Annotated in this window: 39 protein-coding genes and 1 pseudogene; 7 read left to right on the forward strand and 33 right to left on the reverse strand. The window is 74.1% G+C overall.

Going from position 1 to position 43,735, the window contains the following annotated elements; genetic code table 11:
• Nucleotides 1-237 (forward strand): annotated as a pseudogene (locus tag VM95_RS43825) (hypothetical protein); the annotation flags it as partial.
• A 669-nt stretch (nt 238-906) separates the two neighbouring features.
• Here VM95_RS43825 and VM95_RS27500 read toward each other — a convergent pair.
• Nucleotides 907-1,713 (reverse strand): TrmH family RNA methyltransferase, encoded by an 807-nt coding sequence (locus VM95_RS27500; RefSeq protein ID WP_045701562.1) that lies wholly within the window; start codon nt 1,711-1,713, stop codon nt 907-909.
• An 89-nt stretch (nt 1,714-1,802) separates the two neighbouring features.
• Here VM95_RS27500 and VM95_RS27505 point away from each other — a divergent pair, with 89 nt between their 5' ends.
• Nucleotides 1,803-4,538, forward strand: a complete 2,736-nt coding sequence (locus VM95_RS27505) for a SpoIIE family protein phosphatase (protein ID WP_078860621.1) — start codon at nt 1,803-1,805, stop codon at nt 4,536-4,538.
• Nucleotides 4,539-4,612: 74 nt separating this feature from the next.
• Here the strand turns inward: VM95_RS27505 and cobA are convergent, their stop codons facing one another.
• The 16 genes from cobA to VM95_RS27585 form a co-directional block, all read right to left on the reverse strand.
• Complete coding sequence (gene cobA, locus VM95_RS27510) at nt 4,613-5,860, reverse strand: uroporphyrinogen-III C-methyltransferase (RefSeq protein WP_045701565.1); 1,248 nt, start codon at nt 5,858-5,860, stop codon at nt 4,613-4,615.
• A gap of 108 nt (nt 5,861-5,968) precedes the next feature.
• Complete coding sequence (cobT, locus tag VM95_RS27515; protein ID WP_078860622.1) at nt 5,969-9,736, reverse strand: nicotinate-nucleotide--dimethylbenzimidazole phosphoribosyltransferase; 3,768 nt, start codon at nt 9,734-9,736, stop codon at nt 5,969-5,971.
• Nucleotides 9,737-10,218: 482 nt separating this feature from the next.
• Nucleotides 10,219-11,475 carry a precorrin-6y C5,15-methyltransferase (decarboxylating) subunit CbiE gene (gene cbiE / locus VM95_RS27520; RefSeq protein ID WP_045701568.1) on the reverse strand — a complete coding sequence of 419 codons (1,257 nt, stop codon included), beginning with the start codon at nt 11,473-11,475 and terminating at the stop codon, nt 10,219-10,221.
• A gap of 198 nt (nt 11,476-11,673) precedes the next feature.
• Nucleotides 11,674-12,309 (reverse strand): GNAT family N-acetyltransferase, encoded by a 636-nt coding sequence (locus VM95_RS27525; RefSeq protein ID WP_045701570.1) that lies wholly within the window; start codon nt 12,307-12,309, stop codon nt 11,674-11,676.
• 208 nt (nt 12,310-12,517) lie between these two features.
• Nucleotides 12,518-13,342 carry a MetQ/NlpA family ABC transporter substrate-binding protein gene (locus VM95_RS27530; RefSeq protein ID WP_045701572.1) on the reverse strand — a complete coding sequence of 275 codons (825 nt, stop codon included), beginning with the start codon at nt 13,340-13,342 and terminating at the stop codon, nt 12,518-12,520.
• 57 nt (nt 13,343-13,399) lie between these two features.
• The gene (locus tag VM95_RS27535) at nt 13,400-14,134 is read right to left on the reverse strand and encodes a methionine ABC transporter permease (protein WP_045701633.1); all 735 of its coding nucleotides are present in this window, start codon (nt 14,132-14,134) and stop codon (nt 13,400-13,402) included.
• A 5-nt stretch (nt 14,135-14,139) separates the two neighbouring features.
• Nucleotides 14,140-15,165 (reverse strand): methionine ABC transporter ATP-binding protein, encoded by a 1,026-nt coding sequence (locus VM95_RS27540; RefSeq protein ID WP_045701574.1) that lies wholly within the window; start codon nt 15,163-15,165, stop codon nt 14,140-14,142.
• Between the two features lie 568 nt (nt 15,166-15,733).
• Nucleotides 15,734-16,237: a GNAT family N-acetyltransferase gene (locus VM95_RS27545; protein ID WP_045701576.1), complete on the reverse strand. Its 504-nt coding sequence runs from the start codon at nt 16,235-16,237 to the stop codon at nt 15,734-15,736.
• A 196-nt stretch (nt 16,238-16,433) separates the two neighbouring features.
• Nucleotides 16,434-16,691 carry an RNA polymerase sigma factor gene (locus VM95_RS27550; protein WP_052707617.1) on the reverse strand — a complete coding sequence of 86 codons (258 nt, stop codon included), beginning with the start codon at nt 16,689-16,691 and terminating at the stop codon, nt 16,434-16,436.
• Nucleotides 16,692-16,799: 108 nt separating this feature from the next.
• The gene (gene argH / locus VM95_RS27555) at nt 16,800-18,224 is read right to left on the reverse strand and encodes an argininosuccinate lyase (protein ID WP_045701578.1); all 1,425 of its coding nucleotides are present in this window, start codon (nt 18,222-18,224) and stop codon (nt 16,800-16,802) included.
• Between the two features lie 114 nt (nt 18,225-18,338).
• Nucleotides 18,339-18,887, reverse strand: a complete 549-nt coding sequence (locus tag VM95_RS27560) for an arginine repressor (protein WP_045701579.1) — start codon at nt 18,885-18,887, stop codon at nt 18,339-18,341.
• Between the two features lie 23 nt (nt 18,888-18,910).
• A complete protein-coding gene (locus tag VM95_RS27565; protein ID WP_045701581.1) occupies nt 18,911-20,116 on the reverse strand; it encodes an acetylornithine transaminase in 1,206 nt (401 codons plus the stop codon).
• A complete protein-coding gene (gene argB, locus VM95_RS27570; RefSeq protein ID WP_045701637.1) occupies nt 20,113-20,988 on the reverse strand; it encodes an acetylglutamate kinase in 876 nt (291 codons plus the stop codon). Before argB ends, VM95_RS27565 begins: the two co-directional genes overlap by 4 nt.
• A 115-nt stretch (nt 20,989-21,103) precedes the next feature.
• Nucleotides 21,104-22,252: a bifunctional glutamate N-acetyltransferase/amino-acid acetyltransferase ArgJ gene (gene argJ / locus VM95_RS27575; RefSeq protein ID WP_045701639.1), complete on the reverse strand. Its 1,149-nt coding sequence runs from the start codon at nt 22,250-22,252 to the stop codon at nt 21,104-21,106.
• A 17-nt stretch (nt 22,253-22,269) separates the two neighbouring features.
• On the reverse strand, nt 22,270-23,298 hold the full coding sequence (argC, locus tag VM95_RS27580; RefSeq protein ID WP_045701583.1) for an N-acetyl-gamma-glutamyl-phosphate reductase: 1,029 nt from the start codon (nt 23,296-23,298) through the stop codon (nt 22,270-22,272).
• A gap of 147 nt (nt 23,299-23,445) precedes the next feature.
• The gene (locus tag VM95_RS27585; RefSeq protein WP_045701586.1) at nt 23,446-24,645 is read right to left on the reverse strand and encodes a methyltransferase; all 1,200 of its coding nucleotides are present in this window, start codon (nt 24,643-24,645) and stop codon (nt 23,446-23,448) included.
• Between the two features lie 82 nt (nt 24,646-24,727).
• Here VM95_RS27585 and VM95_RS27590 point away from each other — a divergent pair, with 82 nt between their 5' ends.
• Nucleotides 24,728-25,132, forward strand: a complete 405-nt coding sequence (locus VM95_RS27590) for a VOC family protein (RefSeq protein ID WP_045701588.1) — start codon at nt 24,728-24,730, stop codon at nt 25,130-25,132.
• Nucleotides 25,133-25,141: 9 nt separating this feature from the next.
• Nucleotides 25,142-25,516 (forward strand): RNA-binding S4 domain-containing protein, encoded by a 375-nt coding sequence (locus tag VM95_RS27595; protein WP_045701591.1) that lies wholly within the window; start codon nt 25,142-25,144, stop codon nt 25,514-25,516.
• Between the two features lie 25 nt (nt 25,517-25,541).
• Here VM95_RS27595 and VM95_RS27600 read toward each other — a convergent pair whose 3' ends face one another.
• From VM95_RS27600 to VM95_RS27610, 3 genes are all read right to left on the reverse strand, one after another.
• Complete coding sequence (locus VM95_RS27600; RefSeq protein ID WP_045701593.1) at nt 25,542-26,054, reverse strand: FBP domain-containing protein; 513 nt, start codon at nt 26,052-26,054, stop codon at nt 25,542-25,544.
• A gap of 51 nt (nt 26,055-26,105) precedes the next feature.
• Nucleotides 26,106-26,660 carry an HD domain-containing protein gene (locus VM95_RS27605; RefSeq protein ID WP_045701595.1) on the reverse strand — a complete coding sequence of 185 codons (555 nt, stop codon included), beginning with the start codon at nt 26,658-26,660 and terminating at the stop codon, nt 26,106-26,108.
• Nucleotides 26,661-26,764: 104 nt separating this feature from the next.
• Entirely contained in the window at nt 26,765-27,649 is an 885-nt protein-coding gene (locus VM95_RS27610) for an SAM-dependent methyltransferase (protein WP_078860624.1), read from the reverse strand.
• A gap of 225 nt (nt 27,650-27,874) precedes the next feature.
• Here VM95_RS27610 and VM95_RS27615 point away from each other — a divergent pair, with 225 nt between their 5' ends.
• On the forward strand, nt 27,875-28,777 hold the full coding sequence (locus tag VM95_RS27615; protein ID WP_045701597.1) for a polysaccharide deacetylase family protein: 903 nt from the start codon (nt 27,875-27,877) through the stop codon (nt 28,775-28,777).
• A gap of 44 nt (nt 28,778-28,821) precedes the next feature.
• On the opposite strand, the gene VM95_RS27620 is transcribed toward VM95_RS27615, so the two are convergent.
• A complete protein-coding gene (locus tag VM95_RS27620) occupies nt 28,822-29,640 on the reverse strand; it encodes an SDR family NAD(P)-dependent oxidoreductase (protein WP_045701599.1) in 819 nt (272 codons plus the stop codon).
• A gap of 284 nt (nt 29,641-29,924) precedes the next feature.
• On the opposite strand from VM95_RS27620, the gene VM95_RS27625 reads away from it, so the two are divergent.
• Nucleotides 29,925-30,794 carry a 3-hydroxybutyryl-CoA dehydrogenase gene (locus VM95_RS27625; protein WP_045701601.1) on the forward strand — a complete coding sequence of 290 codons (870 nt, stop codon included), beginning with the start codon at nt 29,925-29,927 and terminating at the stop codon, nt 30,792-30,794.
• 63 nt (nt 30,795-30,857) lie between these two features.
• Here the strand turns inward: VM95_RS27625 and VM95_RS27630 are convergent, their stop codons facing one another.
• The 11 genes from VM95_RS27630 to infC form a co-directional block, all read right to left on the reverse strand.
• Nucleotides 30,858-31,700: a chitosanase gene (locus VM95_RS27630; protein ID WP_045701603.1), complete on the reverse strand. Its 843-nt coding sequence runs from the start codon at nt 31,698-31,700 to the stop codon at nt 30,858-30,860.
• Nucleotides 31,701-31,818: 118 nt separating this feature from the next.
• Nucleotides 31,819-32,784, reverse strand: a complete 966-nt coding sequence (locus VM95_RS39180) for an ABC-2 transporter permease (RefSeq protein WP_052707618.1) — start codon at nt 32,782-32,784, stop codon at nt 31,819-31,821.
• Nucleotides 32,781-33,707 (reverse strand): ATP-binding cassette domain-containing protein, encoded by a 927-nt coding sequence (locus VM95_RS27640; RefSeq protein ID WP_045701605.1) that lies wholly within the window; start codon nt 33,705-33,707, stop codon nt 32,781-32,783. Before VM95_RS27640 ends, VM95_RS39180 begins: the two co-directional genes overlap by 4 nt.
• Nucleotides 33,707-34,144 carry a GntR family transcriptional regulator gene (locus VM95_RS27645; protein ID WP_045701607.1) on the reverse strand — a complete coding sequence of 146 codons (438 nt, stop codon included), beginning with the start codon at nt 34,142-34,144 and terminating at the stop codon, nt 33,707-33,709. The genes VM95_RS27640 and VM95_RS27645 overlap by 1 nt, the downstream gene beginning before the upstream one ends.
• Nucleotides 34,145-34,252: 108 nt before the next feature.
• On the reverse strand, nt 34,253-36,754 hold the full coding sequence (gene pheT, locus VM95_RS27650; protein ID WP_045701609.1) for a phenylalanine--tRNA ligase subunit beta: 2,502 nt from the start codon (nt 36,752-36,754) through the stop codon (nt 34,253-34,255).
• Nucleotides 36,754-37,875: a phenylalanine--tRNA ligase subunit alpha gene (gene pheS, locus VM95_RS27655; RefSeq protein WP_045701612.1), complete on the reverse strand. Its 1,122-nt coding sequence runs from the start codon at nt 37,873-37,875 to the stop codon at nt 36,754-36,756. Before pheS ends, pheT begins: the two co-directional genes overlap by 1 nt.
• Before the next feature lie 223 nt (nt 37,876-38,098).
• Nucleotides 38,099-39,202, reverse strand: coding sequence for a sensor histidine kinase (locus tag VM95_RS27660; RefSeq protein WP_045701614.1), 1,104 nt, complete (start codon nt 39,200-39,202; stop codon nt 38,099-38,101).
• Between the two features lie 155 nt (nt 39,203-39,357).
• A complete protein-coding gene (locus VM95_RS27665) occupies nt 39,358-40,224 on the reverse strand; it encodes a TrmH family RNA methyltransferase (protein WP_045701616.1) in 867 nt (288 codons plus the stop codon).
• A gap of 110 nt (nt 40,225-40,334) precedes the next feature.
• Nucleotides 40,335-40,730 carry a 50S ribosomal protein L20 gene (rplT, locus tag VM95_RS27670; protein ID WP_030055649.1) on the reverse strand — a complete coding sequence of 132 codons (396 nt, stop codon included), beginning with the start codon at nt 40,728-40,730 and terminating at the stop codon, nt 40,335-40,337.
• 109 nt (nt 40,731-40,839) lie between these two features.
• Nucleotides 40,840-41,034 (reverse strand): 50S ribosomal protein L35, encoded by a 195-nt coding sequence (gene rpmI / locus VM95_RS27675; RefSeq protein ID WP_045701618.1) that lies wholly within the window; start codon nt 41,032-41,034, stop codon nt 40,840-40,842.
• 135 nt (nt 41,035-41,169) lie between these two features.
• A complete protein-coding gene (gene infC / locus VM95_RS27680) occupies nt 41,170-41,898 on the reverse strand; it encodes a translation initiation factor IF-3 (protein ID WP_078860626.1) in 729 nt (242 codons plus the stop codon).
• A gap of 459 nt (nt 41,899-42,357) precedes the next feature.
• Here infC and VM95_RS27685 point away from each other — a divergent pair, with 459 nt between their 5' ends.
• A complete protein-coding gene (locus tag VM95_RS27685) occupies nt 42,358-42,735 on the forward strand; it encodes a DUF1844 domain-containing protein (protein ID WP_045701622.1) in 378 nt (125 codons plus the stop codon).
• Nucleotides 42,736-42,784: 49 nt separating this feature from the next.
• Here the strand turns inward: VM95_RS27685 and VM95_RS27690 are convergent, their stop codons facing one another.
• On the reverse strand, nt 42,785-43,558 hold the full coding sequence (locus VM95_RS27690) for an SseB family protein (RefSeq protein ID WP_045701625.1): 774 nt from the start codon (nt 43,556-43,558) through the stop codon (nt 42,785-42,787).
• Nucleotides 43,559-43,735 lie beyond the last annotated feature (177 nt).

The raw sequence follows: 43,735 nt of genomic DNA on the forward strand, positions 1-43,735 counted from the left end.
GCCGCGACCTGGCGCACCTCGGCGGCCGACCCGCAGGCCACGGCCAGCTGGCGGCTCGACGGCGGCACCGTCGTCCGCGAGGAACGCGTCGCCGCGACCGGCGCGATCGCCTCCACCCGCTACACCGTGCGGGCCGACGGCACCCTCGACGAATCCTGGCCCGGCGCCGGCGCCGCCTCCCCCACCAGCCCACCCCCAGCCGCCGCCCCCGCCCCACCCACCGCCCCCACGGGCTGACCCCCACCGGCGCTGGAAGTCGGCCGGGCCGACATCCGGTGCAGGCTGCGCCCCAGCCGCAGCGCCCGTGCGCGAGAAGTCGAAGGGGTCGACTTCTCGCGCAGCTGGGGCCCCCAGCCGACCGGCCGCATGGGGCCACGGGGTCAGCTAGAACACTGATGCGCAGGAAGTCGGACGGGCCGACATCCGGTGCGGGCCGCCGGCCTGGCCAAACCACGATCAGCCGCCGCCCACCGAGAAAACGATGGCGCGCGGGAAGTCGGGCCGGCCGACTTCCCGCGCAGGCGAGGCCGACGAAGCAGATGGCTCGCGCCCTGGGAGGCCGACTCCAGCACGAGAAGTCGGACGGGCCGACTTCCTGCGCAGGCACCCGGGTGGGCCGGCTTCCGACGCAGGCCGTCGTAGGCAAGGCATGGGATCAGCTGACGCCCTGGCCGGGCGGGGGTGGGAGGGGCCGACTTCGTGCGCAGATGGCAGGGTCCGGGCCCGGGAGGCCGAGCGCGGCGTGAGAAGTCGGAGGGGCCGACTTCCTGTGGGGGTGGGGAAGCCTGGGCTTGGCCGCGCAGGGGGTCGCGCGGGCCGACTTTCCTGTTGGGGGGCGGCGAGGCTCGGGCTTGGTTGCGCAGGAAGTCGGAGGGGCCGACTTCCTGCGCAAGGAGCGCAGCGGGGTCAGGCGGTGGTGACGGCGTAGAAGGCTACGGCGGCTGCGGCGCCGACGTTGAGGGAGTCGATGCCGTGGGCCATGGGGATGCGGACGGGGTGGTCGGCGGCGGCGAGGGCGGCGGGGGTGAGGCCGTCGCCTTCGGCGCCGAGCATGAGGGCGGCCTTGGGGAGGCGCTGGGGAGTGAGCTCGGCGAGGTCGACGGCGGTGTCGGCCGGGGTGAGGGCGAGCAGGCTGAAGCCCGCCTCGCGGACGGTGGTGAGGGCGGCCGGCCAGGGTTCGAGGCGGGCGTACGGGACGGCGAAGACGGCGCCCATCGAGACCTTGACGGCCCGCCGGTAGAGCGGGTCCGCGCAGTCGGGCGAGAGCAGGACGGCGTCCATGCCGAGGGCGGCCGCGCTGCGGAAGATCGCGCCGAGGTTGGTGTGGTCGACCAGGCCTTCGAGGACGGCGACCCGGCGGGCTCCGGCGAGGAGTTCGGCGGCGGCCGGGAGGGGCTTGCGCTCCATCGAGGCGAGCGCGCCGCGGTGGACGTGGTAGCCGGTGACGGCTTCGGCGAGGCCCGGCTCGACGACGTGGACGGGGGCGTCGGCCTCGGCGATGACGTCGGCCATCACCTCCAGCCACTTGGGGGTCAGCAGCATCGACCGCATCCGGTAGCCGGCGGCGAGGGCGCGGCGGATGACCTTCTCCCCCTCGGCGATGAACAGGCCCTCGGCCGGTTCGCGGCGGCGGCGCAGTTCGACGTCGGTGAGGCCGGTGTAGTCGGCGAGGCGCGGGTCGGCGGGGTCGGTGACGGTGCTGGGTTCGGACACCCTGCGATCTTGCCAAGCCGGGGCGGGGAAGGCCAAACGGTGGACCGGGCGGGGTGGTCCCGAGCCAGCAGGGGTGCAAATATGACCGTATGGCCCGTTCCCCGGGCCGATCCTGGGCTCCGTCGGCCTCTGGTGCTCCTGGCTCCGCCGACTCCTCCGGTGGTCGCCCACGCGGTCGGCACCAGCTGCACCGCGCGAAGCCGCCGCGGTCGACGCGGCACCGGTCGGTGGCCGGGCAGGTCTTCGCGCTGCAACTGCTCGTCGTCCTGCTGCTGGTGGCGGGGGCCGTCGTGGCACTGGTGGTGCAGTCGCACAACGACGCCGACAACGAGGCCCGGAACCGGTCGGTGGCGGTCGCGCAGGCCTTCGCCAACTCGCCGGGCATCGTGGACGCGCTGCGCTCCCCCGATCCGACCGCGGTCCTGCAGCCGAAGGCGCAGTCCGTCCGGGTCTCCTCGGGCGTGGACTTCGTCGTGGTGCTGAACAACCAGGGCATCCGGTACACCCACCCGAACCCGGCCCGGATCGGCCAGAAGTTCATCGGCACCTACGAGCCCGCGCTGCGCGGCGAGGTGGTGACCCAGCACCTGACCGGCACGCTGGGCCCGCTGGTGCAGGCGGTGGTCCCGGTGTACGCGCCGGACGGCTCGGTGGTCGGGCTGGTGTCGGCGGGCGTCACCCTGAGCAACGTCTCGACCGCGAGCGAGCGCCAGCTGCCGGTGGTCCTCGGCGCCGCGGCGGGCGCGATCGGGCTGGCCACGCTCGGCACGGCACTGATCAGCCGGCGGCTGCGGCGGCAGACGCACGGGCTGGGCCCGGTCGAGATGACCCGGATGTACGAGCACCACGCGGCGGTGCTGCACGCGGTGCGCGAGGGCGTCATGATCGTCACCGACGGGCGGCTGCTGCTCTGCAACGACGAGGCGCGCCGACTGCTCGACCTGCCGCCGGACGCGGAGGGCCGGCCGGTCGCCGAGCTGGGCCTGGAGCCCGTCCCGCTGGCGCTGCTGACCGCCGGGCGGCCGGTGAGCGACGAGGTGGTGATGGCCGGGGAGCGGCTGATCGCGGTGAACGTCCGGCTCACCGACCAGGCGGGCGGCCCGCCGGGCTGCGTGGCCACGCTGCGTGACTCCACCGAGCTGCTGGCGCTGACCGGGCGGGTCGAGACCGCGCAGCACCGGCTGAAGCTGCTGTACGACGCCGGGGTGACGGTGGGCAGCACGCTGGACGTGACCACGACGGCGGAGGAGCTGGCGCAGGTCGCGGTGCCGCGGTTCGCGGACTTCGTCACGGTCGACCTCGCCGAGCAGGTGCTGACCGGCGAGGAGCCCCCGCCGGGCGCCTCGCTGGGCCGGATGCGGCGCGCGGCCTTCGCCGGGGTGCGGACGGACGGGCCGTTCCACCCGGTGGGCACGGTGCTGGACGTCGTCCCCGAGACGCCGCTGGCCGGGGCGCTGGACAGCGGTGAGCCCGGTCTGGAGCCGCACCTGACCGAGGCGGACGACTGGCGGCTGCAGGACCCGGAGCGCTCGGCGCAGGTGCTGGAGTACGGCGTGCACTCGCTGCTCCGGGTGCCGATGCGGGCGCGCGGGGTGCTGCTGGGGGTGGCGCGGTTCTGGCGGGCGCAGCGGGCGGAGCCGTTCGAGCCGGACGACCTGGCGCTGGCCGAGGAGCTGGTGGCGCACGCGGCGGTGTGCGTGGACAACGCGCGGCGGTACACCCGGGAACACGCGATGGCGGTGACGCTGCAGCACAGCCTGCTGCCGCGCAGCCTGCCGCAGCAGAACGCGCTGGACGTCGCGTACCGCTACCTGCCGGCCCAGGCCGGGGTGGGCGGGGACTGGTTCGACGTGATCCCGCTGCCGGGGGCGCGGGTGGCGCTGGTGGTGGGGGACGTGGTGGGGCACGGGCTGCACGCGGCGGCGACCATGGGGCGGCTGCGCACGGCGATCCACAACTTCTCGACGCTCGACCTGCCGCCGGACGAACTGCTCGGGCACCTGGACGAGTTGGTGAACCGGATCGACCAGGAGGAGGCGGCCGGCGAGGGCACCGGGCTGGCCGGGGCGACCTGCCTGTACGCGATCTACGACCCGGTGTCGCGCCGCTGCACGCTGGCTAGCGCCGGGCACCCGGCGCCGGCCGTGGTGGATCCGCAGGGCCGGGTGGTCTTCGCCGAGCTGCCGACCGGGCCGCCGCTCGGGCTGGCGGCGCTGCCGTTCGAGGCCGTCGAGCTGGAGCTGGCGGAGGGCAGCCGGCTGGTGCTGTTCACCGACGGCCTGGTGGTTGACCGCACCCGGGATCTGGACACCGGGCTGGAGCTGCTGCGCTCCTCGCTGGCCGGGCCGGCGCGCACGCCCGAGCAGACCTGCGCCGACCTGCTCGGGGCGCTGCTGCCGGCGGATCCGCAGGACGACATCGCGCTGCTGGTGGCGCAGACCAGGGTGCTGCCGGCGGACCACGTGGCGGAGTGGGAGGTGTCGCCCGATCCGGCGGCGGTGGGCGGCGTCCGGGCGGCGGTGGCGCGGCGGCTGGCGGAGTGGGGGCTGGACGAGGCGGCGTTCGTCACCGAGCTGATCCTGAGCGAGCTGGTGACCAACGCGATCCGGTACGGCTCCGGGCCGATCCGGGTGCGGCTGCTGCGGGACCGGTCGCTGATCTGCGAGGTGGCGGACGGCAGCAGTACCTCGCCGCACCTGCGGTACGCGGCGACCGAGGACGAGGGCGGGCGCGGGCTGTTCCTGGTCGCGCAGTTCGCGGACCGCTGGGGGACGCGGTACACGGCGACCGGGAAGGTGATCTGGACGGAGCAGCCGCTGGAGTGACCGGCGCCCCAACACGCGGAGTGGGAAGTCGGACCGGCCGACTTCCCACTCCGTGAACCGTCCTGCCGACCGTCCTACGGGCGGAAGGCGGCGGCCAGGACGTTGACGACGTCGCCGATGACGATCACCGCGGGCGGCTTGACGCCCTCGGCCGCGACGACCTCGCCGACCGTGCCGAGGGTGGCGTCGACCCGGCGCTGGGCCGCGGTGGTGCCCTCCTGGACGACCGCGACCGGGGTGTCGGCCGGCCGGCCGTACTCGATCAGCCGGGCCGCGATGGCGCCGATCTTGTCCACCGCCATCAGCAGCACCAGGGTGCCGCTCATCTTCGCGGCGGCCTCCCAGTTGGTGAGCGAGCGCTCGTCGTCCGGGCCGACGTGGCCGGAGATCACGGTGAACTCGTGGGTCAGGCCGCGGTGGGTGACCGGGACGCCGGCCGCCGCCGGGACGCTGATCGAGCTGGAGATGCCCGGGACGACGGTGACCGGGATGCCCTCCTCGGCGCAGGCCAGCAGCTCCTCGCCGCCGCGCCCGAAGACGTACGGGTCGCCGCCCTTGAGCCGCACCACGAACCGGCCCGCCTTGGCGTGCTCGATCAGGGTGCGGTTGATCGCCTCCTGGGCCATGAACCGGCCGTAGGGGATCTTGGAGGCGTCGATGACCTCGACGTGCTCGGGCAGCTCGGCGAGCAGCTCGCGCGGGGCGAGGCGGTCGGTGACGACCACGTCGGCGTCGGCGAGCAGCCGGCGGCCGCGCACGGTGATCAGGTCCGGGTCGCCGGGGCCGCCGCCGACCAGGGCCACCCCGGCGCCGCGGGTGCGGTACTGGCGGGCGGCCAGCGAGCCGTCCCGCAGGCCGTCCACGATCGCGTCGCGCAGGGCGGCGGAGTGGCGCGGGTCCCCGGTGAGGACGGCGACGGTGGCGCCCGCGTCGCGGCCGCTGGCCGGGGTCCAGGCGGTGGCGGCGGCGGCGTCGTCGCTGCGGGAGCAGAACACCCGCGCGCGCTCGGCCTCGGCGCTGACCGCCTCGTTGACCGCCTGGTCGTCGGTGGCGACCAGGGCGTACCAGGCGCCGGCCAGGTCGCCGTCCTGGTAGGGGCGGGCGTGCCAGGTGACCTCGCCCGCGTCGGCCATGGCCTGGACGGCCGGGGTGGTGGCCGGGGATATCAGGTGCACCTCCGCGCCGGAGGCGATCAGGGCCGGCAGCCGCCGCTGCGCGACCTGGCCGCCGCCGACCACGACGACGCGGCGGCCGGCCAGCAGCAGGCCGACCGGGTAGGGCGTACGGCCCTCGGTGCTGGGGTGCGGGGTGGGCGCGGTCATCGGCGGTGCTCCTGGTCGGGGGTGAGGGGGTGTGCGGATGGGACGGCGATACGCCGCTCCGCGGGCCGGCGCGCCCTCGGGCCGGTCCGCGGAGCGGTGACGGGTGCGTCAGGCCTTCTCGGTGACCCCGGCGGAGTCGAAGGTGGCTACATCGTGCATCGCGCGGGCCGCACTCTGCACCAGCGGGAGGGCCAGCAGGGCGCCGGTGCCCTCGCCGAGGCGCAGGTCGAGGTCGATCAGCGGACGCAGGCCGAGCTTCGCCAGCGCGGCCTGGTGGCCGGGCTCGGCGGAGCGGTGGCCGGCGATGCAGGCCGCCAGCACCTCGGGGGCGATCGCCTTGGCCACCAGCGCGGCCGAGCCGGCGATCACGCCGTCCAGCACCACCGGGGTGCGCAGCGAGGCGGCGCCCAGCAGGAAGCCGGCGATGGCCGCGTGCTCCAGGCCGCCGACCGCGGCGAGGACGCCGATCGGGTCCTCCGGGTCGGGCTGGTGCAGGGCCAGCGCGGCGCGGATGACCTCGACCTTGCGGGCGTGGGTCTCGTCGTCGATGCCGGTGCCGCGGCCGGTGACCTCGGCCGGGTCGAGGCCGGTGAACACCGAGATCAGGGCGGCCGAGGCGGTGGTGTTGGCGATGCCCATGTCGCCGGTGACCAGCGCCTTGTTGCCCGCCGCGACCAGGTCGCGGGCGGTCTCGATGCCGACCTCGATCGCCTTCAGGGCCTCCTCGCGGCTCATCGCCGGGCCCTGCGTCATGTCGTCCGTGCCGGGCTTGACCTTGCGCGGCAGCAGGCCGGTGGCGCGGCCCTGCTGGACGGCGTCCGGCAGGTCGGCGGCGACGCCGACGTCCACCACGCAGACCTCGGTGCCGATCTGCTTGGCGAAGGAGTTGATCACCGCTCCCCCGGCCAGGAAGTTGCCGACCATCTGGGCGGTCACCTCCTGCGGCCAGGGGGTGACGCCCTGGGCGTGCACGCCGTGGTCGCCCGCGAAGATCGCCACGCAGGCGGGCTCCGGGATCGGCGGCGGGCACTTGCGGGACAGGCCGCACAGCTGGGCGGAGATGATCTCCAGCATGCCGAGCGAGCCGGCGGGCTTGGTCATCCGCTTCTGCCGGTCCCAGGCCTCGCCGAGCGCCTTGGCGTCCAGCGGGCGGATGCCGCGCAGGGTGTCGGCCAGCAGGCTCTGCGGCTCCTCGCCGGGCAGCGCGCGGTTGCCGTACTGCTCCTCGTGGACCACCCAGGACAGCGGGCGCTTCTTCGCCCAGCCCTGCTGCTCCAGCTCGGGCTCGTCCGGGAAGGAGTCCACGAAGCCGACGCAGAGGTAGGCGACGACCTCCAGGTGCTCGGGCAGGCCCAGCTCGCGGACCAGCTCCTCGTCGTCGAAGAAGCTCACCCAGCCGACGCCCAGGCCCTCGGCGCGGGCGGCCAGCCAGAGGTTCTCCACGGCCAGGGCGGCGGAGTACGGGGCCATCTGCGGCTGGGTGTGGCGGCCCAGGGTGTGGCGGCCGCCGCGGGTTCGGTCGGCCGTCACCACGATGTTGACCGGGGTGTCGAGGATGGCCTCGATCTTGATCTCGCGGAACTGCTTGGCGCGGCCCTTGGGCAGCGAGTCCGCGTACGCCTCGCGCTGGCGCTCGGCCAGGGCGTGCATCTTCTTGCGGGTCTTCGCGGAGCGGATCACCACGAAGTCCCACGGCTGCGAGTAGCCGACGCTGGGCGCGGTGTGGGCGGCCTCCAGGACGCGGATCAGCACCTCGTGCGGGATCGGGTCCGGGCGGAAGCCGTTGCGGATGTCGCGGCGCTCGCGGATCACCTGGTGGACGGCGTCGCGGCCAGCCTCGTCGTAGCCGGGGGCGGCCGGGCCGCGCGGCTCGGCGGGCTCCTGGGGCTCCTCGGCGGCGGCCGAGCCCTCGGGCTGGTCCGGCTGCTCGGCGGGGGCGGGCTGCTCGGCGGCCGGCTCCTGGGCGGCGGGCTGCTCGGCGCCCGGCTGCTCGGCGGGGGCCTCCTCCTGGGCGGCCTCCGGCTCGGCGGCGGCCGGGGCGGCGGCCTCGGGGGCGGGCTGCTCGGCCTGCTCCGCCGCGACGGCCTGCGGAGCGTCGGCGGCCTGCGGAGCGTCGGCGGCCGCTGCGGGCTGCTCGGGCTGTTCCGGCTGCGGGGCCTGCTCGGCGGCGGGCTCCTCGGCGGCCCGGGGCTCGGCCGGCTGCTCGGCCTGCGCGGCCTGCTCGGCGGCGACCGGCTGCTGCTCCGGCGCGACGGCCTCGGCCGGCTGCTCCGCCACGGGCTGCTCGGCGGCGGCCTGCTCGGTGGCGGGCTCGACCGGCTCGGCGGCCTGGGCCTGCGCGGGCGCCTCGGCCTGCGCCGGCGCCTCCGGCTGGGGCTGCTCGCCCTCGGCGGCCGACTCGCCGACGGCCTGACCGGACGGCATCTCGCCGGTGCCGGCGGCGGTCTCGGCGACCGGCTCGACGACGGCCTGCTCACCCGGCTGCGCCTCGACAACCTGCTCGACACCCGGCTCGGCAACCGGCTCGACAGCCTGCTCGGCGTGCTCCGCCACGACGGCCTGCGGCGCGTCGGCGGCCGCTATGGGCGCGTGCTGCGGCTGCGCCGCCTCCGGCTCGACGGCCGGGGCCTGCTCGGCGGCCTCGACCGTGGGCAGGCCGTGCGGGGTGGGCGCGGCGAGGAAGGCGGAGATCCGGCGCGGCTGGCCGCCCTGGGCGGGGGCGTCGGCCTGCTCGGCCCCGCCCTCGACGGCGACGGCCTCGACGGCGGCGACCGCCTCGGCGGCCTGTTCGACGGCCACGGCCTCCACGGCGACCGTCTCCACGGCCACGGTTTCGACGGCGACGCCCTCGGCGGCCGGAGCCTCGGCCACGACGGCCTGCGGCGCGACCGCCTCGACGACCCCCGCGACCTCCGCCACCGGAGCGGCCTGGGCCGCCTCCGGCGTCTCGACGACCTCGACGACCTCGATCGCGCCGACCGTCTCGACGGTCAGCACGCCGTCGACCTGCGGCACGCCCGCCGGAGCCTGCGGGAAGCCCTGCTCCTGCGGCACCTGCTGGACACCCTGGACGTCCTGAACGTGCTGGACGCCCTGGACGCCCTCGGCCACCGGAGCCGTGACCATCTGCGGCGCCACCCCGACGGCCTGCGGCGCGGGAGCGACGGGCTCGGCCACCGGCGGCCGTCCGACCACCGGGATGCCGTGCGCCGGCGTGCCGCCCTGCGAGGGACCGCGGTCGGCCAGCGAACGGACCGGCACCTGGCCGGTCATCAGCGACGGGTCCGGGATCGGCGGTCCGGCGTGCAGCGGCCGACGCGGCTGCTGGACCTGCGCGACCGGCTGCCCGGCCTGCGCCTGCGCGGGGACGCCGTGGACGGGCGGCTGCTGCGCGTGCTCGCCGCCGAGCACCGGCGGCTCGACCGGCGGCCAGGACGGCTCGACCGGCAGGCCGTCCGGCTGCGGGGCGAACGCGGTCTGGTCGACCGGGGCGGGCGCCAACGGCTCGCCCCAGGAGCCCTGCGGACCGGGCATCAGCAGCACGTCCTCCTCCTCGTCCAGCCCGTCCGGCTGGTCGAGGAAGTGGAAGGCCGGGCGCGGCGCGCCCTGGTCGACGGCCCAGCCGTCGCCGGGCATGCCGGGGGCCGGGACGGTGAAGCCGGGCTGGGCCTGCGGCGGGACGGCGCCGGCGCCCGGGGGCACCGCGCCGGGCAGACCGCCGAGCGGCGCCGCCGGGTTCGGGATCATTCCGCCGTCCGTCGCGACGCCCTGCAGGGGTGCAACGCCCGCGACGCCCTCCGGTCCGCCGAGCGGGTCCGGCCCGGCGTGCAGGTGCTCCGGCAGTCCCTCGCCCGGGACGTGGCCGCCATCGGTCATTGTCAAAGCTCCTTCCAGGCCGCTGCCGCGCCCCTTGGCGACGCGATCACCGACCGCAGCGCCGATCCGCACGGGCCGGGCCTGCACCGACCCGCCCCTCAACCACACGCGGCCGCCGCGCCGAGGCGCTGCGGCCAAGTCCTTCCGGCGCGCTGCGGCACCCCGGCCCGGGCACCGCCCGAGGGGGCGGCGCACCATCTGAAACAACGACGGCCCGGAGCAACCGGCACGACCGCACCGGACCCTACGGCATTCTCCAGGTCCGACGTGCGGCCCGTCGAATTGCCCACACTCCGAGCGGAATCGGGTTGCACCACGTCAAAAAGGTGACAAACCGACCGAATCGGTCGGGTCGCCGACGGCTGCAGCCGCCTGGGACGCCACACTACCGGCCCGGCGAGGTCACCTCTCGAATCGGTGTCCGGATGCGACCGGGATCACCGCCGGGGCCGCCGGGCGCACCCGGCGCGCACCCCGTGCCTTCACAGGATCTGCTCACCCCAGAGCAGCAGCACGGCACCCGCGCCGGCACCGACTTCCAGCCCGTCGCCCTCGTCGGCGCCGCGCAGCGGGGTCGCCTGCAGCAGCACGCCCTCGGCCCGGTAGCCGGCCTCGGTGATCGCCCGGCGGACCTGCTCCGCCTCGCCGAGCGTCCGGGGCACCGCGACGAACCGCTCGGGCTTGCGGGCCAGCACCGCGCGCACCACGTCCAGTCCGCCGGACTCGACCACGGCGGCGTCCGGCTCGGGCAGGCCGCCCAGCACCTCGGGGCCGTGGCCGTGCACGGTCTCCACCTCGACCCCGTACCGGCGGGCGTTGACGGTCAGTCGGGCGCAGGCCGAGCGGGAGGCCTCGACGGCCACGACGGCGGCGCCGAACCGGGCCGCCTCCACCGCGAGGGCGCCGTTGCCCGCGCCGACCGACCAGACCAGGTCCCCGGGGCGGGCACCCAGTCGGGCGAGCACCAGCGCACGGGCGTGCGCGGGGAGCGCTTCCGGTGCGCCGGTCCCGTCCTCCGCGCGCCCGGCGCCCGCGTAGGCGTCGGCGGGGAGCGCCCAGCCGCGCTCCGCGCCGGGGTAGCCGACCGGGCGGCCGGCCAGCCAGCCGGCCGTCTCGTCCACCGGGCCGGACTGGGCGCCGCCGCCGATCACCAGCACCACGTTGGGGTCGCGCCAGACGTGGTCGGCGATCCGGTCGGAGGTCAGGACGGTGACGTCCTCCTCCTCGGTGCCGAGCGCCTCGCAGACCACGAAGGTCCGGTGCACCCCGCGCAGCATCAGGGCGAGTTCGCCCGGGCCGGCGCCCGGCGCGGTGAGCACCGCGACCTTGGGGTGGGCCCGGCAGATGTTGGCCGCGCGGCGCAGCCGTCCGCCGTGGGCGCTGACCACCTGGGCGTCCTCCCAGGGCATGCCGGCCCGGGCGAAGGCGGCGGCGACGGAGGAGACGGCGGGCAGGACTTCGAGTTCGAGGCCGTACTCGGGGTTGCGCAGGGCGCGGACGACGCCGAAGAAGCCCGGGTCGCCCTCGGCGACGACGACGGCGGTGCCGCGGTGCTCGGCGATCCTGCGGGCGGCCTGCGGGATGGCGCCGAGGGTGATCCGCTCGGCGTCGGCCGGCACCGGCAGCGCGTTCAGTTGGTAGGGGGCGCCCGCGACCAGGGTCGCGCCGGCGAGGGCCGCGCCGGCGGCCTCGGTCAGCGGTGTGCCGTCCCATCCGATGACCGTGATCCGGTCAGCCATCTGCGGCTGTTCTCCCTCGACTCGATGCGTCCCGGCGCGGCCCGCGGTGACTCGATCCGGTGCGGTCCGGTGCGTCGACGGACCGCGCCGCGGTGCGGCGCCGGTGGAGAGGTTACCGGGTGTGATCCCCCGGAGGCCGACAACTCGCACACATGTCCGTGCCGGGAGGGTGAAGCGCGGGGGGCGGGGCGGGGGCGGTCAGTCGCGCAGCACGTAGCGGTGGTCGCCGTGCCAGCCGCCGTGCCGCGGGTCGGGCGACTCCAGGTCCTCCGGGAGCAGGCTCCACAGGATGAGGTCGCTGCGGCTCTCCTCGGTCACCTCGCCGGACTCGCCGCGCACTATCCACGCGCTGCGCAGCACGCCCTCGCTGATGCCGCCGATCTTCTGGGCGACCTGCTGGGCGGCGGTGTTCCCGGCGGCGGTGCGCATCTCCAGGCGCAGGAAGTCGCGGTCCTCGAAGAGCCACTGGGCGACGCCGAGCACGGCCTCCGGCGCGTAGCCCTCGCCGCGCGCCCAGGCGGCGGTGACGTAGGAGATCTCGGTGCCGCGCAGCCGCCAGTCGGTGTTGCGCAGCTCGACCAGGCCGACCAGGCGCTGGGTGAGGTGCTCGGTGACGGCGAACAGGATGCCGCGTCCGGCGGCCCGGTGGGCGGGGGCGAGGGTGCGGGCGAGCTCGGCGGCGTAGGCCTCGGTGAAGGGGTGCGGGAGGTCCGTCCAGGCCAGGACGAGGTCGTCGGCCATCATCGCGGCGAGGCCCGGGGCGTCGTCCTCCGCAAGGGGCCGCAGCAGCAGCCGCTCGGTGCTGATGGCGGTCTCGGGGAAGCTCGCTGGCATGCCGTCTCTCCTCGCCGGGTCGTGAACACAACACCGTACGCCTCCGCCGCGACCCGGGCGTCACGCGGTGCGCCCCGCGCACGACGGTACGTCAGAACGCCGTCCGCGGGCGCGTCCCTGGTGCATACTGCCCGACCGGGCCCCCGCCGAGGTGCGGCGGGGGCCCGGTCGGGCGCTGCGAGGTGGGGCCGTGGGACGGTCGGGCCGGTCAGAAGGCCGGGATGACCGAGCCCTGGAAGGTGTCGTCGATGTACTTCTTGACCTCGGCGGAGTGCAGCAGGTCGGCCAGCTTCTTCACCCGCGGGTCGTTCTCCTTGCCCTTCTTGACGGCGAGGATGTTGGCGTACGGGTTGCCCTCGGCCTTCTCCAGCAGGAGCGCGTCGGTGGCCGGCTTCAGGCCGGAGTCGAGCGCGTAGTTGCCGTTGATGACGGCGGCGTCGAGGTCGGCGATGGAGCGGGGCAGCTGGGCGGCCTCCAGTTCCTTCCACTTGAAGTTCTTCGGGTTGCCCGTCACGTCGGCCGGGGTGGCGGCGGTGGTGACGCCGTCCTTGAGGGTGATGAGCTTGTTGTCGGCGAGCAGCTTGAGCGCGCGGCCCTCGTTGGTGGCGTCGTTCGGCAGGCCGATGGTGGCGCCGGCCGGCAGGTCGGCGATGGCCTTGACCTTCTTGGAGTAGACGCCGAGCGGCTCCAGGTGGACGGTCTCGACCGAGACGATGTCCGTGCCGTTCTTCTTGTTGAAGTCCTCCAGGTACGGGACGTGCTGGAAGTAGTTGGCGTCGGCCGAACCGTCCTGCACCGCCGTGTTGGGGGTCACGTAGTCGGTGACCTCCTTGATGTCGAGCTTGAGGCCGGCCTTCTCCGCGAGGTTGTCCTTGACGTACTTGAGGATCTGCCCGTGCGGGGTGGGGCTGGCCACGACCTTCAGCGGCGCGTTCGGGTCCGAGGAGGACGAGCCCGAGCTGCTGCAGGCGGCCAGCGAGAGGGCGAGGCCGGCGGTGGCGAGGACACTGGTGAACTTCACAACGGTGCGCACGAAAAGTGCCTTTCTGCGTGATGCGGGGAGCCGCGTCCGGGGTCGGACGAGGGAGGTCTAGGAGGCGACGAGGTCCTCGTCGGGGGTGGGGGTGGCGGCGCGGGGGCGCAGGAGCCGGGTGCGTCCGCCACCGTGGCCGCGGTTGGCCAGCCGGCGCACGGCGTAGTCGCCGGCCAGCTGGATGAGGGTGACGATGATCGCGATCTCGGCCACGATGATCCACATGAAGGCGGTCTCGAAGCGCAGGTAGCCGTAGCGGTAGGCGAGGTCGCCGAGGCCGCCGCCGCCGACCGTGCCGGCCATGGCGGAGTAGCCGATCAGGGCGATGACCGTGGTGGTGACCGAGGCGACGATGCCGGCCAGCGCCTCGGGGACGAGCGTCTTGCGGACCAGCGTCCAGGTGCTGCCGCCCATCGCCTGGACGGCCTCGACCAGGCCGCGGTCGACCTCGCGGACGGAGGTCTCCACCAGCCGCGCGAAGAAGGGGATCGCGCCGACCGTGAGCGGCACGGTGGCGGCCTGCCAGCCGAGCGAACTGCCGCTGACCAGCCGGGTGAAGGAGATCAGCGCGATCATCAGGATGATGAACGGCAGCGAGCGCGCGAGGTTCACGACCGCGCCGAGCACCTTGTTCACCGGCAGGTTCTGCAGCGCCCCGCCCTTGGCGGTGAGCACCAGCAGGACGCCGATCGGCAGCCCGATCACGACGGTGCACACGGTCGAGACGCCGACCATCTGCAGGGTCTCCTGGGTGGCGGGCCACATCAGGTCCGACATCTGGTCCCAGCTCAGGCCACTCATGCCACCGCTCCGTTCGCCGCACCGATCACGTCCACCTGCAGGCCCTGCTCGCGCAGGTAGCCGATCGGCACCACGTTGTCCTGGTGGCCGCCGGACAGCTCGACCCGCATCCGGCCGACCATCCGGCCGGCGATGGTCTCCACGGCCGCGCCGAGGATGTTGATGTCGATCTGGTAGGTGCGGGCGAGCTGGGAGACGAACGGCTGGGCCGAGGTGTCGCCCTGGAAGGTGATCTCCAGCACGGTGGAGCCGGGGTGGCCGGTGCCGAACTCGCTGAGCGGGAACAGCTCGCGGGCCAGCTCGGAGCCGGGCTCGGCCAGCAGGTCGGTCAGCGCGCCGGACTCGACCACCTTGCCGCCGCGCATCAGGGCGGCGGAGTCGCAGACGGACTTGATGACGTCCATCTCGTGGGTGATCAGCAGGACGGTCAGGCCGAGCTGCTGGTTGAGGTCGCGCAGCAGCTTGAGGATCGAGCGGGTGGTCTCCGGGTCGAGCGCCGAGGTGGCCTCGTCGGAGAGCAGCACCTTGGGGTCGCCGGCCAGGGCGCGGGCGATGCCGACGCGCTGCTTCTGGCCGCCGGAGAGCTGGCCCGGGTAGCTGCGGGCCTTGTCGGCGAGGCCGACGAGCTCCAGCAGTTCGCCGGCCTTGCGGCGGCGCTGGGTGCGGTCCAGGCCGATGATCTCCAGCGGGAGTTCGACGTTCTGCTGCACCGTGCGGGAGGAGAGCAGGTTGAAGTGCTGGAAGACCATACCGATGCGGCGGCGCGCCTCGCGCAGCTCCCGGCCGGCCCGGTTCTCGCCGCCGGGCAGCGCGGTCAGCTCGACGCCGTCCACCGTGACGGTGCCGGAGGTCGGGCGCTCCAGCATGTTCACGCAGCGGATGAGGGTGGACTTGCCGGCACCGCTGGTGCCGACGACTCCGTAGACCTCGCCCGCGCGGACGTGCAGGTCGACGCCGGCGAGGGCGGTCACCTCGCGGCCTCGGGAGCGGTAGACCTTGGTCAGGTCCGTGGTGGTGATCACAGCAGCTTCCGTGGGTCGGGGGCGGGCGGCGTCGGTCGACCGCCCGACCGGGGTGCGGTCGGCGGTGTCGTTACGGCGCTTCGCCAAGGGGGGTCCGGACCTGCCACCTCTTGATCGTGGCCGGTGGACGGCGGGGCCGCGCGGCGGCATGGCCCTTACGTGTCACCGGTTCACCGATCGCGGGTCCGCGGCCGCCGCGGGTGGGCGGACGGCCGGGCCGGAGGGTGCGGCAGGTTGGGCGCGCTCACACGGACGGAGCGGCGCGGGAGTCTCGCTTCGGGGCGCGAGGGGTGGGCACCCGCAGGGGGGTGCCGGGGGCGATGGCCCTCAGCGGTGACACATTCGGCGACACATGGCGCGCTCACCTGCCGGCACGGTGCCGGTGGGGGGCCAGTTCGTCGTCGCAGTCATGTGAGCCAGTAAATCAGACGAGTCGATTCGTGCCCAATTGTTTGCCGGGGCTGTCCACCATGCGGACTCCTGACGCTGTGACCAGGGCAGACATGGCTCGGCGCCGCCACCGGAGTGTCCGGATGGTGGCGGCGCCGGGTGTGTTGCCGGGAGCGGGTCAGGCGGTCGCGGCGAGCGGAAGGGTGTCCGGCTTCTTCTCCAGGTGCACGACGCTCAGCCGGCTGTCGACCCGCTCGACGCCGGTCTGGCGGTAGCCCTGGCGGGCGTACAGCCGGAGGTTGCCGAGGCTGCGGTGGCCGGTGAACAGGCGGTAGGCCGCCACCGGGCCGTCCTCGGCCAGGCGCTGCTCCAGCGCCTCCAGCAGACGGCCGCCGAGGCCGTGACGCTGCATCCTCGGGTGGACCACCAGACGCTCTATCCGGCCGACGCCCTCGGTGTCGACGCGGCCGCGGACGGCGCCGACCACCTCGTCGCCCAGGCGGGCGACCAGGACGTGCCGACTGGTCAGTTCCGCGCGCAGGCTCTCCAGGCTCTGCGTCAGCGGCTCGATCGCCCAGTTGCCGTACAGCTCCGCCTCGGGCTGGTAGCCGAGGTACTGGAGCTTGAGGATCTGCTCCGCGTCCTCGGCGTCACCCGCCGAGATGATCACGCTCATGCCCATGTGCAGGGGCCTCCCCATCGTCGTGCCCGGCGCGCAGAGGGTGACGCGCTCACGCTCAGTATCCGAGCGGACGCGCCACCGTCAAGAGCTTCGTTCGCCAGCGCTCTACCCGGGTGTCAGCTTTCCTCAACCTTCGCGGGGGCGGACGTGAGGAGCATCACCCGCGTGCGGGGCCGCCGGCCGGGGCCGCCCGCCGTCACGGATAGCGCTCGGCGTTCAGCAGTCTGCGCAGGCAGGCCAGGCAGCGGGAGCGGGTCGGGCCGATCGAGCCGCGGGGCATGGCGAGCCGTTCGGAGAGCTCGCGGTAGCTGGGCGGCGGGTCCTCGGCGAGGGCGGCGACCAGCTGCGGGCAGCGGCCGGGCAGGGCGGCCACCGTCTCGCGGACCACGCGCAGGCGGCGTTCGGCGAGGTAGACGTCCTCGGCCGAGGGGACGGGCGGAAGGGCAGTGCACACACCGTGGAAGACGGGCCGGAGCGGGCCCGGTTACGGCCGGCCGGGGGCACGCACGCGCGAGGGGCGCGACGGTCGCACCGCCGCGCCCCTCGGGACCGCCGGGCCCGGTCAGGCCTTCGTCCACTCCTGCTGCCGCGCCAGGTCCGCCTTCACCTCGGCGAGCTGGACCGCGACGGCGGAGGGGGCGGTGCCGCCGCGCCCGTTGCGGGAGGCGATGGCGCCGTGCACGCTGAGCACCGAGCGCACCTCGGGCGTCAGGTGCCCGGAGATCGCGGCGAACTGCTCGTCCGTCAGGTCGGACAGCTCGATGCCCTCGGCCTCGCAGACCTTGACGCAGGCGCCGGCCACCTCGTGCGCGACCCGGAACGGGACGCCCTGCTTGACCAGCCACTCGGCGATGTCGGTGGCGAGCGAGAAGCCGGCCGGCGCCAGCTCCTCCAGCCGCTCGGTGTGCACGGTGAGGGTGGCCATCATCCCGGTGAACGCGGGCAGCAGCACCTCCAGCGTGTCGCAGGAGTCGAAGACCGGCTCCTTGTCCTCCTGGAGGTCCCGGTTGTAGGCGAGCGGCAGCGCCTTGAGGGTGGCCAGCAGGCCGGTCAGGTTGCCGATCAGCCGGCCGGACTTGCCGCGGGCCAGCTCGGCGATGTCCGGGTTCTTCTTCTGCGGCATGATCGAGGAGCCGGTGGAGAAGGCGTCGTGCAGCGTGATGAAGCCGAACTCCTTGGTGTTCCAGATGATCACCTCCTCCGCGATCCGGGAGAGGTTGACGCCGATCATCGCGGTGACGAAGGCGAACTCGGCGACGAAGTCGCGCGCCGCGGTGCCGTCGATCGAGTTGCCGACCGAGCCGCCCTCGAAGCCGAGGTCGGCGGCCACGGCCTGTGGGTCGAGGCCGAGCGAGGAGCCGGCCAGCGCGCCGGAGCCGTACGGGGAGACGGCGGTGCGGGCGTCCCACTGGCGCAGCCGCTCGGCGTCCCGGCCGAGGGCCTGCACGTGCGCGAGGACGTGGTGGGCGAAGAGCACGGGCTGGGCGTGCTGGAGGTGAGTGCGGCCCGGCATGGCGGTGTCCGGGTGCGCCTCGGCGAGGCCGACCAGGGCGTGCTGGAGGTCGAGCAGCAGGGCGCCGATGGTCCTGGCGTGGTCCCGCAGGTACATCCGGAACAGGGTGGCGATCTGGTCGTTGCGCGAGCGCCCGGCCCGCAGCTTGCCGCCGAGGTCGGCGCCGAGCCGCTCCAGCAGGCCGCGCTCCAGGGCGGTGTGCACGTCCTCGTCGGCGACGGTGCCGGTGAAGGTGCCCGCCTCGACGTCGGCGAGCAGCTGGTCGAGCCCGCCCAGCATGCCCGCCAGCTCCTCGTCGGAGAGCAGGCCGGCCTTGTGCAGGACGCGGGCGTGCGCCTTGGAACCGGCGATGTCGTACGGCGCGAGGCGCCAGTCGAAGTGGACCGAGGCGGAGAGCCTGGCCAGCGCCTCGGACGGGCCGTCGGCGAAGCGCGCGCCCCAGAGGCGGACGTCGGCGGACTGGTCGGCGGTCATCGCGCGGCTCCTTCACACATTTGCAGCAGGTGGCATAAGTATGCACGAGACCGTATGAAACACAAAACCCCGGCCGGACGGGATCCGTTCGGCCGGGGTTCCGGAGGGCGGGCGCTACTGCGCCTTGGCCTGCGCGAGCTGCATGAGGTGGTCGGCGAGCGCCTGGCCGCCGGACGGGTCGCGGCTGATCAGCAGCACGGTGTCGTCGCCCGCGATGGTGCCGATGATCTCGAACACCTCGGCCTGGTCGATCGCCGAGGCGAGGAACTGCGCGGCTCCGGGCGGGGTGCGCAGCACGACCAGGTTGCCGGAGGCCGTCGCGGAGACCATCAGCTCGCCGGCCAGGCGGGCCATCCGGCCCTCGGTGGCGGACTCCCCCATCGGCGCGCGCGGGGTGCGGTCGCCGCCCTCGGCCGGGACGGCGTAGATGAGCGCGCCGTCCCGGTTGCGGATCTTGACCGCGCCCAGCTCGTCCAGGTCCCGGGAGAGGGTGGCCTGGGTGACCACGAGTCCGTCGTCGGCGAGCAGCTTGGCGAGCTGGCTCTGCGAGCGCACGGGCTGGCGGGTGAGCAGGTCCACGATCCGCCGGTGGCGCGCGGTGCGGGTCTGCGGGACCTGCGGCGTCGGGCCGGCGGCGGAGGAGCCGGAGCTGGAAGCGGTCATGTGATTATTCTCCCGGACGACGGTCAGCTCGCATCGGCCGGGGCGCTCTCGCGCACCGTCCGGAGGATGCCCGGCAGGGCGGCGAGGAACGCGTCGGCCTCCTGCTCGGTCAGCACCAGCGGCGGCGCCAGCCGGACGGCGTCCGGGACGGCGGCGTTGACCAGGTAACCCGCCGCCTGCGCGGCGGCCTGGATCCGGGCCGAGACCGGCTCGGTGAGCACGATGCCGAGCAGCAGGCCGGCCCCGCGCACGTGCGAGACCAGCGGGTCGCCGAGCGCCTCGACACCGTGCCGCAGCCGCTCGCCGGTCTTGCGCACGTGCTCCAGCAAGCCCTCGGACTCGATGGTGTCGAGCACCGCGAGCCCGGCCGCGGCGGCCACCGGGTTGCCGCCGAAGGTGGTGCCGTGCTGGCCGGGGGTGAGCAGGTCGGCGGCTTCGCCGAAGGCCAGCACGGCGCCCATCGGCAGGCCGCCGCCGAGCGCCTTGGCGAGGGTGACCACGTCCGGCTCGACGCCCTCGACGGCCTGGTGGGCGAACCAGTGGCCGGTGCGGCCGATGCCGGTCTGGATCTCGTCCAGCACCAGCAGGGTGCCGGTGGCCCGGGTGATCTCGCGGGCGGCCCGCAGGTAGCCGTCCGGCAGCGGGACGGCGCCGTTCTCGCCCTGGATCGGCTCCAGGAAGACGGCGGCGGTCCCGGTGGTGACGGCCGCGCGCAGCGCCTCGACGTCACCGAACGGGACGTGGGTGACGTCGCCGGGCAGCGGGCGGAACGGGTCCTGCTTGGCGGGCTGGCCGGTGAGCGCGAGGGCGCCCATCGTCCGGCCGTGGAAGCCGCCCTGGAGGGCGACCAGGTGGGTGCGGCCGGTGCGCCGGCTGATCTTGAAGGCGGCCTCGTTGGCCTCGGCGCCGGAGTTGCAGAAGAACACCCGGCCGCCCGGGCGGCCGTCCAGCTCCAGCAGCCGCTCGCCGAGGGCGATGGTCGGCTCGGCCATGAACAGGTTGGACACGTGGCCGAGGGTGGCGATCTGCCGGCTGACCGCCTCGACCACGGCCGGGTGGGCGGTGCCGAGGGCGTTGACGGCGATGCCGCCGAGCAGGTCGGTGTACTCCTTGCCGTCCGCGTCCCAGAGCTTGGTGCCCGCGCCGCGCACCAGCGGGATGCGCGGGGTGCCGTAGTTGTCGGTGAAGGTGTGCTGCCACCGCTCGGTGAGCTGCTGGTTGTGCGTCACGCCAGTCCCCCGGTCACGATCGGTTCGTCGTCCGGCACGACCATCGTGCCGATGCCCTCGTCGGTGAAGATCTCCAGCAGCAGGCTGTGCTGCACCCGGCCGTCCAGGACGCGGGCGGTGCCGACGCCGGAGCGGACGGCGCGCAGGCAGCCCTCCATCTTGGGGAGCATGCCGGAGGCCAGGCCCGGCAGCAGCTCGTCGAGCTCGCTCGCGGTGAGCTGGCTGATCACGTCGTCGGAGTTCGGCCAGTCCTTGTAGAGGCCCTCGACGTCGGTGAGGACGACCAGCATCTCGGCGCCGAGCGCGACCGCCAGCGCGGCGGCGGCGGTGTCGGCGTTGATGTTGTAGACGTGGCCGTCCGCGCCGCGGGCGATCGAGGAGATCACCGGGATGCGGCCGTCCGCGATCAGCGCCTTCACCGCGCCGGCCTCGATGTTGACGATGTCGCCGACCAGGCCGATGTCGACCTGCTCGCCGTCGACCACCGCGTAGCGCTTGACGGCCGTCATGGTGTGGGCGTCCTCGCCGGTCATGCCGACCGCGAACGGGCCGTGCTCGTTGAGCAGGCCGACCAGCTCGCGCTGCACCTGGCCGGCCAGCACCATCCGGACCACGTCCATGGTCTCGGGGGTGGTGACGCGCAGGCCGTTGGTGAAGCTGGACTCCAGGCCCAGCTTGTCGAGCTGGGCGCTGATCTGCGGGCCGCCGCCGTGCACCACGACGGGGTGCAGGCCGGCGTAGCGGAGGAACACCACGTCCTGGGCGAAGGCCGCCTTGAGGCTGTCGTCGACCATGGCGTTGCCGCCGAACTTGATCACGACGGTCTTGCCGTGGAAGCGCTCCAGCCACGGCAGGGCCTCGATCAGCGTCATGGCCTTGGGCAACGCGGTGTTGTTGCGGGCCTGTTCGCCCTTGGGTGCGATCTGCACGGGATTCCCTCGTAGTGGGGGTCCCCCCGGCCGAAGGCTGGGGGAGGATGTCGCGGGATCAGGTGGAGTAGGCGCTGTTCTCGTGGACGTAGTCGGCGGTGAGGTCGTTGGTCCACAGCGAGGCGTTCGCCGTACCGGCGTTGAGGTTCGCGGTGATGACGACCTCGCGGCCCTTCATGTCCACCAGGTCGCGGTCCTCGCCCACGCCGCCGGACTTGCAGACCCAGACGCCGTTGATGGCGACGTCGAGCTCGTTCGGGTCGAAGGCGGCGGCGGTGGTGCCGATCGCGGCCAGCACCCGGCCCCAGTTGGGGTCCTCGCCGTGGATGGCGCACTTGAGCAGGTTGTTGCGGCTGATCGTCCGGGCGACCTCGACGGCCTCGTCCTCGGTGGCGGCGCCGGTGACGTCGATCCGGATCTCCTTGCCGGCGCCCTCGGCGTCGCCGATCAGCTGCCGGGCCAGGTCGGCGCTGACCGCGCGGACGGCCTCGGCGAACTCGGCCGCGTCCGGGGCGGTTCCGGAGGCGCCGGAGGCGAGCAGCAGCACGGTGTCGTTGGTCGACATGCAGCCGTCGGAGTCGATCCGGTCGAAGGTGGTGCGAGTGGCGCCGCGCAGCGCGGCGTCCAGGCCGGCGGCGTCGACGTCGGCGTCGGTGGTGAGGACCACCAGCATGGTGGCCAGGCTCGGGGCGAGCATGCCCGCGCCCTTGGCCATGCCGCCGACCGTCCAGCCGGCCGGGCTGGTGACCTGGGCGGTCTTGTGCACGGTGTCGGTGGTCTTGATGGCGATCGCGGCGGCCTCGCCGCCCGTCGCGCTGAGCGCCTGCGCGGCCGTGGTGACGCCGGGCAGCAGGATGTCCATCGGCAGCCGGACGCCGATCAGGCCGGTGGAGGCGACGGCGACCTCGCCCGCGTTGAGACCCAGGTCCTCGGCCACCTTCTCCGCGGTGGCGTGGGTGTCCTGGAAGCCGAGCGGGCCGGTGCAGGCGTTGGCGCCACCGGAGTTGAGGACGACGGCGGAGACCCGGCCGCCCTTGAGGACCTGCTCGGACCAGAGGACGGGCGCGGCCTTGACCCGGTTCGCGGTGAAGACGCCGGCCGCGGCGAGCGAGGGGCCGTCGTTCACCACCAGGGCGAGGTCCGGGGTGCCGGAGGCCTTGATGCCGGCGGTGATGCCGGCGGCCCGGAAGCCCTTGGCGGCGGTCACGCCGGTGTTCTGGGTGGTCACGGTGCGACTCCGTTCACGGGGAGGCCGAGCTCCTCGGGCAGGCCGAGGGCGATGTTCATGCTCTGCACCGCGCCGCCCGCGGTGCCCTTGACCAGGTTGTCGATCGCGCTGATCGCGACGATCCGCCCGGCGGTGGCGTCCAGCGCGACCTGCACCAGCGCGGTGTTGGCGCCGTACACGCTGCTGGTCTGCGGCCACTGGCCCTCGGGCAGCAGGTGCACGAAGGGCTCGCCGTCGAACGCCTCGGCGTAGGCGGCGCGCAGGCGCTCGGCGGTCACGCCCGGCTTCGCCTTGGCGGAGCAGGTGGCGAGGATGCCGCGCGGCATCGGGACGAGGGTGGGGGTGAAGGAGACGGTGACCGGCTCGCCCGCGACCGGGGTGAGGTTCTGGGCCATCTCCGGGGTGTGCCGGTGCACGCCGCCGACGCCGTACGGGCTGACGCTGCCCATCACCTCGCTGCCCAGCAGGTGGGTCTTGGCGGCCTTGCCGGCGCCGGAGGTGCCGGAGGCGGCGACCACGACGGCCTCCGGCTCGGCGAGGCCGGCGGCGTACGCCGGGAACAGCGCGAGGGAGACGGCGGTCGGGTAGCAGCCGGGCACGGCGATCCGGTTGCTGCCCTTCAACGCGGCGCGGTGGCCGGGGAGTTCGGGCAGCCCGTAGGGCCAGGTGCCGGCGTGCGCGGAGCCGTAGAACTGCTCCCAGTCGGCGGCGGCCCGGAGCCGGAAGTCGGCGCCGCAGTCGACGACCAGGACGTTCGGGCCGAGCGCCTCGGCGACGGCGGCGGACTGGCCGTGCGGCAGCGCCAGGAACACCACGTCGTGGTCGGCCAGCACCTCGGGGGTGGTGGGCTCGAGGACGCGGTCGGCGAGCGGCAGCAGGTGCGGCTGGAGCGCGCCCAGCCGGGTGCCCGCGTTCGAGCCGCCGGTCAGCGCCCCGATCTCCACCTCCGGGTGGCCGAGCAGCAGGCGCAGCACCTCACCGCCCGCGTACCCGCTCGCGCCGGCGACGGCGACTCGCAATGCCATGGCGTTCCTCCTTGGTCTCGGCATGAATATACGTGGGGCAGAAAATTCATGCAAGGAGTATGCGGCGGGGCCGCGCTGGCCACCCCGCGCCGGCCACCCCGCGCCGGCCACCTCCGCCGGCCGCCCGCGCCGGCCGCCGCCCGGCCGTCAGCGCTTGACCGCGCGCAGCACCACGAACTTCGGGTTCCCCGCGACGAGTCGGCAGTTGCCGAAGAGCCGGCGCAGCTTGACGTGGTAGCCGAGGTGCCGGTTGCCGACCACCCACAGTTCGCCGCCGGGGCGCAGCGCCCGGCGGGCGCCGGTGAACATCCGCCAGGCGGTCGCGTCGGTGGTGGCCTGGTGGGAGTGGAACGGCGGGTTGTTGAGCACCAGGTCCACCGAGCCGGGGGCGAACACCGCCGGGTCGAGCGCGTCGGCGGTCAGGAACTCGGCCGGGGCGTCCGGGCCCAGGCCGGCGCGGAAGGTCTCCTCGGCGGAGGCCACCGCCTGGTACGACTCGTCCACGAAGACCAGCTCCGCGCCCGGGCCGGCCAGCGCGGCGGCCGTACCGACCACGCCGTTGCCGCAGCCGAGGTCCACCACCCGGTCGCCGGGGGCGGGGGTCGGCAGGTGGGACAGGAAGAAGCGGGTGCCGATGTCGAGGCGCTCGGCGCAGAAGGTGCCGGCGTGGTTGACGACTGTCCGGCCGGCGGCGGGGCCGATGTCGGTCGGCAGCGCGTAGCGGTGCGGCCACGGGCTGGGGCCGGGGGCGAGCGCCGGGTCGGGCGTGCAGAGGATCAGCCGGGCCTTGCGGACGGCCAGCGAGGTGCGGGTCGGGCCGAGGATCTTCTCGAACAGCTCCAGGGTGGAGGTGTGGATCTCGGTGACCATGCCGGCGCCGATCACCACGGTGCCCGGGTGGACGGCGGGCGCCAGCCGGTGCAGCTGGTCCTCCAGCAGCGCCAGGCTCTTGGGCACGCGCACCAGCAGCACGTCGATCCGCTCCGGCGGGGTGTCCCGGGTGGTCAGCAGCCGGGCCTCGTCGACGGCGGCGCCGGCCCGGGCCAGGTTGGCGCGGGTGGCCAGCCGGCCGAGGTGCGAGTCGGTGATCTGGACCGGTTCGTACGGCGCCAGCGCGGTGGTGAGCGCGCCCCAGCGGTCGCCGAGCACGGCGATCCGGCGGCCGGCCAGCTCGGTCGCGGCGCCGGCGGCGCTGTCGGCCTCCCCGGCGAGGTGGCGCAGCAGGTAGTCGTCGGCGGCGTCCCAGGCGCGCAGCCGCTCGCGGGGGTCCTCCGGGTGCCGGGTGAGGTGGAAGGCGCCCCAGGGGGTGGTGAACGGGGTCGCGGCGGCGGTGCTCTCGGGATTCATCGTGTTCTCAGGCTATCGGACGGGTCGGCGGGGAACCCTTTCGGCGGATACTGGAAGAGCCCGACCGAGAGGGGTGAGGGCGATGGACTGGAAGCTCGAAGTCGTGGTGGTCCCGGTGTCCGACGTGGACCGGGCGAAGCGGTTCTACGAGGAGCAGGCCGGCTTCACGGTCGACCACGACACCCGGCTGCGCGACGGCGTCCGGGTCGTCCAGCTGACTCCCCCGGGCTCGCGCTGCTCGATCGTCGTCGGCAAGGGGGTCATCGACTCGCCGCCCGGCTCGGTGAAGGGCCTCCAGCTGGTGGTGACCGACATCGAGAAGGCGCACGCCGAACTCGCCGCGCGGGGCGTGGCGGTCAGCCCGGTGCAGCACTTCGAGGCGGGCTCCCGGGTCGACGGACACGGGGAGGCGTGGAACAGCTTCGTGTTCTTCAACGACCCGGACGGCAACGGCTGGGCCGTCCAGGAGGCGCCGTCCTTCGCATAGGCTCCGGGGATGGCTGAACACGAGGGGCCCGTACGGGTCGACGCCTGGATCTGGTCGGTCCGGCTGGCCAAGACGCGCGCGCTGGCGTCCGCCGCCTGCAAGGCGGGGCACGTGCGGGTGAACGGCGAACGCGCCAAGCCCGCGCAGACGCTGCGGCCCGGGGACGAGGTCCGGGTGCGCGAGGAGGGGTACGAGCGGGTCGTCGTGGTGCAGAAGCTCATCCGCAAGCGGGTCGGTGCGGCCGTGGCGGCGGAGTGCCTGGTCGACAACAGCCCGCCGCGGCCGCCGCGCGAGTTCGCCCCCAAGGTCGCCGAGCGCGACCGCGGCGCGGGCCGCCCGACCAAGCGGGAGCGGCGCGAGCTGGACGGGCTGCGCGGGCGGTGAGTGCGAGCGGTGAGCGCTGGAGCGGTTACGCGGCGGCGTCGGCGGCGCCGAGCACCCGAGCCAGGAAGCCGTCCAGGTTGTCGACCGTGCGGGCGACCTGCTCCTCCAGCGACAGCGACTCGGTGGGCCGGCTGACCAGGGCGGACTTCTTCAGGCCGCGGACGTACAGCGAGCAGGCGAGGTCGGCGCAGACGTAGGTGCCCACGGTGTTGCCCTCCCGCCCGGCGGCCCCGGCCCGGCGGGCGGCCAGCAGCGCGACGCCGGCGCCGGCGTGCGCGGTGATGCACAGCGAGCAGACGTTCGTCCTGGTCAGGCTGCGCCGGATGGTCGGCACCCGGAGCGTCACCCCGACCAGCTCGCCGCCGTAGGGCGCCACCAGGTAGCCGCGGTCCGGCGCGCCCTGGTCCCGCCAGCCGAGGAAGTCCAGGTGCTCCCAGGGCAGTTCGGCCAGCCCTCGGGGCAGGCTGAGCCGACGCGCCTCGCCCTTGGAGCAGTTGACGAAGGACGCGCGGATCTCGGTCTCGGTGACGGCTTCCATGCCGCGGAAGCTAGCACCGCCGGCCCCGGCCTGTCGCGGCATTTTCGGGCGCTACGACACGGTTCGGACCGGATGCGCCGCCTGGACGGCGAGCCGCCGCGGGGCGTCCTCGCCGATCCCGGTGAGCAGGTCGTCCAGCGCCAGGAAGGCCTCCCAGGGCTGCTGCCCGGTGGCGGCCGCCAGGCGCTCGACCACCCGGTCCTCCAGGTCGCGGACGCGCCGGTTCTTCCACGCCTTGTCGGCGAGGCTCACCAGCAGGTCCTCGACGGTGGTGTCGGGGCGGCTCCAGCTGCCGTGGCGGCCGGCGAAGCGGGCCAGCCGCTCGGGGACGCCGGCGGCGCGCAGCAGGGCGTGGCCGGCGCGCTCGTGCGCACTGCCGGGGACGGAGAGCTCCTCGGGGTGGACGGTCTTGCCGATGTCGTGGGTGGCGGCGCCGAACAGGACGGCCTCGCGGTCGAACGGCAGGCCCTGGCGCTCGCAGAACTCGGCGATCCGCTGGGCGACTTCGTGGACCAGGGCGAGGTGGGCGAGGAGCCGGGGCGGGGCGCCGGCCCGGGCCAGCAGTCCGGCGGCCGCGGGCGGCAGCGGGGGCAGGGTGGTGGTCACGCGGCAGGGTAGCCGGGCGTGCCCGGATCTGTCAGTGGCCGACCGTAGTGTGCGCAGTGCGGTCCCGGCGTGGAGGGGGCGCCGGGACCGCACCTGAGGAGACGTCAGCGTTTGAAGGCGACGCCCGCGTACGCCGAGACCTCCTGCCAGCCCTCGGGCAGGTCGGCGGTGCGGACGTGCCCGGCGGTGGGGCGCCAGAGCGGGAGTTGGACGAGGCCGGGGCCGGCGAACTCGAAGTCGCCGAAGAACGGCTCGACGTCGCCGCGCGGGCGCAGGACGAGCGGGGAGCTGGCCCCCCGGTAGATCCGCACGCCCGCGGCGGCGCTCTCGCGGGTGGCGAAGTCCGGGCTGCCGTGGGAGAGGATCAGGGCGCTGCCGGGGGCGAGCGCGTCGCGCAGGGTCCGTACGACGTGCTGCGCGCCCTCCTCGTCGCGGATGAAGTGCAGGACGGCGACCAGCATCAGGCCGACCGGCTGGGAGAGGTCGATGGTGGCCCCCAGGGCCGGGTCGCGCAGGATCGCCGCCGGGTCCCGCAGGTCGGCCTCGACCACCGAGGTGCGCCCGATCTGCTGGCCGGCCACCCGGGCCCGGGCGTGGGTGGCGACGATCGGGTCGTTGTCCACGTACACGACGTCCGCGTCCGGGGCGACCCGCCGGGCGACCTCGCTGGTGGAGCCGACCGCCGGGATGCCGGTGCCGATGTCGATGAACTGGCGCACGCCCTGCCCGGCCACGAACTCGACGGCGCGGCCGAGGAACTGGCGGTTGGTGCGGGCGAGCAGCGGCAGCGCCGGGTAGGCGGCGATGGCGGCCTGGGCGGCGCGGCGGTCGGCCTCGAAGTTGTCCTTGCCCCCGAGGTAGTAGTCGTACATCCGGGCGGTGTGCGGGGTGCCGGTGTCGAGTTCGCTGGGCGGCTGCCAGTCGTCGGCTCTCGCCCACTCCCAGTCGGTGCCGGTGTCCTGGTCGACGGCCGCGGTGTCCTCGTACATCTCGTTCCGCCCCCTGTGCTCAACGCCGGAAGTGTCGGCACCGCCGCTCTACGCGCGGTGCGCCGCGATCGTATCCAAGGACTTCCCTTGGAAACAGCGGGAGTTCAGGTTCCTGCAACCCGCACAGCACCGAATGTGTGCACGTCAAGGGTGGTGCGCGAACTCCGCCACGCCCACCCCGCCCCGGATCGCCCCACCCGCCCGCCGTCTCTATGCTGGCTGCCGATGACTGCCGACCGCCGCACCGTACTGCGCACCGCCGCCAAGCTGGCCGCCCTCTCCGCCGCCGGCGGCCTCCTCACCTCCTGCGGCAGCGGCGGCCACCGCCGCTCCGACACCGGGGCGCTCGCCGCGCACCCCGGCAGCGTCGACCCGACGCACACCACCGACCCGGCCTGGGGCGGCGGCGAGGGCCCGGCCTCCGCCGCGCCGAGCGCCTCGCCCGAGGCGCAGTCCACCGAGGCGGCCGCGGCCGCCCAGCCGTCCGCGCCGCCGACCCCGCCGGCGCTGCCGCCGCTGGCCGCCGGCACGCCGTTCGAGGTGGTGTCCGGCCCGCGCACCGGCAAGAACGTGGCGCTCACCTTCCACGGCAGCGGCGACCCGAAGCTGGCCACCGCCCTGCTGGAGGCCGCCGAGCAGCGCGGCGCCAAGGTGACCGTGATGGTCGTCGGCAGCTGGCTGGACCAGCAGCCGCAGATGGCCCGGCGGATCCTGGACGGCGGCCACGAGCTGGGCAACCACACCCAGAACCACCTCAACATCTCCGCGATGACCCCGGACCAGGCGCGGGCCGAGATCGCCCAGTGCGCGGACCGGCTGAAGCGGCTCACAGGCTCGATCGGCCGCTGGTTCCGGCCGTCCGCCGCCCAGTACGCCACCGCGACGGTGCGCGACCAGGCCAAGGCGGTCGGCTACGAGCACGTGCTGTCCTTCGACGTCGACCCGCGCGACTACAGCGACCCGACCGCCGCCGAACTGCAGCGCCGGGTGCTGGGCTCGGTGCGCGGCGGCTCGGTGGTGGCGCTGCACATGGGGCACCAGTGCACGATCGACGCGCTGCCGGGCATCCTGGACGGGCTCGGCAAGGCGGGGCTCAAGCCGGTGACCGCGAGCCAGCTCTGCGCCTAGGGCCGCCGCTCGCCGGTCTCCGCTCGCCGCTCGCCGCTCGCCGGTCAGGCCATCGGGTCGTCGGCCTTGTACGGCCGCAGCCGCAGCGTCCGGGCGTCGGCCTCGCGGATCTCGTCGGCCCGGGCGACCAGCTCCGTCAGGTCGTCCCGCCCGGCGTGGATGAACCGCCCGTGCAGGCCGTCGAAGCGGCCGCGGGCGGCGTCCACGGTGACGGCGACCATGTACGGGATGGAGCCCCAGGCCTTCATGCCGTCGAACATCGGCATCCCGGCGGTCATGTCGGTGGCCACCGCGCCCGGGCTGATGTCGAGGACGACGACGCCGTGCCCGGCGAGCGAGTCCGCCATGTTGTCCGACAGCTGCAGCAGCGCGCCCTTGGAGGTGGCGTACGCGGTGTAGTGGCCGTCCGGGCGCAGCGCGAAGCCGGAGTTGAGGTTGACCACCCGGCCGCGCCGCCGCTCCACCATGCCGGGCAGGACGCAGCGCAGCAGGTTGTAGGGGCCGCGCAGGTTGGTCTCGACGACCTGCCACCACTGGTTGGCGTCGGTCTCCCAGATCGGCACCTCGGCGCGGTCGACCTGGCCGGCGTTGTTGACCAGCAGGTCGATCGGGCCGAGGTCGCGCTCGACGACCCGGACGGCCTCGCGCACCGCGCCGGGGCGGGTGACGTCGGCGGTGACGGCGACGCCGCGGGCGCCGCGCCTGACGCACTCCTTGAGCGTCTCGGTCAGCGTGCCGTGGGTGCGGCCGACCAGGCCGACCGCCATGCCCTCGGCGGCCAGGCCGATGGCGATCTCCCGGCCGATGCCCCGGCCCGCGCCGGTGACCACGGCGACCTGTCCTGTCAGCGATCCCGTCGGCACCGTGTGCTCCCTTCCCGTCCCCGGCCCCCGTCTGCGGCATTCTGGCGGCCGCCGGGCGGCCGTGGCCCCGGGCACACCCGCAGGGGTGGCCGCCTCACTCCTTCGGGGGATCCCGGCGACCTGGCACTCCTCCGGGGAGGGGGTGACCTACTGGCCGGTACGGAGTAGTAACGTCGTCGGGGCGGTGACCGGTGCACCCATACCGGTACACCGGCCCGGAGACCAGCGAGCCTGCTGGGCCACGAGTCGCTGGGCGACCCCCAGCACCATCGAAGGGCAACTGAGTGAGTGACATCGCGCGCGTGGGAGTAGTGGGCTGCGGCCTGATGGGGTCGGGCATCGCCGAGGTGTTCGCCCGGGCGGGGCTGGACGTCCTGGTGTCGGAGGCCAGCGGCGAGGCCCTGGAGTTCGGCCGCACCCGGCTGACCAACTCGCTGGACACGGCCGTCAAGCGCGGCAAGCTGACCCCCGAGGCGCGGGACGAGGCGATGTCCCGGCTGTCCTTCACGGTCGACCTGTCCGACTTCGCGGACCGCGACCTGGTGGTCGAGGCCGTCGCCGAGCGCGAGGACATCAAGGTCCAGATCTTCCAGACCCTGGACCAGGTGATCGAGCGCCGCGACGCGATCCTGGCCTCCAACACCTCCTCGATCCCGATCGTGAAGCTGGCCGCCGCCACCTCCCGCCCGGAGCAGGTGATCGGCCTGCACTTCTTCAACCCGGCGCCGGTGCAGAAGCTGGTCGAGGTCATCCCGACCCTGACCACCTCGGCCGCCACCACCGAGCGGGTCGAGGCCTTCGCCTCGCAGGTGCTCGCCAAGGAGCCGATCCGCGCCCGCGACCGGGCCGGCTTCGTGGTCAACGCGCTGCTCGTGCCCTACCTGCTGTCCGCGGTGCGGATGTTCGAGTCGGGCGTGGCCACCGCCTCCGACATCGACAAGGGCATGGAGGCCGGCTGCGCCCACCCGATGGGCCCGCTGCGGCTGTGCGACCTGATCGGCCTGGACACCATCGTCTCGATCGCCGAGTCCATGTACGACGAGTACAAGGAGCCGCTGTACGCCGCTCCCCCGCTGCTGTCCCGGATGGTCGACGCCGGTCTGCTGGGCCGCAAGTCCGGCCGCGGCTTCTACGACTACACCGCGACCGTCTGACCGGTCCGGAGCGCGCGCCGGGGCCCGGGAGCCGTCCAGCTCCCGGGCCCCGGCGGTTCCGGGTCAGCTGTTGATGCTGTAACTGTCGCCGTAGACCTTCCACTTGAGCGGCGGGTTGAGGTCGAAGTTCCCGGCGTTCAGGAAGACCAGCTGCTCGGTGTCGACCCTGCTGGTGTCGGAGTGCGCCTCCTCCTTCTTCATGACCACCTTGCGGGCCTCCAGGAAGGCCTTGAGGTAGGTGGCCTCGTCGCCGCCCTGGGCCGGCGTCCTGGCCTTCTTCATGGCGGCGGCGCGGATGCCGCCGAAGCTGTCGGAGCTGTCGCCCGGGCCGTGCATGACGATGGCGTCGTAGTAGGCGAACTGGCCGAGCGCGCGCAGGCCGTCGGCCTTGGCCTGGCTGACGGCGGGGTTGAAGTAGACCCGGTCCCGCTCGTCGTTCTGGGCCTGCTGGAAGACCGGGTCCTTGGCGGCGGTGGCCCAGTCCTTGACGAACGGGGAGCCGAGGCCGGCGTGCGAGGCGCTGCCGTTGACCTTCTTCAGCGCCGGCAGGTACTTGGCGAGGACGTTGCCGGGCTTGAGGTCGGTGTAGTGCCGGACCAGGTCCAGCATGTCCCCGGTGCCGGAGCAGAAGCCGATGATGCCGGCGGTGTAGCCGCGGCCGTCGCCGATGTCCTCGATGTACTTGTACTGGGCCTTCCAGTCCAGGGAGGAGTTCTCCGCGCTGGACACCAGCTGCATCGCGATGTCCTTCTTGTGCGGGTCGTCGAGGCCGACTCCCTTGATCTGCACGGACGTTGCCGCGGGCGCGGGCTGGGCGGCGGCCGCGGTGGCCGCGGCCGTCAGGGGCGCGGCCACCAGGGCGGCGGCGAGGGCGATGCGGAGGGCGCGACGGGGCTGAGGGCGCATGGGTGCTCCGGTTCCTCGATGGGTTAGGAAACCTTCCTAACGAGAAGGAAAACGCCCTCCGGCCCGCCCCCGCAAGGGTTTTGACGGAACTGCTTCAAACCGGTCCGAACCGCGCAGGTCAGACCGCCCGGCGCCGCACCCACCAGACCGCCGCCGCGCACAGCGCCACCGCGAGCAGGGTGGTCCAGCCGAACTCGATCCACTGGAACGGCCAGAAACGGTCGGCCGGTTGGTACACCTCGTGCATCGTGTAGCCGCCGTCGTGCACCAGGGACTGGAGGTGGGCGTAGTCGCCGCCGAGGTCGTAGAAGGCGGACTCGGACATCCGGTTCCCGGCCGGGTCCGTGTACCAGACGCTCAGCACCCAGCGGTCGTCCACGGCCAGGGACGTCATCGCACGCACCGGCTCGTCCAGCGGAGTCATGTAGTGCGAGCGCACGGCCTCGGAGAGGAACGGCAGCGCGACCGAGGCTGCCAGGCCGAGGCCCACCGCGAGCACGGTGCGGCGCAGCACCGCGCCGGCCAGCGCCGCGACCCCGAAGGCCACCAGCACCCGGCCGACCAGCACCGGCGACGCCTGCACGAAGAGGTCCGGGTGGAACTGTCCGCCCATGAGCTCCAGCGGCGCGCTCCACCAGCGCAGCACCAGCCCGAACAGCGCTGCCACCACGGCCAGCACCGCACCGCCCAGAACCAGGCCGCCCGCCGTCCAGCGGGTCCGCCCGGCCCCCTGGGTCCAGGCGAAGCGCACCGTGCCGTGCTCGAACTCCCGCGCCAACAGCGGGCCGCCGAGGAACGCGCCGAACACGCCGCCGAGGACGTAGGACACGCTGCCGAGCATCGGCATGCTGTCGGCGTACTGGTGCAGGTACCGCTTGAACTTCTCCACGCAGGCGGCGCTGGCCGGATCGCAGGAGCCCGCGCCCGTGCGGTCCAGGCCGTTGTGCAGGTACCAGCCGTGCACCAGCAGGACGAGCGAGATCGCGCCCATCACCGCGAGCAGGGTCAGCAGCGCCGGCCGGTGGCGCAGCCCGGCGGCCCGCAGCACGGCGGAACGCGGCGGGGCGAGGGTGGTGGAGCTCACGGCAGCAGGACCTTCTCGTTCGTACGGACGGCCCCGCGCGGGCCGGGGAGGGCGGAGGCGGTCGGCTCGCGCAGGTACGCGAGCACCAACTCCTCCAGGCCGATGCGCTGTTGGCGCCAGTCGCCGGTGACCGGCGCGTCCACGCCGCCGGTGCGGACCAGCAGGTGGGACTGCGCGCCGGCCCGGCGGTCGCGGACCACCGGCAGGCGCTCGGCGACGGCCTGGGCCTGCGCGGTCGGGCCGGTGAGCATCCGGTGGCCGCCCAGCAGGTCGTCCACCTCCCCGGCGACCTGGACCCGGCCGCCGGTGAGCACCACCAGGTAGTCGCAGGTCTGCTCCAGCTCGTTGACGGCGTGCGAGGAGAACACCACCGACAGGCCGTCCTCGGCCACCGCGGTGAGCAGCACGGCCATGAAGTCGTGCCGGGCGAGCGGGTCGAGCGCGGCCAACGGCTCGTCCAGCAACAGGAGTTCGGGCCGCTTGGCGAGGGCCAGGGCGAGCGAGACCTGGGCCTGCTGGCCGCCGGAGAGCCGGCCGTACTTGCGGTCCAGCGGGATGCCGAGGCCGTCCAGGTGGGTGCGCGCCCGGTCGGCGTCCCAGCGCCGGTTGAGGTGGCGGCCCATCGCGAGCAGGTCGCGCACGCGCAGGCCCGGGTAGAGCGCGGCGTTCTGGGCGACGAAGCCGATCCGGTCCAACGCCCGGGGCGAGCCGGGGAGTTGGTCGCCGAGGACGGTCATCGCACCCTCGCTGGGCAGGGTCAGGCCGGCCGCCAGGCTGAGCAGCGTGGTCTTGCCGGCGCCGTTCGGGCCGACCAGGGCCACCACGTGCCCGGCCGGGACGGCGAGGTGGCAGTCCCGCAGCGCCCAGGAGCGGCGGTAGCGCTTGCCGATCCCGCCGCAGTCGATCACCGTGTCCGCCGACATCACGCCACCACCCCGTTGCGACCCTCGCGCAGGTCGCGCAGCGCGTCCTCGAACACCGCGACCATCCCCCCCTCGTCCAGCCCGGCGGCCCGCGCCGAGCGCATCCAGTCCAGCAGCCCCCGCCGCAGCGCGGCCCGTTCGCGCAGCGGCACCACCCCGGCGGGCAGCCCGCGCACGAAGGTGCCCTGGCCGCGACGGCCGGCCGCCAGGCCGCGGTGCTCCAGCTCCCGGTAGGCCTTGAGCACGGTGTTGGGGTTGATCGCCAGGCCGGCGACCACCTCGCGCACCCGGGGCAGCTGGTCCCCCTCGCTCAACCAGCCCATCCGCAACGCCTGTTCGACCTGCTGCACGAGCTGCAGGTAGGTCGGGACACCGGAGGCCGGGTCCAGGCGGAACTCGATCGGAGAGGGCTGGTCAGCGCCTTTATCTAGTTCCATAGGTAAAGAGATAAGCGAGGAGGTGAGGGGCCGTCAAGCCAAGAGAACGCAAAGGGCCCCGCCCGGACCGGGGAACGGTCCGAACGGGGCCCTTCGGGGCCTACCGGATCAGGCGCCGCGCAGCACCGCGCCGGTGCGGGCGACGGCCTCGGCGACGGCCGCCTCGCGGGCGGCGGTGGCCTCGTCGGCGGTCAGCGTGCGGTCCGCGGCGCGGAAGCGCAGCGCGTACGCCAGCGACTTCTTGCCCTCGCCGACCTGCTCGCCGGTGAACACGTCGAACAGCCGGATGGCCTCCAGCAGTTCGCCCGCGCCGGAGCGCAGCGCGGCCTCGACCTCGGCGGCCGGGACGGCGGTGTCGACGATCAGCGCGACGTCCTGGGTGGCGACCGGGAAGCCGGACACGGCCGGGCCGTTGACCTTCTGAGGGCCGTCCGCCGTCAGCAGGTCGACGTCGATCTCCATGGCCGCCGAACGGGCCGGCAGGCCGAGCGCCTTGACCACGCGCGGGTGCAGCTCGCCGGCGTGGCCGACCACCCGGTCGGTGCCGGTGACGACCAGCTCGGCGCAGCGGCCCGGGTGCCAGGGCGCGAGCTGCCCCTGGCGGACGGTCAGCTCCACGCCGGCCGCGCGGGCGACCGTGCGGGCCGCCTCGACGGCGTCCGCCCAGGAGGCCTGGTCGCCCTTGCCCCACCAGCCGGACGGCAGCCGCTCGCCCGCGAGGGCCACGGCGATCCGGCGCGGCTGGTCCGGCAGCGCGGCGTCCAGCTCGGCCAGCTCGGCGTCGCTGGGCCGGTGGTCGACGGACGGGCGCGGCGCCACCGACAGCTCGTCCTTGGGCAGGAAGACGGTGCCGGCCTCGAAGATCGCCAGGTCGGTGTTGCCCCGGCCGACGTTGCGGCGCAGCGCGCCGAGCAGGCCCGGCAGCAGCGTGGTGCGCAGCGCCGGCTCCTCGTCGTTCAGCGGGTTGACCAGCTTGACAGTGCGGCGGCGCCGGTCCTCCGGCTCCAGGCCGAGCGCCTCGAAGGCGGGCTCACCGAGGAACGGGTAGTTGTTGACCTCGACGTAGCCGGCCCCGGCCAGCGCCACGCCGATCCGGCGGTGGATGCGCTGGGCCTCGGTCAGGCCCTTGCCCGGCGGGACGTTCGGCATCCGGGCGGGGACGTTGTCGTAGCCCTCCAGCCGGATGACCTCCTCGGCGAGGTCGTACGGGTCGGTGAGGTCGGGCCGCCAGGTCGGCGGGGTGACCTCCAGGGTGTCGGCGCCCGCGACCGAGCAGCCGATCTCCTGCAGGCGCCGGGTGACCGTCTCGCGGCCGTACTCGGTGCCGGCGACCCGGTCGGGCAGGTCGGCGGAGATCAGGATGGTGCGCACCGGGTGCGGGGCGGCGATGTCGGTGACCCCGGCCTCCGCGGTGCCGCCGGCGATCAGCACCAGCAGGTCGACGGCGCGCTGCGCGGCGGCGCGGGCCGCCTCCGGGTCCACACCGCGCTCGAAGCGCTTGGAGGCCTCGGAGGGCAGCTTGTGCCGCTTGGCGGCACGGGCGATGACGACCGGGTCGAAGTGCGCGGCCTCGATGATCACCTCGGTGGTGCCCGGACCGGCGGCCGGGTCGAGGATCTCGGTGGAGGCGCCGCCCATGACGCCCGCGAGCCCGATCGGGCCGCTGTTGTCGCAGATCAGCAGGTCCTCGACGGACAGCTTGCGGTCGACCCCGTCCAGCGTGGTCAGGGTCTCGCCCGGCTCCGCCCGGCGGACCGAGATCGGGCCGTCCACGCGCTGCTTGTCGTAGGCGTGCAGCGGCTGGCCGACCTCCAGCATCACGTAGTTGGTGATGTCGACGGTCAGCGAGATCGGGCGGATGCCCGACTTCTGCAGGCGGCGCTGCAGCCAGATCGGGGACTTGGCGTTCGGGTCGACGCCGACGACGGTGCGGGCGACGAAGCGGTCGCAGCCGGCCGGGTCGTTGACCTTCACCAGGTAGCCGAAGGAGTTCGCCGGCGGCACGTCGAGCAGCGCCGGGTCGGCCAGCGGCAGCCCGTACGCGGCGGCGGCCTCGCGGGCCACGCCGCGCATGGACAGGCAGTAGCCGCGGTCCGGGGTGACGGCGATGTCCAGCACCTCGTCGACCAGCTGCAGCAGCTCGATGGCGTCGGTGCCGGGCTCGAACTCCGGCGGCAGCACGAGGATGCCGCCGTGGTCGTCGCCCATGCCGAGCTCGCGGGTGGAGCAGATCATGCCGGCCGAGGTGTGGCCGTAGGTCTGGCGGGCCGCGATCGGGAACGGGCCGGGCAGCACGGCTCCCGGGAGCACGACCACGACCTTGTCGCCGACCGCGAAGTTGGTCGCGCCGCAGACGATCTCCTGCGGCTCGCCGGTGCCGTTGGCGTCGCCGACGTTGACGAAGCAGTGCCGGATCGGCTTCTTGAAGCCGGACAGCTCCTCGATGGAGAGCACCTCGCCGACCACCAGCGGGCCCTTGAGGTCGGCGCCGAGCTGCTCGACGGTCTCGACCTCCAGCCCGGCCCGGACCAGGCGCTCCGCCACGTCACGGCCGGTCTCGCCGGCCGGCAGGTCGACGTACTCGCGCAGCCAGGAAAGCGGGACGCGCATCAGATCTCCATCCCGAACGGGAGGGTGAAGCGCACGTCACCCTCGACCATGTCGCGCATGTCGGCGACGTTGTGACGATTCATCAGGATCCGCTCCAGGCCCAGGCCGAAGGCGAACCCGCTGTAGCGGTTCGGGTCGACGCCGCAGGCGACCAGCACCCGCGGGTTGACGACGCCGCAGCCGCCCAGCTCGATCCAGCCCTCCGAGGAGCAGGTCCGGCACGGCCGGTCCGGGTTGCCGACGCTCTCGCCGCGGCACACGAAGCACTGCAGGTCGATCTCGGCGCTCGGCTCGGTGAACGGGAAGTACGAGGGGCGCCAGCGCAGCTCCAGGCCGCCGCCGATCAGCTTCTCGACCAGCACCTCGATGGTGCCCTTGAGGTCGGCGAAGGTGATGCCCTCGTCGACGGCGAGGCCCTCGACCTGGCGGAACACCGGGGTGTGGGTGGCGTCCAGCTCGTCCGTCCGGTAGACCCGGCCGGGGCAGACCACGTACACCGGGGGCTCGCGGTCGAGCAGGGTGCGGGCCTGGACCGGGGAGGTCTGGGTGCGCAGCACCACGCCGGAGTCGGCGGAGCCGTCCGGGGCCTGGACGAAGAAGGTGTCCTGCATCGAGCGGGCCGGGTGGTCCGGGCCCAGGTTGAGGGCGTCGAAGTTCAGCCACTCGGCCTCGACCTCGGGGCCCTCGGCGACCTGGTAGCCCATCGCGACGAAGGTGTCCTCGATGCGCTCGGCCAGCGTGGTCAGCGGGTGCCGGGCGCCGCGCGGGGCGCGGTCGTACGGCAGGGTGACGTCCACCGCCTCCTCGACCAGCACGCGGGCGTCCCGCTCCGCCTCCAGCTCGGCCTGGCGCTTGGCCAGGGCCTGGTTGACGGCGCCGCGGGCCTGGCCGATCAGCTTGCCGGCGGCGGCCTTGGCGTGCGGGGGCAGGGCGCCGATCTCGCGGTTGGCGAGGGAGAGGGCCGAGCGGTCGCCGGTGTGGGCGACCTTGGCCTGCTTCAGCTCGTCCAGGGTGCCGGCGGCGGCGAAGGCGGCGATCGCCTCGTCCCGCGCCTGCTCCACCACCTCGGGCTTGAGGGCCTCGACCTCGACCGGGTCGTACGACTTGTTGGGTGCCGACATCTCTATCTTCCCGTGCTCCTGCTCGTCCGTGCTCAGGTGTGTGGGGCTCGCCTTCGCGCCACGCCCGGCGGGGCCGGGGCACGGGCAGCCCGGGCTCCGTTCACCGGAGGCTCACGGGAGTGGGTGTCCGCGGCTCAGCCGCGCAGGGCGTTGCGCAACGCCAAAGGTCGAGTGTAGTCGCAGCGCGTAGCGCGGCTGCCGTGAAGCCCGTCCGGGCCCCGCTTCAGAGCATGAAGTCGGGCACGCCGGCGGGCAGGATAAATCGGAACCGGGCGCCGCCGCCGGGCGCGCGGTCGACCCGGATGGAACCGCCGTGGGCCTCCACGATGCCCTTGACGATGTAGAGGCCGAGGCCGGTGCCGCCGCGCTTGGAGCCGCGCCAGAAGCGGGTGAAGACGCGCGGCATCGAGTCCTCGGGGATGCCGCTGCCTTCGTCGCTCACGGTGACCGCTGTGCCTTCCACGATGCGGGGCGGGGTGCCGGAGCGCTCCCAGACGGGCGCCTCGACGACCTCCTTGGCCGGTGCCACCTCGATGGTGACAGTTCCCTCGCCGTGGCGCACCGCGTTTTCCAGCAGGTTGGCCAGCACCTGGTCGAGCTTGTCCGGGTCGGCCCAGAGCACCGTCAGCGGCTCGGTGATCCGGACGTCGAAGCGCTCCTCGGGGATGCCGGTGGCGACCGTCCGCTCGACGTGCCGGCGCACCGCCGCCGCCGGGTCGACCACCTGCTTGCGCAGCTCCAGCCGGCCGGCGTCGATCCGGGAGATGTCCAGCAGCTCGGCGATCAGCCGGGTGACCCGGTCGGCGTCCGCGTCGACGGTCTCCAGCATCAGCCGCTTCTGCCCGTCGGTGAACCGCTCCCACTTGGCCAGCAGCGTCTTGGTGAAGCCCTTGACGCTGGTCAGCGGGGAGCGCAGCTCGTGCGCGACGGTGGCGATCAGCTCGGCGTGGCTGCGCTCGGTGCGGCGCCGGGCCTCGGTGCCGCGCAGCGCGATCACCAGCCGCTCCAGCGGCCCGCGGGGCACCGCCCGGACGTAGCGGGCGGAGACCAGGACCTCGCGGCCGCCGGGCAGCAGCAGGTTGCGCTCCGGCTGCCCGGTGCGGATCGCCAGCCCGCCGTACGGGTCGGTCAGCTGCCACCAGCGGTGGCCGTCCAGGTCCTCCAGCGGGAGGACGTCCTCCAGCAGCTGCCCGAGCGCGGCCGCCGGCCGCACGCCGGTCAGCCGGGCCGCGGCCCGGTTGAAGCCGACCACCCGGCCCAGCGCGTCGGCGACCACCAGGCCGTCCGGCAGGTCGTCCGGGTCCAGCTCAGGCCCGCTGCCGACCATGGGTGTCCTCCCCGATTACCCACCGTGCAGTTCCCCCCACTCAGGCAGACCCTAGCGCCTCGCAGGCCCCGGCAGTAGGGCCTGCGGCGGGGTGATCCCGGCGCGTCGTGGGGCGTACGAGGCGCGCGCGCCTCCCCGGGCGTGGGCGCCGGGCCTCAGCCCGCGGCCCGGCAGCCGCCGGGCGAGCGCTGGGCCCGCGCCGAGGCGTACAGGCAGACGGCCGCGGCGGTGGCCAGGTTGAGGCTCTCGGCGTGGCCGTGGATGGGCACCCGCACGACCTCGTCGGTGAGCGCGCGGGTCTCCTCCGGGAGCCCCCACGCCTCGTTGCCGAACACCCATGCGCCGGGCGCGCCCAGGGTGCCCTCGTCGAGCTCCTGGTCGAGGTCGCGCTCCCCCGCGCCGTCCGCGGCCAGCACCCGCACGCCCGCCTCGCGCAGCTTCCCGACCGCCTCCTCGACCGGCACGCCGACCGCCACCGGCAGGTGGAACAGGCTGCCCACGGAGGCCCGGACGGCCTTCGGGTTGTAGAGGTCCACGGAGGCGTCGGTGAGCACCACGGCGTCCGCGCCGGCCGCGTCGGCGGTGCGCAGCACGGTGCCCGCGTTCCCGGGGTCGCGCACGTGGGCGAGGACCGCCACCAGCTTGGGCCGGGCCCTCAGGACCTCGGCGAACGGGGTGTCGATGAAGCGGCAGAGCGCCACGATGCCCTGCGGGGTCACCGTGTCGCAGATGTCGGCGATCACCTCGTCGGTGGCGGTCAGCACCGGCAGGCCCTCGGCGAGCGCGGCCTCGACGATGTCGGCGTGCCGCTCGGCGGCCTCCTGGCCCACGTACACCTCGACCACGGCGTGCTCTCCCGTCCCCGGCAGCCGGCCGAAGGCGACGGCCTCCCGGACGGCCTGCGGGCCCTCGGCCAGGAAGCGGCGCTCCTTGGTGCGCTGGTTCCGCTTGGCGAGCCGGCGGGCGGCGACGACGCGCGGCGAGCGCAGGGAGGTGAGCAGGGGGGTGTCGGTGCTCGGCATGGTCTCGTTCTCTGGAGGCGCTGACTCTGGGCGGGATGGGGGCGGAACGCAGAACCGGACCCGCAGGCGAGCCTGCGGGTCCGGTCGGAAGCTCAACCGATCTCGGAAGATCAGGCGGCGTCGGCGGCGGCCTTCGGGGCGTTCACGTCGGCCGGCAGCGCCTTCTGGGCGACCTCGACCAGGGAGGCGAACGCACCCGGGTCGTTGACGGCCAGGTCGGCCAGCATCTTGCGGTCGATCTCGACGCTGGCGGCCTTCAGGCCCTGCACGAAGCGGTTGTAGGTGATGCCGTTGGCACGGGCCGCAGCGTTGATGCGCTGGATCCACAGCTGACGGAAGTCGCCCTTGCGCTTCTTGCGGTCGTTGAAGTTGTAGACCAGCGAGTGGGTGACCTGCTCCTTGGCCTTGCGGTACAGGCGCGAGCGCTGGCCGCGGTAGCCGCTGGCGCGCTCCAGGATGACCCGGCGCTTCTTGTGGGCGTTGACTGCCCGCTTGACGCGTGCCACTTGATTACTCCTTGGGTTGGACCACGGACTACTTCACGTGGTCCGTCATTCGAATGGGTCGGGAAGGATCAGCTGCCCCGCACTCGGCTCGCGCCGGGCGGGAGGGCGATCACTTGCCGAGAAGCTTCTTGATCTTCTTGGCGTCAGCGGGGGCCAGCTCGATCGTCCCGGCCAGCTTGCGGGTCAGCGTCGAGGGCTTGTGCTCCAGGAGGTGGCGGCGGCCGGCGCGCTCGCGCAGCACCTTGCCAGAGCCACTGATCTTGAAGCGCTTGCTGGCGCCACTGTGCGTCTTCTGCTTCGGCATTTCGCCGTATCTCCTCGTCGGTCCCGTCCGCGCCCGCGCGGTTTGCGCCGCGCGGGCGTGAACTGGATGGATCTGCGGTGGCGGGCGGGACGCCCGTCACCAGGGGGCCGACCCCGGTCGTCCGAGCCTTGCGGCTCAGGCGCCCTGGGGGGCGGCCGGCTGCTCGACCGGAGCCTCGGCCGCGGGGGCCTCGACCTCGGCCGGGGCGTCCTGCACCTCGGCGTCGGCCTCGATCTCGTCGGCCTCGATCTCGGCGGCGTCGTCCGCGGCGGCGTCGGAGCCGACGGTGCGGCCCTGTCGCTCGGCCTTGCGGGCGTCCGCGAGGGCACGGGCCTCGGCCATCGCCTCGGTCTTCTTCTTGTGCGGGCCAAGAACCATGATCATGTTCCGGCCGTCCTGCTTCGGCGAGGACTCGACGAAGCCCAAGTCCTGGACGTCGTCGGCGAGCCGCTGCAGCAGACGGAAGCCCAGCTCGGGGCGGGACTGCTCACGACCACGGAACATGATCGTGATCTTGACCTTGTCACCCTGCTTGAGGAACCGGACGACGTGACCCTTCTTGGTGTCGTAGTCGTGCGGGTCGATCTTCGGCCGGAGCTTCATCTCCTTGATGACCGTGTGCGCCTGGTTCTTGCGCGCCTCACGGGCCTTCATGGCCGACTCGTACTTGAACTTGCCGTAGTCCATGAGCTTGCACACCGGCGGCCGGGCGGTCGCCGCGACCTCGACCAGGTCGAGGTCGTACTCCTGCGCGAGCTCCAGCGCCTTGGCAAGCGGCACGATGCCGACCTGCTCGCCGCTGGGACCGACGAGTCGCACCTCCGGGACGCGAATCCGGTCGTTGATGCGGGGCTCGGTGCTGATGGGGCCTCCTCGGTTGCACCTTCTGCGATGCGGCCGTCGGACGGCGGTCGCACGTAGTGGACTCGACCACTGGGCGGGGCTTCATTCGTGCTGCGCTGCCCGGTGCCCCTCGACACCGTGTGCACCGCGACACGAAAAAAGCCCCGCTCGGTACAAGCGGGGCTCCACACAACCGGGGGCGGCGCCCGGTGAGGGACGCTGCGGGCGACTCGGCGCCGTGGCGCCCGTCGCGGACCGGACCCGTCGACCGCGAGGCCGATCAGGTGGGAGACTTTCGCGGTTGCCCTCTCGGGCCTCCTCGCAGTGGAGCCTCCACTTGCTGGCCGGATTCCCACGAGGGATCCCGGCCGGTCAGTCTCGAAGCCTACAGCGTCGGGCGTCCGAACGCTATTCCGCCCCCGCGCCGGGGCCCTTGTACGCTCCTGGGGTACGACACCGGCACGACGGAACGAGCCCCCCTTGAGCAGCGAGCCCACCCAGAACCCCGGCGCGGACGACGAGGCGATCGGCTTCGACGACCTCACCCGGGACATCGCCGAGGTCCCGGCCGTCGAGGTGATCACCACCGTCGCCGTGCACCTGATGAGCGCCGCCGCCGTCAAGTGCGGCCTCGCCGAGGGCGGCGAGAAGGACAAGGACCTGGACGAGGCCCGCAAGCTGATCACCGCCCTCGCCGGGCTGATCACCGCCGGCGCCCCCGAGATCAGCAACTTCCACGCCGCGCCGCTGCGCGACGGGCTGCGCTCGCTGCAGCTCGCCTTCCGCGAGGCCTCGCTCGTCCCGGACGCGCCGGGCGCCGGGCCGGGCGAGAAGTTCACCGGGCCGGTCTACTCCTGACGCCCCCGCCGGGCCGCCGCCTCGGGTGAGGCGGCGGCCCGTCGCTTTCCTACCGCCGGTACAGCGGCTCCGCCGGCAGCTGCGCGCTCGCCGGGAGCACCGCCAGGTCCAGCCCGCGGTCCAGCCGCACCCGCAGCAGCGGGTCCGCCGCCACCGCCTGCCCGACCCGCTGCGCGGCCGCCTGCAGACCGGACTGGTCCAGCTCCGGGTCGAACACCACGGCGAGCACCCCGTCCGCGTCCTCGGACGGCGCCAGCAGCCCGCTGACCACCTGCGGCTCGGCCGCCAGCAGCGCCCGCACCGCCGCGCGCACCTCCGGGTCCGTCACCGGCGGCAGGTACGGCCGGTTCTCCGCGAGCGCCCGCAGCCGCGCGCCGCCCAGCAGGAAGGGCACCGGCCCGGCCGGGTCGACCACCAGGGTGTCGGCGCGCTCGGAGAAGGCCACCATCGCCGCCTGCGGGGCGACCACCGGCGCCGGGCGGGCGTCCGCGCGCCAGCGGGTCATCGTCTCCAGCGAGGTGAAGGCCGGCAGCGCGCGGCGCCCGTCCGGGGCCTCCAGCACCGGCACGGCCATGTCGCTGCTCTTGTCGTGCCGGTGCCCGTGCTCGTCCACCTCCACCTCGCCGAGGATGGCGACGATCGGCACCATCAGCCGGGTCGGGGCCAGCGCCGCCAGCACCTCGGGCTCGGCCGCACGGTCCTGCGCCCAGCGGGCGAGGGCGGCGGTCAGCGCCGGGTCCGCCGTGCCGTCGTCGTCGGAGAAACCGGGGTTCGGGATGCTCTTGCCGACGAACGCCGGGTTGGAGAAGTCTTTGCGGTCCACCCGGCCGACCCTATGCCACCGGGCTGCGCCACCCGCATTTCCCCGCACGCACCCTTGCAGGGCCTGGCCCTTGGACCCTTGCCGGGTCCGCGACGCTCCCCCAGCCTTCGGCCGGGAGGTACCCCCAGGGCACAAGCGCACCTCGCCGCGTTGTCGTCGGTCGCCAATGGCCCCCAG

Source organism: Streptomyces rubellomurinus, assembly GCF_000961885.1.
GTDB lineage: Bacteria > Actinomycetota > Actinomycetes > Streptomycetales > Streptomycetaceae > Kitasatospora > Kitasatospora rubellomurina.

Coding starts and splice junctions, on each gene's coding strand:
- VM95_RS27505 (WP_078860621.1), top strand. CDS start 1,803: ATGGCCCGTTCCCCGGGCCGATCCTGGGCTCCGTCGGCCTCTGGTGCT.
- cobA (WP_045701565.1), bottom strand. CDS start 5,860: ATGACCGCGCCCACCCCGCACCCCAGCACCGAGGGCCGTACGCCCTAC.
- cobT (WP_078860622.1), bottom strand. CDS start 9,736: ATGACCGATGGCGGCCACGTCCCGGGCGAGGGACTGCCGGAGCACCTG.
- cbiE (WP_045701568.1), bottom strand. CDS start 11,475: ATGGCTGACCGGATCACGGTCATCGGATGGGACGGCACACCGCTGACC.
- VM95_RS27525 (WP_045701570.1), bottom strand. CDS start 12,309: ATGCCAGCGAGCTTCCCCGAGACCGCCATCAGCACCGAGCGGCTGCTG.
- VM95_RS27545 (WP_045701576.1), bottom strand. CDS start 16,237: ATGGGCATGAGCGTGATCATCTCGGCGGGTGACGCCGAGGACGCGGAG.
- argH (WP_045701578.1), bottom strand. CDS start 18,224: ATGACCGCCGACCAGTCCGCCGACGTCCGCCTCTGGGGCGCGCGCTTC.
- VM95_RS27560 (WP_045701579.1), bottom strand. CDS start 18,887: ATGACCGCTTCCAGCTCCGGCTCCTCCGCCGCCGGCCCGACGCCGCAG.
- argB (WP_045701637.1), bottom strand. CDS start 20,988: ATGACGCTGATCGAGGCCCTGCCGTGGCTGGAGCGCTTCCACGGCAAG.
- argC (WP_045701583.1), bottom strand. CDS start 23,298: ATGGCATTGCGAGTCGCCGTCGCCGGCGCGAGCGGGTACGCGGGCGGT.
- VM95_RS27585 (WP_045701586.1), bottom strand. CDS start 24,645: ATGAATCCCGAGAGCACCGCCGCCGCGACCCCGTTCACCACCCCCTGG.
- VM95_RS27590 (WP_045701588.1), top strand. CDS start 24,728: ATGGACTGGAAGCTCGAAGTCGTGGTGGTCCCGGTGTCCGACGTGGAC.
- VM95_RS27595 (WP_045701591.1), top strand. CDS start 25,142: ATGGCTGAACACGAGGGGCCCGTACGGGTCGACGCCTGGATCTGGTCG.
- VM95_RS27600 (WP_045701593.1), bottom strand. CDS start 26,054: ATGGAAGCCGTCACCGAGACCGAGATCCGCGCGTCCTTCGTCAACTGC.
- VM95_RS27610 (WP_078860624.1), bottom strand. CDS start 27,649: ATGTACGAGGACACCGCGGCCGTCGACCAGGACACCGGCACCGACTGG.
- VM95_RS27615 (WP_045701597.1), top strand. CDS start 27,875: ATGACTGCCGACCGCCGCACCGTACTGCGCACCGCCGCCAAGCTGGCC.
- VM95_RS27630 (WP_045701603.1), bottom strand. CDS start 31,700: ATGCGCCCTCAGCCCCGTCGCGCCCTCCGCATCGCCCTCGCCGCCGCC.
- VM95_RS27640 (WP_045701605.1), bottom strand. CDS start 33,707: ATGTCGGCGGACACGGTGATCGACTGCGGCGGGATCGGCAAGCGCTAC.
- VM95_RS27645 (WP_045701607.1), bottom strand. CDS start 34,144: ATGGAACTAGATAAAGGCGCTGACCAGCCCTCTCCGATCGAGTTCCGC.
- pheT (WP_045701609.1), bottom strand. CDS start 36,754: ATGCGCGTCCCGCTTTCCTGGCTGCGCGAGTACGTCGACCTGCCGGCC.
- pheS (WP_045701612.1), bottom strand. CDS start 37,875: ATGTCGGCACCCAACAAGTCGTACGACCCGGTCGAGGTCGAGGCCCTC.
- VM95_RS27660 (WP_045701614.1), bottom strand. CDS start 39,202: ATGGTCGGCAGCGGGCCTGAGCTGGACCCGGACGACCTGCCGGACGGC.
- VM95_RS27665 (WP_045701616.1), bottom strand. CDS start 40,224: ATGCCGAGCACCGACACCCCCCTGCTCACCTCCCTGCGCTCGCCGCGC.
- rpmI (WP_045701618.1), bottom strand. CDS start 41,034: ATGCCGAAGCAGAAGACGCACAGTGGCGCCAGCAAGCGCTTCAAGATC.